The 57,671-nt window shown below is 71.0% G+C and carries 19 protein-coding genes (2 of these 19 running past the window's edge); 6 read left to right on the forward strand and 13 right to left on the reverse strand.

What is annotated here, in order from left to right:
• From MJO54_RS22430 to MJO54_RS22475, 9 genes are all read right to left on the reverse strand, one after another.
• Positions 1 to 1,910: the 5' end (the start) of a PE family protein gene (locus tag MJO54_RS22430; protein WP_240175441.1), read on the reverse strand. Its footprint begins 4,381 nt before the window's first position; the window shows 1,910 of its 6,291 coding nt (coding positions 1-1,910); its start codon is at positions 1,908 to 1,910; its stop codon lies off the left edge, out of view.
• A 310-nt stretch (positions 1,911 to 2,220) separates the two neighbouring features.
• Positions 2,221 to 8,565, reverse strand: a complete 6,345-nt coding sequence (locus MJO54_RS23715; RefSeq protein WP_275564480.1) for a PGRS repeat-containing protein — start codon at positions 8,563 to 8,565, stop codon at positions 2,221 to 2,223.
• Between the two features lie 142 nt (positions 8,566 to 8,707).
• The gene (locus MJO54_RS22445) at positions 8,708 to 15,133 is read right to left on the reverse strand and encodes a PGRS repeat-containing protein (protein ID WP_275564481.1); all 6,426 of its coding nucleotides are present in this window, start codon (positions 15,131 to 15,133) and stop codon (positions 8,708 to 8,710) included.
• Between the two features lie 131 nt (positions 15,134 to 15,264).
• Positions 15,265 to 19,638 carry a PE family protein gene (locus MJO54_RS23720; RefSeq protein WP_275564482.1) on the reverse strand — a complete coding sequence of 1,458 codons (4,374 nt, stop codon included), beginning with the start codon at positions 19,636 to 19,638 and terminating at the stop codon, positions 15,265 to 15,267.
• 54 nt (positions 19,639 to 19,692) lie between these two features.
• Entirely contained in the window at positions 19,693 to 26,316 is a 6,624-nt protein-coding gene (locus MJO54_RS22455) for a PE family protein (protein WP_240175442.1), read from the reverse strand.
• A 52-nt stretch (positions 26,317 to 26,368) separates the two neighbouring features.
• Entirely contained in the window at positions 26,369 to 28,633 is a 2,265-nt protein-coding gene (locus tag MJO54_RS22460) for a hypothetical protein (protein WP_046284065.1), read from the reverse strand.
• Positions 28,634 to 28,665: 32 nt separating this feature from the next.
• Positions 28,666 to 30,852, reverse strand: a complete 2,187-nt coding sequence (locus tag MJO54_RS22465) for a hypothetical protein (RefSeq protein ID WP_133164998.1) — start codon at positions 30,850 to 30,852, stop codon at positions 28,666 to 28,668.
• 546 nt (positions 30,853 to 31,398) lie between these two features.
• Entirely contained in the window at positions 31,399 to 33,297 is a 1,899-nt protein-coding gene (locus tag MJO54_RS22470; RefSeq protein WP_046284067.1) for a fatty acyl-AMP ligase, read from the reverse strand.
• Positions 33,298 to 33,340: 43 nt separating this feature from the next.
• Positions 33,341 to 33,889, reverse strand: a complete 549-nt coding sequence (locus tag MJO54_RS22475) for a hypothetical protein (protein ID WP_233428711.1) — start codon at positions 33,887 to 33,889, stop codon at positions 33,341 to 33,343.
• Positions 33,890 to 33,966: 77 nt separating this feature from the next.
• Here MJO54_RS22475 and dprE1 point away from each other — a divergent pair, with 77 nt between their 5' ends.
• From dprE1 to MJO54_RS22505, 6 genes are all read left to right on the forward strand, one after another.
• Positions 33,967 to 35,349, forward strand: coding sequence for a decaprenylphosphoryl-beta-D-ribose oxidase (gene dprE1 / locus MJO54_RS22480; RefSeq protein ID WP_046284068.1), 1,383 nt, complete (start codon positions 33,967 to 33,969; stop codon positions 35,347 to 35,349).
• Positions 35,350 to 36,114: a decaprenylphospho-beta-D-erythro-pentofuranosid-2-ulose 2-reductase gene (dprE2, locus tag MJO54_RS22485; protein ID WP_046284069.1), complete on the forward strand. Its 765-nt coding sequence runs from the start codon at positions 35,350 to 35,352 to the stop codon at positions 36,112 to 36,114.
• 281 nt (positions 36,115 to 36,395) lie between these two features.
• Complete coding sequence (locus tag MJO54_RS22490) at positions 36,396 to 38,273, forward strand: galactan 5-O-arabinofuranosyltransferase (protein WP_165797902.1); 1,878 nt, start codon at positions 36,396 to 36,398, stop codon at positions 38,271 to 38,273.
• Positions 38,270 to 41,494 (forward strand): arabinosyltransferase domain-containing protein, encoded by a 3,225-nt coding sequence (locus MJO54_RS22495; protein WP_105295216.1) that lies wholly within the window; start codon positions 38,270 to 38,272, stop codon positions 41,492 to 41,494. The genes MJO54_RS22490 and MJO54_RS22495 overlap by 4 nt, the downstream gene beginning before the upstream one ends.
• A 182-nt stretch (positions 41,495 to 41,676) precedes the next feature.
• Complete coding sequence (locus MJO54_RS22500) at positions 41,677 to 45,417, forward strand: arabinosyltransferase domain-containing protein (protein ID WP_240175443.1); 3,741 nt, start codon at positions 41,677 to 41,679, stop codon at positions 45,415 to 45,417.
• Positions 45,414 to 48,593 (forward strand): arabinosyltransferase domain-containing protein, encoded by a 3,180-nt coding sequence (locus tag MJO54_RS22505; protein WP_046284073.1) that lies wholly within the window; start codon positions 45,414 to 45,416, stop codon positions 48,591 to 48,593. Before MJO54_RS22500 ends, MJO54_RS22505 begins: the two co-directional genes overlap by 4 nt.
• Here the strand turns inward: MJO54_RS22505 and MJO54_RS22510 are convergent.
• From MJO54_RS22510 to pks13, 4 genes are all read right to left on the reverse strand, one after another.
• Complete coding sequence (locus MJO54_RS22510) at positions 48,583 to 50,019, reverse strand: MFS transporter (RefSeq protein ID WP_064888864.1); 1,437 nt, start codon at positions 50,017 to 50,019, stop codon at positions 48,583 to 48,585. The genes MJO54_RS22505 and MJO54_RS22510 overlap by 11 nt on opposite strands.
• A gap of 227 nt (positions 50,020 to 50,246) precedes the next feature.
• On the reverse strand, positions 50,247 to 51,539 hold the full coding sequence (locus tag MJO54_RS22515; RefSeq protein ID WP_046284075.1) for a PE-PPE domain-containing protein: 1,293 nt from the start codon (positions 51,537 to 51,539) through the stop codon (positions 50,247 to 50,249).
• 421 nt (positions 51,540 to 51,960) lie between these two features.
• On the reverse strand, positions 51,961 to 53,514 hold the full coding sequence (locus MJO54_RS22520; RefSeq protein ID WP_046284076.1) for an acyl-CoA carboxylase subunit beta: 1,554 nt from the start codon (positions 53,512 to 53,514) through the stop codon (positions 51,961 to 51,963).
• Positions 53,511 to 57,671, reverse strand: partial view of a polyketide synthase Pks13 gene (gene pks13 / locus MJO54_RS22525; protein ID WP_065152927.1) — the 3' portion only. 1,206 nt of this gene lie beyond the right edge of the window; the window shows 4,161 of its 5,367 coding nt (coding positions 1,207-5,367); its start codon lies beyond the right edge, outside the window; the stop codon is at positions 53,511 to 53,513. The genes MJO54_RS22520 and pks13 overlap by 4 nt, the downstream gene beginning before the upstream one ends.

Below are 57,671 nucleotides of genomic sequence, written 5' to 3' on the forward strand. Positions count from 1 at the left end.
CCACCGGCGCCGGCGTCGCCGCCCTTGCCGCCCGCACCGCCATTGCCGTTTCCACCGTTGCTGGTGGCACCGTTGCCCGCGTTGCCACCGGCGCCACCCTCGCCACCGGTACCACCGGCACCACCGTTGCCGCCGTTCTCCCCCGCGCCGTCGTTGACGCCTTGCACGCCCGCCGCTCCGGTGTATCCGGCGCCGCCGGCACCACCGAGACCACCCCGACCGCCGACACCACCGTCACCACCCGTTCCGGAGTTGGGGTTCAGGGCGTCTCCGCCGACGCCGCCGGCGCCACCCTTGCCGCCGGTACCACCGGCACCGCCCTGGCCGGCCTCCCAGCCGCCGGCGCCGCCCGCGCCACCATTGCCTCCGTTGCCACCGGCACCACCCTTGCCGCCGTGGCCGTTCTCCAGCAGCACACCACTGTTGCCGCCCCGACCGCCGTCACCGCCGTTTCCGCCGTTGCCACCGGTCCCGCCGTCGCCGACCGCGCCGGCGTTGCCACCAAGGCCGCCGTTGCCGCCGGCGATGCTCAGCGCCTTGAAGCCCAATTCGCCTGCGTGAGCGGCGTTGTAGGCCGCCACGTCGAAGCCGTCGCCACCGTTTCCGCCATTGCCGCCGTGCCCGGCCGCCTGCCCGTCGGCGCCACTGGCCGCATGCTCGGTGGTGGAGCCACCGGTCAGGCCGCCCTGACCGCCGTGACCGATCGCGCCGGGGTTTCCGCCGTCGGCGCCGCGGCCACCGGCGGTGTTACCCGCCGTTCCTTCGGCCCCGTCGCCGCCGTTGCCGGCGATCCCGGCGTTGCCGCCGGCACCACCCTGGCCACCAAGACCATTGACGCCCGCAGACCCCCAGCTCGTCCCAGCACCAGCGAGACCACCCTGACCACCCTGACCACCGTTGGCGCCGTCACCACCGCCGGCACCATCACCACCATTTCCGTTGCTGGCGGCCACATCCCAGTCACCAGCAGCACCGTCACCACCGCGGCCACCATTACCGCCGGCACCACCGACACCGCCGACACCACCATTGCCACCGTTACCGAACAAGCCCGACGCCTTACCACCGGCACCACCATTGCCACCGTTACCGCCCAGGACACCGTTGCCACCGACCGCGCCGCTGCCTCCATTGGCCCAAACACCGGTAGCACCGGACAGACCCGCCGCACCTGCCGCGCCGATTCCCCCGGCGCCACCGGCACCGCCGGAACCGAACAGCCAACCCGTGCCATCGCCACCATTGCCGCCGGCGCCACCACCGTCGCCGCCCACACCGCCGGTACCACCAACGCCCATCCACGAACCGCCGGCACCACCATCACCACCGGCCAGGCCGGCCAGACCTGCCCCGCCGGCGCCGCCGTTGCCGAACAGGCCTGCCGCGCCGCCATCACCGCCGGCGACGCCGTCGCCACCATCACCGAACAGCCAACCGCCCGCACCACCATTGCCGCCATCGACGCCCTCGATGCCGGCAGCGCCATTGCCGATGATGATCGAACCGAACCCGAACGTGTCATTGATGAACGAGTTGACCTCGATGCCCAACGGGCTCTCAATCCAGTCGACCATGCTCGCGTGCAACGGCAGGTAGACGAACTCATCGATGTAGGCACTCAGATCGAACGGGTCGCCACTGGCTTGCCCCGCCGACGAGTCGAACAACGACCCCCAATCGAACGCCGCCGCGGTGTCCGCATCGGCACTCGGCCAGGCAGCCGGGTTGAACAGATCCAGCAGCCAATCGAACTCACCATCGGCCTGCGCCGCCGGCGCCGACACCAACGGTGTCATACCCAACGCCAAGAAGGCCGCCGCCGCGGAACCCGCACCCAGCACTCGACGACGCGAGCCTCCCATGTGCTGGCCGGCTCCGGCCTGCCGTGCGCTCTGACGCTTTCCAGTCATTTACTGCCCCAAGTTCTCAAACGGTGGCCCAGTGCATGGGCCCATGGATGGTTGTGATGTTTTGCTCCGCTGACGCCACGCCTGCTGCGCGGCCACAGTCAGATCGGGAATCGATCCGCCACGGAAAATCCGCCGGGCGTCGAGCTATCCACCCATGTCAATGCGGTACTTACCTGAACCATCCGAACCCGGATGGACGCAGCTCGGGATACGGAGCGCTTCCTGTGCTGACAGGTGCTCGGCCCAGCTGCCCTGGCGTACCAGGGCAGCGATCTCATCGCGGACATCCGTTCACTCGACGGCCTGACGCCTATCCGCCAGCCGTCGTGCCGACGCTGCCGTCGCCGCCACGCCCGCCGTCGCCGCCGTTGCCCATGTTGCCGCCGTCGCCGCCGGCACCGCCTTGGCCGCCGGTGCCGGTGCCGGGCTGGCTGTAGCCGTCGCCGCCGTTACCGCCGTTACCGGACGGGCCGGCCGCCGGGGTGCCACTGGCGCCCGCGGTACCGGCCGTGCCGCCGCCGCCGATCGTGGTACCGGCCGCGCCGCCCTCACCGCCGGTGCCCGAGACATTGCCGGCGTCACCGCCGTCGCCGCCATCACCACCGTCGTGCGTGGTGGCATTGCCGTCGGCGCCCCGGCCGCCGTCGCCGCCCTGGCCGGCGCTGCCGGCGTTACCGCCCTTGCCGCCGTTGCCATTGGTGCCGACGACGTTGCCGTTCTGCGCGGTTCCGGCGTTGCCGCCAGCACCTCCGGTGCCACCCGAGCCGGCCTCGCCGCCGTTGCCGCCGTCGCCGCCGTTGGCCCCAGCAACCGTCGCGCTGTAGCCCGCACCGCCGGTACCGCCGGCGCCACCGTCACCGCCCGCCCCGCCGTTACCGCCATTGCCGGCGGTGTTGACGCTCAGCAGACCGCCATTGCCGCCATGGCCGCCCTTGCCACCATTGCCGCCGGCATCACCCTGAAGCCCGTTGCCGCCGTTGGGGTCGAGCGCAGTTCCGGCCGTACCGACCGCGCCGGAGCCGCCGACACCCGTAGCCGCGCTGCCACCGGCACCGCCGTTGCCGCCGTTGCCGGCCGAGCCACCGTTGCCGCCCGCGCCGCCCGCACCACCGTCGGTGCCCGCAGTGGCGGCGGGGTCAGTGGCCGCGTTGTAGCCGTTGCCACCGTTGCCGCCGTTGCCGGACGCCGTGGTGACCGGGGTTCCGCTGGCGCCATGCGCGCCGTCGACGCCGCCGGTTCCGCCGGTGCCGTGCGCGCCACCGGCACCGCCCGTGCCGGCCACGTTGCCCGGCTCACCGCCGTTGCCACCGTTGCCGCCGTTGGGGGTGGAGGCGTTGCCGTCGGCACCGTTGCCGCCGTTACCGCCCTGCCCTGCCACGCCGGCGTTACCTCCGTTGCCGCCGTTGCCGTTGGCGCCCGCACTGGCCGCGCCGTTGATCGCACCGGCGTTACCTCCGGCGCCACCGGTGCCACCGGATCCGGCCTCACCGCCGTTGCCGCCGTTGCCGCCGTTGGTGCCGGCTGGCGCGTCGAGGTCGGCGGTGGCGTCATAGCCGGCGCCACCGGTCCCACCGTTGCCGCCCGCGCCGCCGGCGCCGCCGGCGCCACCGTTACCGGCGTGGTTGGCGGCGAGGCTGCCGCTGGCACCGCCGTTGCCGCCCTTTCCGCCGTTGCCGCCGGACAGACCTGAACCGCCCGCGCCGCCATCGGGGTGTGCTGCCGTGCCTGCGGTGCCGGCCGCGCCGGTCCCGCCGATGCCAGTGGCACCGGCACCACCGCTACCGCCGTCGCCGCCGTTGCCCTGCGAGCCACCGGCGCCACCTGCGCCGCCGTTGCCGCCATTTCCGCCGTTCTCAGCGGAGCTGGTGGGGCTGAAGCCATTTCCGCCCTGACCGCCGTTTCCGGCCGGGCCCGTGATGGCGGTGCCGCCAGCCCCAGTGGTGCCATCCGTGCCGCCGGCACCACCGGTGCCGTGCGCGCCGGCCGATCCGCCCGTGCCGGCGGTGCCGACCTCGCCGCCGACGCCGCCGTTGCCGCCGTCGGGGTTGGTGGCGTTGCCGTCGGCGCCGCGGCCGCCGTCGCCGGCCAAGCCGGCGTTACCGCCACGCCCGCCGCTGCCGCCGTTCCCGTTGGCGGCCGCGTTGCCCGAGGTGGAGGTACCGGCGTTGCCGCCTTGACCGCCGGCGCCACCCTGACCACCGTTGCCGCCGCTGCCACCGTTGAGGCCGTCCGCACCGGCGGACGTCGCGTTGGCGCCGTTGACGCCGTTGCCACCGTTGCCGCCGACACCGCCATTGCCGGCGTTACCGCCGACGCCACCGACGGCGCCGGTCCCGCCGGCGCCACCGTTGCCGCCCTGGCCGCCGTTGGTGCCGGATTGGCCGCTGCCGGCGTTGACGCCGGTCAAGCCGTCGTAGCCGTTGCCACCCTGACCGCCCGCGCCGCCATTGCCACCGTTGCCGGAGGCCGCGTGCTGGGTGGTGCTGCCGGCGAGCAGACCGCCCTGGCCACCGTTGCCACCCAAACCACCAGCGCCACCGGCAGTTCCGTCCACACCCGCCTGCGTGCTGCTGGTGCCGTCAAGACCCTTACCGCCCTGGCCGCCATTGCCGCCGACGCCCGCGGTGCCGTTGGTACCACTGGCCGCAGGCCCACTGGCTCCTTGGCCGCCGGCGCCGCCGGCACCGGCGTTGCCGCCGTTGCCCCCCTGGCCGCCTGCCGTACCGTCGTGATTGGCCGCAGTGCCGTCAATGCCTGCGCTGCCGGCCGCTCCCTTGCCGCCGCTACCACCATTGCCGCCGACACCACCGGCACCATGCTGGCCGGCCGTCGAACCGGTACCACCGGCGCCACCATTGCCGCCGGCACCGCCATTGGTTCCGCTGACACCATCAGCACCCGGCGTCGCACCGTCGGCACCGGTAAAGCCGTTGCCGCCCTTGCCGCCCGCACCACCATTGCCACCGTTGCCCGAGGCCGCGTGCTGGGTGGTGCTGCCGGCGAGCAGACCGCCCTGGCCACCGTTGCCACCCAAACCACCAGCGCCACCGGCAGTTCCGTCCACACCCGCCTGCGTGCTGCTGGTGCCGTCAAGACCCTTACCGCCGGACCCACCGTTACCGCCGACGCCCGCGGTGCCGTTGGTACCACTGGCCGCAGCACCGCTGGCGCCCTGACCACCGATCCCACCGGCACCGGCGTTACCACCATTGCCACCATTGCCACCGGCCGTGCCGTCGTGGTTGCTCGACGTGCCATCGACACCCGCGCTGCCGGCCGCGCCCTTGCCGCCGCTGCCGCCATTGCCGCCGACACCACCGGCACCATGCTGGCCGGCCGTCGAACCGGTACCACCGGCGCCACCATTGCCGCCGGCACCACCATTGGTGCCACTCACGCCATCCGCACCCGGCGTCGCACCGTCGGCACCAGTAAATCCGTTGCCGCCCTTACCACCCGCACCACCATTACCGCCGACGCCCGAGGCAGCCCGGTCCGTGGAGCTGCCCGCCAGCAGACCACCCAGACCACCGTTGCCACCGCTACCGCCGCTGCCACCGGCGGTGCCGTTCACGCCCGCCTGCGTGCTGTCGGTTCCGGCCAAGCCGCTACCGCCCTGGCCACCATTGCCGCCGAGGCCTGCGGTGCCGTTGGTGCCGTTGGCTGCGTGGATGCCGTTGGGACCCTCGCCGCCGGCGCCGCCAAGCGCCGCGTTGCCGCCCCTGCCGCCGTTGCCGCCGACCGTGCCGTCGTGGTTGGCCGAGGTGCCATCGACACCCGCGCTACCGGCTGCCCCATTGCCGCCGCTGCCGCCATTGCCGCCGGCACCACCGGCACCGTGCGCACCGGCGGTCGAGCCGGTACCGCCGACACCACCATTACCGCCGGCACCACCATTGGTGCCGCTACCACCGTCAGCACCCGGGGTGAGGCCGTTGGTACCGGTAAATCCGTTGCCGCCCTTGGCTCCGGCGCCACCATCGCCGCCGGCACCCGAGGCGGCGCGGTCGGTGGTGCTGCCGGCCAGCAGACCGCCCTGACCGCCGTTGCCGCCGGCACCACCGTTGCCGCCGGCGGTACCGTTCACAGCCGGCCCGGCGCCGTCCAGGCCCGCAAGGCCGTTGCCGCCCTTGCCGCCGTTGCCGCCAAGGCCCGCGGTGCCATCGTTACCCCTGGCCGCGGGGCCATCGGCGCCCTGACCACCGGCGCCACCAGCGCCGGCGTTCCCGCCGTTGCCGCCGTTACCGCCGGCCGTGCCGTCGTGACTGTTCGTAACGCCGTCGGTGCCGGCCTTGCCGGCTGCACCGTTGCCGCCGCTACCACCATTGCCGCCGACACCACCGGCGCCCTGCTGGCCGGCCGTCGCGCCGGAACCACCGGCACCACCGTTACCGCCGGCACCACCATTGGTGCCGCTGACGCCATCCGCGCCCGGCGTCGCGCCATCGGCACCGGTAAAGCCGTTGCCGCCCTTGGCTCCGGCGCCACCATCGCCACCGTTACCCGAGCCGGCGCGGTCGGTGGTGCTACCCGCGAGCAGGCCACCCTGTCCACCGTTTCCGCCGGCACCACCGCTGCCACCGGCGGTGCCGTTCACGCCCGCCTGCGTGCTGTCGGTTCCGGCGAGGCCGTCACCGCCGTTGCCGCCGTTGCCGCCAAGGCCCGCGGTGCCGTCGTTGCCGCTGGCCGCGGGGCCGCCGGCGCCCTGGCCGCCGACACCGCCGGTGCCCGCGTTGCCGCCGTTGCCGCCGTTACCACCGGCCGTGCCGTCGTGGTTGCTTGACGTGCCGTCGACGCCCGCATCACCGGCCGCCCCGTCACCGCCGCTACCGCCGTTGCCGCCGACACCTCCGGCACCCTGCTGGCCCGCGATGGAGCCGGTACCCCCGGTACCACCGTTGCCCCCGGCACCACCATTGCTGCCGCTCTCACCGTCCGCGCCGACGCTGGCACCAGACAAGCCGGTGTAGCCGTGGCCGCCCTGGCCGCCGGCACCACCGTCGCCACCGAAACCGGTAGCGGCGTAGGTCATTCCGTCGGCGTTCAAACCACCGGCGCCACCATTGCCGCCGGCGCCACCGTCGGTGCCGGCGGTGCCGTCCACACCGGCTGTCGTGCTGCTGGTTCCGGCCGCTCCGGCGGCACCGTTGCCGCCGTTACCGCCGACGCCCGCGCTGCCGTTGTCGCCGGCGTTGCCGCCCTTGCCGCCGTTGCCACCGGCGGTTCCCGCCGCCGCATTCGGGTCGGCAGCGGCGTCGTAACCGTCGCCGCCTCGACCACCGGATGCGGCACCGGTCGATGCCTCGCCGCCGTTACCCGTCTGGCCGTCCACGCCACCGGTACCGGCCTGGCCGCCCGCACCGCCGATGCCGGCGGTGCCCGTCGCCCCGCCGTTGCCGCCGTCGCCGCCGTGAAGGTTGACGGCAGTCCCGGCCGCACCCGCACCACCGTTACCACCCACGCCGGAGTCGCCACCGTCGCCGCCGGCACCACCGTCGCCACCGTGGCCGGATGCACCGGTGCTGCCGTCCAGGCCGAACAGCGCATGGGTGACTCCCGCGGCCCCGGCCGCTCCGGCCGCGCCGCCGTTGCCACCGGCACCACCGTTGCCACCGTTGGAGCCCGCGGTGCCATCACCGCCGTTGCCGGAGCCACCATCGGCGAACGTCCCGGCCACGCCATCGGTGCCGTCTTCGCCACCCAGACCCTGGCCGCCGGCACCACCAGCGCCACCGTTTCCGGCCGCGCCGCCCTGCCCGCCGGAGCCGTACAGCAGCGCCTTGGACGCCCCGCCGGCGCCCCCGTTGCCGCCGTTTCCACCGTTGCCGCCCGCACCGCCGTTGCCGCCGTCCACACCGGCAACACCGACTGCCCCGGCGATTCCCGCCAGTCCGTCGCCGCCGGCTCCGCCGTTGCCGCCGATGCCGAAGATCCAGCCCAGACCGGCGCCCCCGTCACCGCCATTGCCGCCGGCGCCACCAACACCACCGACGCCGCCGACCCCGGTCCAGGTGCCACCGTTGCCGCCGTCACCGCCGTCGAAGCCGAGGCCCCCGGCACCGCCGGCACCACCGTTGCCGAACATCCCGGCCGCGCCGCCGTCACCACCGGCAACCCCGGTCAGCGAACCGTCGTAGCCCGCACCGCCGTCTCCGAACAGCCAACCCCCGTTGCCACCATCGGGATTGAGCTCGGTGCCCGCGGCACCATTGCCGATTATGATCGAACCGAACCCGAACCAGGTGTTGATGAAGTCATCCACCGGCTTGCCGATGAAGGGGTCGTTGATCCACGCCACCATCCCGGCGTGCATCGGCTCAAACAGATACTGGCCCAGCAAGCCGGTGATACCGAACGGGTCACCCAGCATCGCCGCCGCCGAACCCGGCTCGGCGTAGGCCGCACTCAGCGCGTTGCTCAGCTCGTCTCCGGCGAACAGCTGATCCCAGTTGAAGCCCAGATCCCCTGTGCTGCCGTCGAACAACGTACTCCAGGAACTCGGGTCGAACAGGTCTTCCAGATCGAAGTCGGCCTGCGCCTGCGGCGCAATCCCCAGGGCCAGAAAGGTACTCACCGCACCGGCGGCACCGACCGCCCGACGCCCTGCGCTGCCGCGGGTTCCGTGCAGTGCTGCACTGCGACGCTTACGAGCCATGGGGATGACCTCTATCTGGTGTCTGGGTGAGTGGAGTTAGTTGGGCATCGGGATGCGGGACGCCGACGACACGGCATGCGGGCCAGGGTCTCCGGCCCCGGCACTGGGTGCCGGGCCGGAAACCCGCTTGCCTGCAGGGGTTTTAGCCGTGGACACCGTCGGCGCCCTTCGTTCCTGAGGTGCCCGCGGTGCCGGTCTGCCCCGCCGTGCCAGGGTCCGCGCTGACCGCGCCGCCCGCGGACGCCGATCCGGCCGCCCCGGCGGTACCGCCTGCGCCACCGGAACCGGCCGCACCACCGGTGCCGCCGGCGCCACCGACACCGGTATTGCCGTTGGCGCCGATGCCTTGCGCAGTCCCCGCCGCGCCACCGACTCCGCCGTTACCGCCCGCGCCGCCGTTACCGCCCGTACCGCCGGTGCCACCGTCGCCACCGTCGCCGCCCTTGGCGTAACCGGTGCCCTGGTGGTTCTCACCGGTACCGCCGCCGCCGCCGGCGCCGCCGTTGCCACCGTTCTCGCCCGCACCGCCGTTGCCGCCCAGGCCGCCGAGACCGCCGTCGCCACCGTTGCCGGCGATCGAACCGCCCTTGCCGCCGGCGCCACCGGCGCCACCGCTGGCCCCGGCCGTGCCGTTGGTGCCGTTACCACCATTGCCGCCATTGCCACCGTCGCCGCCGTAGGCGAAGCCCCGGGTTCCGCCGGTCTGCGCATTGGCGCCGCCGCCGGCGCCGCCGTTACCGCCGGCCGCGCCCTGCCCGCCGTAGCCACCGTTGCCGCCATCACCGGCGTTGATGTCGCCGCAGCCGAAGAACAGCGCGCACGACGCGGACGCCCCGGTGCCACCGGCACCACCGATCTGACCGGCCTGGTTGGTGTTAGCGCCGTTGGCTCCGGTTCCGCCACCAGCTGCCTGGCCAGTCGGCGGGGTGTAGCCGGCGGTTCCGGCCGCACCAGTGCCGCCGGCACCACCGTTACCACCATTGCCGATGGTGCCGGCGTCGCCGCCCTTGCCGCCGATGCCACCGATCTGGGCAGCACCGTTGACGGTGCCTTGACCATTACCGCCGACTCCGCCGTTACCGCCGTTGCCGCCGCTGGCTCCGGTCGCGCCCCCGGCTCCACTCGCGGCCAGCTGGCCGTTACCGCTGTCACCACCGAGACCGCCGGCCCCACCGGTGCCGCGGTTTCCGCCGTTGCCGCCCTGGCCGCCGTTGCCGGCGGCCGCGTTGGTGCCGCCACCAGCACCTGCACCACCGGTACCGCCGTTTCCGGCGCTGCCGCCCTGGCCACCGGCGCCGCCTTGGCCACCGACGCCGTGGCTACCGGTGCTGCCGTCGGTGGCGGTGCCGCCGACGCCGCCGCTACCACCGACTCCACCGGTGCCGCCGATGGCCCCGCTGCCGCCGTTGCCGCCCTTGCCGCCGGTGAGTCCGCTGCCGTCGGGGGCGGTGATGCCGGTCGAGCCGTTCGCGCCGCTACCGCCGGCACCACCGACGCCACCCTTGCCGCCGGCACCGCCGTTGCCCGCAGCGCCGGACACGGCACCGCCGTCGCCGCCCGCACCACCGTTGCCGCCGGCACCACCGGTGAGCCCGGCCGTCCCGGATCCTCCGGCGTTGGCGGCGTTTCCGCCGGCCTGACCCGCCGCACCGGTGCCTCCGGCACCGCCGTTGCCTCCGTTACCGATCGAGCCGCCGCTGCCGCCCTTACCGCCGTCGCCACCTCGGGCGCCGGCTGCGGCGTTAGCGTCGGCGGCCGCGTTGTAGCCGTTGCCGCCGTTGCCGCCATTGCCGGATGGGCCGACGGCGGGTGTGCCGTTGGCGCCGGTCGCTCCATTGACACCGCCGGTTCCGCCGGTACCGCGGGCACCACCGCCCCCGCCGGTACCGGAGATGCTGCCTGCATCGCCACCACGACCGCCGTTGCCCCCGTTGGGGTTAGCCGCATCTCCGGCGCCACCGTTGCCGCCATTGCCGCCTTGGCCGGCCGTCCCGGCATTACCGCCGGCGCCTCCGCTGCCGTTTACACCCGCGGTGGCCGCACCGTTGATCGCACCCGCGTTACCGCCGGCACCACCGGTGCCACCGGAACCGGCCTGACCACCCTTGCCACCGTCACCACCGTTGGCACCGGCCGCCGTCGCGTTGAAGCCGGCACCACCGGTACCACCGGCACCACCGTCGCCACCCTTGCCGCCGACACCGCCATTGCCGGCGTGGTTGACACCGAGCAAGCCACTGGCGCCGCCAACACCGCCCTTGCCACCGTTGCCACCGGCCGCGCCGGATCCGCCGGCACCGCCGTTGGGGTTGCCGGCCGTGCCCGCGGTGCCGACCGCGCCGGTACCGCCGACGCCGGTCGCGCCCGCGCCGCCGGCACCACCGTTGCCGCCGTTACCGGCCGAACCCGCCGCACCGCCGTTACCGCCGGCACCGCCATTGCCGCCGTTGTCGGCGATGCTCGTCGGGCTGAACCCGGCCCCACCGTTGCCGCCGTTGCCGGAGGCCACGCTCACGGCCGTGCCGTTGGCGCCGGTCACTCCGTCGACACCACCGATGCCGCCGGTCCCGTGCACGCCGCCCACACCGCCGGTGCCGGCAACGTTGCCTGCATCGCCCCCACGACCGCCGTTGCCGCCATTGGGGTTAGCCGCATCTCCGGCGCCACCGTTGCCGCCATTGCCGCCTTGGCCGGCCGTCCCGGCATTACCGCCGGCGCCTCCGCTGCCGTTGACACCCGCGGTGGCCGCACCGTTGATCGCACCCGCGTTACCGCCGGCACCACCGGTGCCACCGGAACCGGCCTGACCACCCTTGCCACCGTCACCACCGTTGGCACCGGCCGCCGTCGCGTTGAAGCCGGCACCACCGGTACCTCCAGCACCGCCGTCGCCGCCCTTGCCGCCGACACCGCCATTGCCGGCGTGGTTGGTCACCAGCGCGCCGCTGGCCCCGCCATTGCCACCCCTGCCGCCGTTACCGCCGGACGCACCGGAACCACCGGCGCCCCCGTTGGGGTTACCGGCCGTGCCCGCGGTGCCGACCGCGCCATTACCGCCGACGCCGGTCGCGCCCGCGCCGCCGGCGCCACCGTTGCCGCCGTTACCGGCCGAACCCGCCGCACCGCCGTTGCCGCCGGCGCCACCGTTGCCGCCGTTGTCGGCGATGCTGGTCGGGCTGAACCCGGCCCCACCGTTGCCGCCGTTACCCGACACCGTGGTCGCCGAGACGCCGTCGGCGCCGTGGCCGCCGTGGATGCCGCCGCCGCCGGAGGTGGCGCCGGCCGTGCCGCCGGCGCCACCGGTCCCAGCGACATTGCCAGGGTCGCCGCCCTGGCCCCCGTTGCCGCCATTGGGGTTGGCCGCATTTCCGGCGGCGCCATCGCCACCGTTGCCGCCCGCTCCGGCATCGCCGGCATTACCGCCAGCCCCACCGTTGCCGTTGTTGCCGACGGTTCCGTTGGCCGCGGTGCCCGCGTTACCGCCGGCACCGCCGACGCCGCCGGAACCGGCCTGACCACCCTTGCCACCGTTGCCACCGTCGGCGCCCGGCGCAGTAGCGGTGAAGCCCTTCCCACCGACACCACCGTTACCGCCGGCGCCGCCCGCACCACCGATGCCGCCGTTACCGGCGGTGTTGACGCTCAGCGAGCCACCAGCGCCGCCGGCCCCGCCGTTGCCACCATTGCCGCCGGAACCGCCTTGTCCGCCGTTGGTGCCATTGACGCTGCCCTGGGTGCCGTTGTTGCCGACCGGGCCGCTGGTTCCGGCCGCACCTGCCGCCCCGGCACCGCCGTTGCCGCCGTTGCCGTGGGCACCGCCGTTACCGCCTGCGCCGCCGTCGCCGCCGGATTGTCCTGCCGCGGTGGGGGTGAAGCCCGCGCCGCCCTGGCCGCCGTTACCGGAGGCCCCGATGATCTCGGCGCCGTGCGCACCGGTGGCACCGACCGTCGCCCCAGCGCCGCCGGCCGCTCCGCCGACACCGCCCGCTGCGCCGATGCCGACATCACCACCGTCACCGCCGTTGCCGCCATTGATGTGTGCGGCGTTGCCGTTGCCGCCGGCCCCGCCGTTGCCGGCGGCACCCGCGTCACCGCCACGACCGCCGGCGCCGCCGGAGGCATTCGCACCGGCATGACCGTTCCCGGCCGCTCCGCCGACACCGCCGGCACCGCCGTTGCCGCCCACGGCGCCGTTGCCACCGTCGCCGCCATTCGACCCGTGTCCGCCGGCCGTGCTGGCGTTGGCCCCGGTCACGCCGTTACCACCGTTGCCGCCCGCACCCCCGGCACCACCCACGCCGCCGGCACCACCATTGCCAGCCTCGGAGCCACCCTTACCGCCGGCGCCGCCGGTACCGCCGCTACCGCCGACGGTGCCGTTGCCGCCGTCACGGTTCACCGCGTTGCCGGCCGCCCCGTTCGTGCCGTCCGCACCTGCGCCACCGGTGCCACCGTTGCCGCCATTGCCGTGATCACCACCGTCACCGCCGACGCCGCCGTTTCCGCCGGACTCACCTGCGGTAACGGCGCTGAATCCGTCGCCGCCCGCACCGCCGTTGCCCTGACCGATCGTGACCGTGCTGCCGGCCGAACCCGCTGCGCCGGTGTGGGATCCGCTGCCTGCGTTGCCGGCCTTGCCGCCGTTACCGGTGTCGCCGCCGTTACCGCCGTTACCACCGTCGCGATGCGCAGCCGTGCCGGCCGCCCCGGCGCCGCCGTCTCCGGCCGTGCCGGCGTTGCCGCCGTTGCCGGCGTTTCCGCCGGCGCCGGTCGAGCCCGCCAGACCGTGGGCCGCAGTACCGCCCGCACCACCATTGCCGCCGCTGCCACCGTTGCCGCCGCTGCCCGCGTCGCCACCGTTGCCGCCGGTCCCGTCACCGCCGTTGTCGAACGAACCCGTCGCTCCGGTGACGCCATCTCCGCCCGCGCCACCGTCCGCGCCGTGGCCGCCTCGACCACCGGCGCCACCGTTGCCGGCCATCGAACCGCCCTTGCCGCCGACGCCGCCGGCGCCGCCGTTTCCGCCGGTGAAACCGTCGGTCCCGTTGGGGTTGGAGGTGCTGCCGTCGCCGCCGGCGGTGCCGGTCGCACCGTCGCCACCGTTACCGCCCGCGCCGCCGTTGCCGTAGGCGCCGCCGTCACCACCGGCGCCACCGTTGCCGCCCGACTCCCCTGCGGCCGTGGGGCTGTAGCCGTTACCGCCCGCACCACCGTTGCCGCCGACACCAGTCACGTCGGCACCGTTGATGCCCTGCTGACCGACCATGGCTCCGGCGCCACCGGCTTGTCCGCCGGCACCGCCGGCGCCGGCCGTGCCGGTGTCGCCGCCGTCACCGCCCGCGCCACCGTCGACGTTCGCCGCCGTGCCGGCCGCGCCCGCACCGCCGTTGCCACCGAGTCCGGCAACGCCGCCGGCCCCGCCGTTGCCGCCGTTACCGGCCTGACCACCGGCCCCCGCAGAGCCGTTGCTGCCGAACAAGGAGCTGGCCGTCCCACCGGCACCGGCCGTACCGGCCGTGCCGCCATTGCCACCCGTGCCGCCGTTACCGCCGTCGGTGCCGTCGGTGCCGTCGCCGCCGTCGCCGGTACCACCACCGGCGAACGTGCCTGTCTCACCGTCGATTCCGTTGGTGCCGGCCACGCCCGCACCACCGACGCCACCGGTGCCACCGTCACCGGCCGCACCACCCTTGCCGCCGGCACCGAACAGGAATGCCCTGGACGCGCCGCCGGTCCCACCGTTACCGCCGACACCGCCATTGCCGCCAACGCCGCCGTTGCCGCCGTTGATGCCCGCGACACCGGCCGCACCCGCGGCGCCTAGCAGTCCGTCGCCGCCGGCACCGCCGGCACCACCGACGGCGAACAGCCAGCCGGCCCCGGCGCCGCCGTTACCGCCGTCGCCGCCAGAGCCACCGATGCCGCCAGCGCCACCGACACCGCTCCAGCTGCCACCGGCACCACCGTTGCCGCCGTCGAAGCCCGCGCCGCCGGCGCCACCGGCACCACCGTTGCCGAACATCCCGGCCGCGCCACCATTGCCACCGGCAACCCCGGTCAGCGAACCGTCGTAGCCCGCGCCGCCATCGCCGTACAACCAGCCGCCGTTGCCGCCGTCGGGGTTGAGCTCGGTGCCCGCGGCACCGTTGCCGATGATGATCGAGCCGAAGCCGAAGGTGTTGTTGATAAAGCCGTTGACCTGGCTACCGAACGGGCTGTTGATCCAGTCGACCATGCCGTCGTGCAGCGGAGTGTAGATGAGCTGATCGAGCAACGCGGTCAGGTCGAACGGATTACCGGCGGCCAGGCCGGCCGATTCGGCACCGGCGTCCAGGCCGGCAAAGTAGTCAGCCCACGCCGCCGGGTTCAGCCACGACTCCAGGTCCCACCCGGCGCCGTCTACGCCCGGCCATACGGCGGGTTCGAACAGGTCGACCAGCCAGCCGAAGTCGGCGTCGGCCTGCGCTGCCGGTGCCAGTGTAAGCGGGGCGATCCCGAAGGTTAGGAAGGCGCTTAGTGCCCCCGCGGCTCCGACGGCACGACGGTTGCTGTGGTGCTTACGAGCCATTGGGACGACCCCTATCTGGGTGAGTGGAGTTGATCGAAGAGAAGTGAGAGGTGTTCAGGCGCTGGCAATGCGGCAGCGCCTCGGTGCAACGGACGATGCCCGAGGTCGCCGCGGATCGGCGTTGGCGGCGATCATCCCGGGGTGCCATCAGCGCCCTTCGTGCCCTGGCCACCGGTGATACCGGCCTGTCCCGGAGAGCCCGCATCCGCGCTGACCGCACCACCGGCTTCGGCTCCGCCGCCCGCACCTCGGGCGCCACCGGCTCCGCCAGAACCGGCCGCCCCGCCAGCGCCTGCACTACCACCGGTACCTGCTGTGCCGTTGACACCGCCACCCTGCGCAACACCCGCAGCACCGCCGGCCGCGCCATTGCCGCCAGCGCCGCCATCACCGCCCGCGCCGCCGTTACCACCCGTACCGCCATTGCCGCCCTTGGCATAACCGGTGCCCTGGTGGTTCTCGCCATAGCCGCCGGTACCGCCGTTGCCGCCGTCGCCACCTTGTTCACCCGCGCCGCCCGTGCCGCCCGAACCGCCGACGCCGCCATTCCCGCCGTTGCCAGAGACCACGCCGCCCTTGCCGCCAGCACCCCCGGCGCCGCCATTCCCACCGACGGTGCCGTCCGCGCCGTCGCCACCGTTACCGCCGTTACCGCCGGCGCCGCCATAGGCCTTGGCGCCGATACCCCCGGTCTTCCCGTTGGCGCCGCCGCCGTTACCGCCATTACCGCCGTCGGCGGCCGCCCCCCCGTCGCCACCCTTTCCGCCATTACCGCCAGTGATGGTTGGGGCGCCCCAACTCGTGCTGCTCACGCTGTTGCCAGTTCCGCCATCACCACCTGCCTGTCCAGGTTGGGTGCCGCTGGACCCGGCACCGCCGGTACCACCATTGGCGGCCTTGCCATTTGACGGCGTATGGCCGTCGGCACCGACCTTGCCGCTACCGCCGGCACCACCGTTCCCGCCGTTGCCGATCGCACCGCCGTCGCCGCCGGCGCCGCCCTTGCCGCCGTTGGCACCTGCCGCAGCGTTGGTGTCTCCGGCAGCGTTATAGCCGTTACCGCCGGCGCCGCCATTGCCGGATGCGCCCGCTGCCGCAGTTCCGCTCGCGCCGTCGGAACCCGTGGTTCCACCGCCGCCGACCGTGCTGCCCGCCGCGCCACCGGAGCCGCCGGCTCCGGCAACACTGCCCGGGTCGCCTCCGTTACCACCGCGGCCACCGTTCGGGGTGCTCGCGTTGCCGTCGCCGCCGCGCCCGCCGTTGCCGCCCTGGCCGGCGCTGCCGGCGTTGCCACCTTGGCCGCCATTGCCGTTGGTGCCGACCGTCCCGTGTTCGGTGGTGCCGGCAGCGCCGCCGGCGCCGCCGTGGCCACCGGAGCCGGCTGCACCGCCGCTGCCGCCGTTGCCGCCGTTAGCACCGGCCGTCGTCGCCGTGAAGCCATTGCCGCCGTTACCGCCGTTACCACCGGCGCCGCCGTCACCACCGACACCACCGTTGCCCGCGGTGTTGATCGCCAGCGCACCACCGGCGCCGCCCGCACCGCCATTACCGCCGTTACCGCCGTCGCTGCCGGTACCGCCGGCGCCGCCGTTGGGGGTGCCGGCGGTGCCCGCCGTGCCGGCGGTGCCGACACCAGACTTACCGCTGCCGCCGACCCCACCGTTGCCGCCATTGCCGACGTTGCCGCCGTCACCGCCGGCGCCACCGTTGCCGCCGGAGGTGCCAGCGGCAGCGCTAGCGTCGCCGGCCGCGTTGTAGCCCGCGCCGCCGTTGCCGCCGTTGCCGGCCGGGCCGGTGATCGCCGCGCCGGCATCACCGTCGGTCCCAGCGTTGCCGCCGGCTCCGCCGGTTCCGGCCGCGCCGCCCTGACCGGCAGCGCCCGCCGTTCCGGCGTCACCGCCGTTACCGCCCTTGCCGCCGTTGACGTTTGAGCCGTCCCCAGCTGCACCGTCCGAGCCATTGCCGGCCGTGCCCGCGTTGCCGCCGGAGCCACCGGCGCCGCCGCTGCCGTTGGTGCCCGCGTTTCCGGAACCGCCGGCCGTGCCGCCGGCGTTACCGCCGGCGCCGCCGGAGCCGGCGTTGCCACCGTTGCCGCCGGATCCGCCGTTGTTGCCGTTCGCCCCGGCCACCGTGACCTGTGCGCCGGCCAGGCCGTCGCCGCCGTTACCGCCGGAACCGCCGGCGCCGCCCAGACCGCCGTTGCCGCCGTTGCCGGTGATCGAGCCGCCCAGGCCGCCGGCGCCGCCCGCGCCACCGTCGGTACCGTTGCCTCCGCTGGTGCCCGAACCTCCCGCGGTGGTGGCGTCCACGCCGGCCACACCGGTGAAGCCGTTCCCGCCGTTGCCGCCGTTGCCGCCGTTGCCGTGTTCGCCACCGTTGCCGCCGGCACCGCCCGCGCCGCCGTTGAGGCCCGCGGTCGAGGAGGCGAAGCCGTGCCCGCCGTCGCCGCCGTTGCCACCGCCGGTCGGAGCGCTGCCTTCGGCGCCGTGCGTGCCGGCGTCACCGCCCAGGCCGCCGGAGCCGGCCGCTCCGCCGTTGCCCCCGGCGCCCGCGATTCCAACGTTGCCGCCGTTACCACCGTTGCCGCCGTTGATGTTTGAAGCGTCACCGTCAGCGCCCCGGCCGCCGTCACCGGCCGCGCCGCCGATGCCGCCCTGACCGCCTGCGCCGCCGTTGCCGTTGGCACCCAGAATGCCGGTTCCGGTGGCGGTGCCGGCGTCGCCACCCTTGCCGCCGCCGCCGCCGGTCCCGCCGGCGCCGCCGTTGGTGCCGTTGCCGCCGTTGCCGTCACCGGTGAGGTAGCTGCCGGCCGCACCGGTCTGTCCGGCCCCGCCTTGCCCGCCGATGCCGCCCTTCCCGCCATCGCCGCCGCTGCCGGCATTGCTGTTGGCGCCGGTGCCGTTGCCGCCGTGCCCGCCGTCGCCACCCAAGCCGCCGTTGCCGCCCTGGCCGCCGCTACCGCTCAGGGCGCCGGCCGCGCCGCCGTTGCCGCCGTTGCCGCCGTCGCCGCCGGTACCGCCCTTGCCGCCCGACCAGCCACCGTTACCGCCGGGGCCGCCGGCCCCGCCGTTGCCGCCGTTGCCACCGGCACCGCCATCGCCGACCAGCCCGGCGTCACCGGCGTTGCCGCCGTTGCCGCCGGCGATGCTCAGCGCCTTGAAGCCCAATTCGCCTGCGTGAGCGGCGTTGTAGGCCGCCACGTCGAAGCCATCGCCACCGTTACCGCCGTTACCGCCGTGCCCGGCCGCCTGCCCGTCGGCGCCACTGGCCGCATGCTCGGTGGTGGAGCCACCGGTCAGGCCGCCCTGACCGCCGTGACCGATCGCGCCCGGATCGCCGCCGTTGCCACCGTCACCGCCATCGGGATGCTCGCTGGTGGCGTCCAAGCCGGCGCCACCATCGCCGGCGATTCCAGCGTTGCCGCCGGCACCGCCCTGGCCACCAAGCCCATTGACCCCCGCAGACCCCCAGCTCGTCCCGGCACCAGCGAGACCACCCTGGCCGCCCTGGCCACCGTTGGCGCCGTCACCACCACCGGCACCGTCACCACCATTTCCGTTGCTGGCGGCCACATCCCACTCACCAGCAGCACCATCACCACCGCGGCCACCATTGCCGCCGGCACCACCGACACCGCCGACACCACCATTGCCCCCGTTACCGAACAATCCCGACGCCTTACCACCGGCACCACCATTGCCGCCGTTACCGCCCAGGACACCATTGCCACCAACGACGCCGTCTCCGGTACCGCCGTTGGCCCAAACACCGGCAGCCCCGTCGATGCCCGCCGCACCGGTGGCTCCGATTCCCCCGGCGCCACCGGCACCACCGGAACCAAACAACCAACCCGTGCCATCGCCACCATTACCGCCGGCGCCACCACCGTCACCGCCCACACCGCCGGTACCGCCAACGCCCATCCACGAACCGCCGGCGCCGCCGTCGCCACCGGCCAGGCCTGCCAGACCCGCACCGCCGTCACCGCCGTTGCCGAACAGCCCGGCCGCGCCACCATCACCGCCGGCGACACCGTCGCCACCATCACCGAACAGCCAACCGCCCGCACCACCATTGCCACCATCGACACCCTCAACGCCGGCAGCACCATTGCCGATGATGATCGAACCGAACCCGAACGTCTCATTGACAAACGAGCCGACCTGGATGCCCAACGGGCTCTCAATCCAATCGACCATGCTCGCGTGCAGCGGTGTGTAGATGTAGGCCTCGACCAACGCCGTCAGATCAAACGCGTCGCCACTGGCTTGCCCCGCAGACGAATCGAACAACGACCCCCAATCAAACCCAGCCGAGGCATCCGCCAGTGACCACGCCGCCGGGTCGAACAGATCCAGCAGCCAATCGAACTCACCATCAGCCTGCGCTACCGGCACCGACACCAACGGCGTCACACCCAATGCCAAGGAGGCTGCCGCCGCCGAACCCGCACCCAACAACCGACGACCGAAAGCCCGAGTTGCCTTGTGGCGCTTACCAATCACAGGGGGAACCTCGTTACTTAAGCAGGGATGGTTGATTCGTTGAGGACGTGGCGGCTAGCCGGTTGTGCCGGTCGATCCGCCACTGCCGGCGGCGCCGTTGGCGCCGTTGGTCCCGCCGGTGCCCCCCGCACCGCTGGATGCGCTCGAACCGTCGGCGTTGTGGCCGCCCGCGCCGCCCCCACCGGCCACGCCGCCGGTTCCGCCAATGTCGGCGGTCCCACCGGTCCCGCCCTGGCCGGCCGTTTGGCTTCCGAATGATGTGCCGCGGCTGGTGCTTCCGCCGTCACCGCCGTCACCGCCGCTGCCGCCGTTGCCACCGGCACCGCCGTTGCCGCCGGCGCCGCCCACGCCGGCCTGCCCGGCGCCGTCCGCACCGGCCGCGCCCGCGTCACCGCCCTGGCCGCCGATGCCACCGGCACCACCGTTACCGCCGTAGCCGCCGTTGCCGCCGTTGCCGCCCTGGCCACCGACCGCGGAGGTGCCACCGACCGGCGCTGACATGTAGGCCTGCCCGCCGTTGCCGCCGTTGCCGCCGTCACCGCCGACGGTGCCGTCGCCGCCGTTGCCGGCCGCGCCGCCGACACCACCGTTGCCGCCCACACCCGACACCGATCCGCCGGCACCGCCGGCACCACCGGCGCCACCGTTGCCGCCGGTCACACCGCTGACACCGTTGCCTCCGTTGCCGCCGTTGCCGCCGGTACCGCCATGAGCGCTGCTGGAGCTGCCGCCGACGTAGCCGTAGCCGCCGGTGCCGCCGTCTCCACCGTCACCGGAAGCCCCGCCGGCACCGCCGTTGCCGCCCTTGCCGCCGGTGGCCGTCTGGCCCAGCCATGCGCCGGTGTTGGCTCGGCCGCCGGTGCCACCGTTGCCGCCGTCCTGGATGTGTCCGCCGTTGTTGGCGCTGTTGCCCGCGGTGCCGTTACCGCCGATGCCGCCGGTGCACGAGCTGGTGCCGGCGGTGCTGCCGCATTCGGAACCGGTGGCACCGTTGCCGGCCAACGGGTTCGATCCGCCTTGGGTAGGTGCAGCCGGATTGGTACCCAGCGCGCCCTTACCGCCGGCGCCGCCGTCTCCACCGTTGCCGTTGGAACCGGCCGCACCGCCGAGGCCGCCGTTGCCGCCGGCTTGACCGACGTTGTTGATCACGCCGACGCCGTTGCCGCCCGCGCCGCCATTGCCGCCGTTACCGCCGCCGCCGGCCGCGCCGACGCCGCCGTTCGCGCCATCGCCCGCGCTACCGACCCCGCCGGCACCGCCTTGCCCGGCCGTGCCGCGTTCCCCGCCGGTACCGCCGTTGCCGCCGTTGCTGGCGTTTGCCGCGGCGCCACCGCCAACACCCTGACCACCCTGACCACCGGTGCCCGCGTCGCCCGCGGCACCGCCGCGCCCGCCGGCACCGCCGATTCCATTGGTGGCGGTGCCGCCCTGGCCGCCCACGCCGCCCTGACCGCCGTTGCCGGCGTCACCGGCGTTGCCGCCGTTCTGGCCGGCCACGGTGGCGTTGAGTCCGGCACCGCCGAGGCCACCCGTGCCGCCCGCGCCACCCTGACCACCGACGCCGCCGTTGCCGGACACGGTGCCGCCGGCACCACCGGTACCGCCGTTGCCGCCGAGTCCGCCGTCGCCGCCGTGCGTACCAGTGCCCGAAGCATCGGTGATCCCAGCCTTGCCGGTCGCGCCGGCACCACCGTTGCCGCCCGCGCCGCCGGTGCCGACCGTGCCGGCGTTGCCACCGTTGCCGCCCTGACCACCGACCTGGAGAGTGCCGTCATACAGGACTTGGCCAGCGCCACCGTTGCCGCCCGCGCCACCGTTGGAGTGGCCCGCGGCGCCGTCCGCGCCATTCGCGGCCTGGCTGCCGTCGGCGCCTATGCCGCCTGCCGCACCGTGGCCGGCCTGCCCGATCTCGCCGCCGTCGCCGCCATTGCCACCGGCACCGGCCTCGAAGTCAAGGCCGCCGCCGGCCCCGTCGCCGCCTCGACCACCGGTACCACCGTTTCCGGCCGCTCCACCGGTGCCACCGACTCCACCGGCCCCGGCCGCGCCCGCGTTGCCGTTGATCGCAGTGCCGCCGGCACCACCGTTACCGCCCTTGCCGGCGTCGCCACCGTCGCCACCGTCGCGACCGTCGCCGCCGTCGGTGCCTTGCCCAGCCGCGTCGGTGGCCCCTGCGGTGCCGGTCAGGCCGTTGCCGCCGGCACCACCGTTGCCGCCTGCCCCACCGCGGCCGCCGGCACCACCGTTGCCGGAGATGTAGCCGCCCTGACCGCCTACGCCGCCGTTGCCGCCGGCCGCGCCGTCTCCGCCGTGGCTTCCGTCGCCGCCGGCGTCCGTGACACCCGCGTCCCCGGTTGCGCCCGCGCCGCCATTCCCGCCTGCGCCGCCGGTGCCGACCGCACCCGCGTCGCCGCCGGCACCGCCATTGCCACCGGCCTGGGAAGCGCCGTTGGACAGCACTTCGCCCGCACCGCCGGTACCGCCGGCACCACCGTTGCCGCCGCCGACCGCGGCCGCGCCCGCCGTACCTCCAGCGCGCTGGCTGGCACCGTCACCGCTCAGACCGCCCTGGCCTGCGCCACCGGCATGGCCCGCGGTGCCCGCACTGCCGCCGGCGCCACCGTTTCCGGCGACCAGGTTCAAGCCGCCGCCCGCGCCTCGGCCACCGGCACCGCCGTCGCCGCCCTTACCTGCGTCGCCGCCGTTGCCGCCGATCCCGCCGATCCCGGCCTTCCCTGTTGTCCCGTTGACTGCGCTGCCACCGACACCGCCCTGACCGCCGGCACCACCGCTACCGCCGTTTCCGCCGTCGGCACCCGTACCGCCGTTGCCGCCATTGCCACCGCTACCGGCCGCGGCATCGGTGCCCGCGACACCGGTCAGACCGGTCGCGCCGTTGCCGCCGTTGCCGCCGTGGCCGCCGACGCCGCCCGCGCCGCCGTTACCGGCGATCGAGCCACCGCTACCGCCCGCACCGCCAACACCACCGGTGGCGCCGTTGGCGCCGTTCGAGCTGTTGACCGAGCCGGTTCCTCCGCTGGCGCCCGCGCCGCCATCACCACCACGGCCGCCGTTGCCGATCGATCCGGCGCTGCCGCCCTGGCCACCGGCGCCGCCGACCTGCATGGTGCCGTCGGCCAGTTCGCGGCCGTCGCCGCCGCGACCGCCTTCGCCACCGTTACCGCCGCCGCCGCTCCCGCCGCTCGCGCCCGTCGCGCCGTCCTGCCCGGAGCCCGCGCCGTCACCACCGACGCCGCCGACGCCTGAGATGCCACGCTCGCCGCCGGAGCCACCCTTGCCGCCGCTGCCGGCGGTCGCGCCGGTGCCGCCGCCGGTTCCTACGCCACCGTTGCCGCCGTTACCGGCGCTGCCCGCGGCACCGCCCTGGCCACCGGCCCCACCGTTGCCGTCGGTCGCGGCACCCCCGAGGCCCCCGGCGCCGCCGGTGCCACCGGTGCCACCGTTGCCGCCGGTTGCGCCGGACGCGCCGCTGCCGGGGGTGACGAAGCCGGCGTTACCACCCTTTCCACCAGCGCCGCCGGAACCGCCCTGGCCACCGGCACCGCCGTCGCCGGAGAGGGTGCCGCCGGCACCGCCCTTACCTCCGACGCCGCCCGCCGCGCCGTTACCGCCGGTCAGTCCATTGCCGGCCGCATCGCGGCCACCCGTCACACCGGCCGCGCCGTTACCGCCGTTGCCGCCGGCGCCACCGGTGCCGATCGCACCCGCGTTGCCGCCGTTGCCGCCGGCGCCGCCGGCCTGGACCGTACCGTCGGCCAGCACCTGGCCGTTGCCGCCGTTGCCGCCCACGCCACCGATGGCGCTGCCCGCCACACCCGCAGCACCGCTGGCGGCCTGCCCGCCGGCACCGTTACCGCCGGCGCCACCGCTGCCGGCCACACCGGCCGTGCCGCCGCTACCGCCATTGCCGCCGTGGCCCGCCACCGCGTTGGCACCGCCACCGGCGCCGTCGCCTCCGGCACCGCCGGTACCGCCATTGCCGGCCGCACCACCGGCACCACCGACGCCACCGACGCCCTGGCCACCCGCGGAGCCATGCGCCGCCGTGCCGCCCGCACCACCGGCGCCACCGACGCCACCGGCACCGCCGTTGCCACCGACGCTGGTGGTGCTGCCGCCGTCGCCACCGTTGCCGCCGCTGCCCGCGACCGCGTCCGCGCCATCGATTCCATTGGCGCCGGCACCACCGGCGCCGCCGGCACCACCCACGCCACCGGCACCACCGACGCCACCGTTACCCGAGATCGAACCGCCGGCGCCACCCACGCCGCCGGCACCGCCGTTAGCGCCGGTCGCGCCGTTGGTGCCGTTGCCCGATCCGCTGGTGATTCCGGCCGCGCCGGTCGCCCCGGCACCACCGGTGCCGCCGGCCCCGCCGTCGCCGGTCGCGCCCGCGTTACCGCCGTGGCCGCCCACGCCGCCGGCCTGTGCCATCCCGTTGGCCAGCAGCTGCCCGGCACCACCGGTGCCGCCCACGCCGCCGTCGCCGCCGGTTCCCGTCGCGCCCGCTTTGCCGCCTGCCGCATGAGCACCGCCGGCACCCACGCCGCCGGCACCACCGGCGCCGCCGGTGCCTACCGAACCGCCGTTACCACCGAGTCCACCGGCACCGGCCGCGGCGGCGAGGCCGCCACCGGCACCCGTGCCGCCCTGTCCACCGTCGCCCGCGTCACCGCCCGCGCCACCGGCACCACCGACGCCGCCCGCGCCGATCGCGCCCGCGGTGCCGTGCGCCGCGGCGCCACCGGCACCACCGTTGCCGCCGAGACCACCGACGCCACCCTTGCCGCCGTTGCCGCCGTTCTCGCCGGTCCCGCCGGCCCCACCACTTCCGGCCGCGGCGTTCTGGCCGGCGGCTCCGGTCTCTCCAGTCCCGCCGGCACCACCGGTGCCACCGACACCGCCCGAGCCGCCGGCACCACCGTTGCCCGAGACCGACCCGCCAGCACCACCGGCGCCACCATTACCCGCGACGCCACCTGCACCACCCTGCAAGCCGTTGCCGTTGACGTCGTTGCCGCCGAGGGCGCCCGTCGCGCCGTTGCCACCGACGCCGCCGTTGCCGCCGTTGCCGGTCGACCCGCCGTCACCGCCCCGACCACCATTACCGGCCGCCTGGCCGGGGTTGACCGCGCTGAATCCGGCGCCGCCGTTGCCGCCGTTACCGCTGACAGTGGCCGCATCGCCGGCACTGCCCGTCGCGCCGGCAACACCGCCGGCACCGCTGCCTGCCGCGCCGCCCCGGCCCGCGGCGCCGGCTAGCCCGGCCTCGCCGCCGCGACCGCCGTTGCCGCCGTTGAGGTGCGCAGCGGTTCCGGCCGCACCGTTACCACCGTTGCCGCCGGCACCGCTGTCGCCGCCGTTGCCGCCCGCACCACCTGATCCGCTGTGGCCCGCGGAGCCGAACAGGCCACCCGCCCCGGCATCGCCGCCGATACCGCCGTTGCCGCCCACACCACCGACGCCGCCGTTGGTCCCGGCACCACCGTTGCCGTTGCCCGCGCCTACGAAGGTGCCCTGCGCGCCATCGTTACCCGCCGCGCCGCTGCCGCCGTCACCGCCGACGCCGCCCGCGCCGCCGGAACCGCCGTTGCCGAACATGGTGCCGCCGCCACCACCGGCGCCCCCGGCGCCACCGACACCCCCGTTGCCGCCGTCCCGGCCACCGGTGAAGCCGTCACCACCGGCGCCGCCGGCACCGCCGACCCCGCCGTTGCTGAAGGACATCCCGCCCCGGCCACCGGCGCCACCGGCGCCACCGGCCCCGCCGTCGATGTGCGCAGCCGTACCGTCGCCGCCGGCGCCACCGTTGCCGCCGTTGCCGCCGTTACCGAAGAAGAACCCGCCGTCGCCGCCCGCGCCACCGGCGCCGCCGACGCCGCCGAACTGCCCGGCCGTGCCGTCGGTTCCGTTGCCGCCGTGGCCGAACAGGCCACCGCCGTTGCCGCCCACTCCGGGGGCGCCGTTGATCGGAGCCGGGTCGCTCGCCAGGGCAGCGAACGTGACCATCCCGGGACCGCCGGCCCCGGAATCGCCGGCCCCGGTGTCACCGGCGCTGCCGGCATTGCCACCGTTGCCGAATAACCAGCCGGCATTGCCGCCGTTGCCGCTGTAGCCGAAGCCGTCGCCGCCGTCGCCCAACAGCAGGCCCGCGTTGCCGCCGTCCGGGTTGTCCGCCGTGCCGTCGGCGCCGTTGCCGATCAGGTAGACCCCGAAGAAGCTGTTGATCGCACCGTTGACCTGCAGGCCAAGTGGGCTGTCGATCCAGTTCTCGATGCTGGTGTGCATCGGCTCGTAGAACAAGGTGTTGAACAGATCAGAGAACGGGTCGTTGGCCGCTGCGGACATCGGGGCCAGCGCGGCGTCCCAGTCGCCGTCGAGTTGCGCGAACAGCGGTGCCCAGGAGTCGGCGTCGAAGATCGTCTGCCACGACGCCGCGTCACCCAGGTTGGTGAAGGCATCGCCCAGGCTCTGACCGAACAGGTCGGAGACCCAGCCCAGCTCGTCGGCGTGGGCCGGCGGCGCAGCGGACATCGGGCTGATCCCGAAGGCCAGGAACGCGCCCACCGCCGTGCCGGCCCCGGCGACGCGTTTGCGCCGACGCGCCCCGGTGGGGTTCGCCGTCCGCCGTTCTACACCGTCGCGCCTGCCGCCCATTGCTGTTTTCCGCCCTTGTTTCGTGAAGTGTTGGTAAGCCGAAGGATTGAACTCAGAAGCCGAAGAGGCCGCCGAGCTGCCCGATGCTGACCGAGATCAGATCGGTGCCGGAGATGCCCATGTTGGAAAGCAGGTCGTCGAGATCCAGGCCGCCGAGACCGAGGTTGTCGATCACGTCGTTGACCGTCAGGCCGGTCAGGCCGAGGCTGGCGACCAGCGAGTCGACGGTGACGCTGCCCAGGCCCAGCGAGTTGGCGATGTCATTGACCGTGACGCCGCCGAGTAGGCGCTGCAGAATCTCGTCCAGGTGGACGCTGTTGAGGTTCAGGTCGTCGAGCAGGTCGCCGACCTTGGCGCCGCCCAGCAGGCTTTCCAAGAAGCCGTCCAGGTGAATGTTGTTCAGCCCCAGGTCGTTTGCGATCGAGCCGAAGGTCATACCGCCCAAGACGTGGTCGATGACGCTGCCGATGTCGATGTTGTTCAGGCCGAGGTTGCCCAGCAGCCCGTTGATCGTGACGTCCAAGCCGAGCCGGTCGATCACCGTGTCGATGTTCAGGTTGTTCAGGCCCCAGGAGCTCAGCATCGATACCACCGAGGTGTTCATCAGCCACGAGAAGCCGTTGTTGAGCAGGCCACTGAGGGTGACACTGTCCAGCCCCAAGTTGTGCATGACGGTGTCGAAAGGGGTGCTCAGATTCAAACCGGTGAGCAGCTCGCTGAGCTTCTCGTCGCCCACGCCGGTCGCCCCCAGCAGCTGGCCGATGGTGATGTCGGACAGTGGAGTACCGGGCGCCACGCCCAGGTTGGGGGCGCCGGCACTGTAGAGCCGCTGCAGGGTTTCCAGCAGACTGTTGGGCCCCATCAAACTGTTGAGGGTTTGGTAGCAGGACACGTTGTACAAGCCCGGCAGCAGGGGGCAGGTGATGTCCGGGACGGGGATCGCGCCGTCGGCGAGTTCGAGCAACGTCTTTTCGCCCATCCCGGCCTGGGTCAGCAGGTCGGTGAACTTCTGGTCGCCGATCTCGGTGCCTTCGAGCAAGTCACCCAGCGTCATGTTCGACATCTCCGCGCTCTGCAGCAACTCGGAGAGCGACATGTCGTAGCCGGCGCCCTGCAGGATTTCGATCACCAGGTCGCCGACGGTCATGCTGCCGGCGCCGCCGCCACCGAACATGCCGCCCAGCAGGGTGTCGATCAGCTCGGCGAGGCTCTGGTCACCGAAACCGGAGGCGTCCAGCAGCGGGTTGATCACGCTGCCGAGCGTCATGTCCGCACCACCGAACTGGCTGAGCAGATCGGTGATGGTCGCGTCGCCGCCCACGGTGGTGTGGACCAGATCTTTGATCGCCTCACCCAGGGTGAGTTCGCCGACACCGAGCTGGCCAAGCAGGCCGGTGATGGAGGTGTCGGTCATCCCGGCGGCGTGCAGCAGTCCGGTCGCCAGCTCGCCCACCGACTGGTCGCCGAGGCCGAATTGGTCGAGCAGGCCGGCCAGGGTCGGATTGCCGATGCCGGCCTGGCCGAGCAGACCGGTCAGCACCTCGGCGATCGACTTGTCGCCCAGCCCCACCTGATCTGCCAGGCCGGAGATCGTCGGGTTCCCGATACCCATCACCTCGAGCAGGTTGGCCGCCAGGTCCGCGATCGGCTGGTCGCCGATCCCGAACTCGGACAGCAGCGCGGTGACGCTCAGGTGCCCGAAGCCCAGGCTGTCGAGCAGGCCGGTCAGCAGACCCTCCACCGACTCGTCGCCGATGCCGAACTGGCTGAGCACGTCGCCGAGCGTCGTGTTTCCGACGCCGGCCAGGTCCACCAACTGGCCCAGTTGCAGGTCGATGGTGGCGGTGTGTGGTGCGACGAACAGCCCGTTGAACAGCGGGATGTTCATCCCCGCCACGTCGATCCCGGACGTGCCGAAGAGGAAGGCGTTGATCAGCGTGCCCGGAGCGTTGAGCAGGATCATGAACGCGTTGGCCGGGTCGGCGGAGAGTTGGTCCATGATGTCGTTCCACGCGTTGTTCAGCGTGATGAACGGGCCGATCATCGCCAGCAGGGTGTGCAGCGTCGAGCCCAGCTCGATGTTGATCTGCGCCGGCAGCGGTACCGCGTTGACGGTGATCGTCGGCAGCAGGCCCCAGCTGGTCAGCAGCCCGGTGACGTCGTTCGCCGGGTCGGCGGTCAGAACCACCGAATGCTGCTGCTGCGCAAAGTGCGTCGGGGCGGCGGGCATCGGTGCCACCGACGGGACGACGGCGATCAGACCGGCGCCGACGACGGCGATCCCGGGCGTGAGGTAGGGGCGAAGGCTCTGCAGCATCAGGTTTCTCCGAGTCGATTCGATGGGGGCGGTTACACGCCGCCGAACAGCGAGGCGAAGAATCCGCCGAAATCGCCGAGATGGGTGTTGATCAGCACCATGTCCGACAGGCCGAACTGGTCCAGCAGGTCGTTGAGGGTGTCACTGCCCAGGCCCATGTTGGTGAGCATCGAGTTCAACGTTCCGTCGCCGAAGATGTCCGCCAGCAGCTCGTTCAGCTCGGTGGTGGCGAGTTCGAAGCTGCTCAACAGATCGGCGATGGTCTGTCCGCCCAGGAAGCCGCCGACCAGCGTGTCGAGGTCGGTGGTGGCGAATCCCAGGCCACCCAGCACGGAGCCCAGTGACATGTCGCCCAGCAGGCTGTGCAGGAGCGCGTCGAGGTGGGTGTTGCCCAGGTCGGTGCTGCCGAGCAACGAGCCCAGGGTCTGGCCACTGAAGATGCCGTCGAGCAGGTCACCCAGATGCTGGTTGCCGATGCCCGCGTCGTTGAGCAGCTCGCCCAACGTGCCGGTGCCCAGCAGGTTGCCCAGCATCTCGTTGAGGGTGGTGTTGTTCAGCCCCATGTCGGTGAGCAGCTGACCCAGGCTGGTGTTGTCCATGCCGAAGCTGGCGACCAGTTCGTCCAGCGTCTGGGTGTTCATGCCCATACCGGTGAGCACCGAGCTCAGGGTCATGGAGAGGTTGGCTTCGATCAGATCGCTGAGCTTCTGGTCGGCCATCGGCCCGAGCAGCTGGGCGATGGTCTGATCGGCCATGCCCTGGTCGGCCAGGATGCTGTTGATGGTGTTGGCGTTGAGGCCGTCGATCATGCCCTGGCCACCGATCTTGTCGGCGACGGTGTCGCCGCCGGTGGCCCAGATCAGGTTGTTCAGGGTCAGGCCGCCGAAGCCGAGGTTGCTGAAGACGGTGCCCAGCGAGACGTTGCCCAGGTGGGCAGCGTCGACGATGTTCTGCATGGTCAGCCCGCCCAGGCCGGCGGCGTTCACCAGGTCGCCGACGGTGGCGTCGCCCAGCCCTGCGCCGCCGAGGAAGTCGACGGCCAGCGAACCCACGCTGATGTCGCCGAGACCCATCGCGTCGATCAGGTCCAGCGGGGTCCGCTGCCCCAGGTCGAGCGCGTCGAGCACCTTGGGCAGGATGTCGCCGACGGTCAGGTCGGACAGGCCCAGCGAGTTGAGCAGGTCGACCGGGGTCCGCTGGCCCAAGCCGAGACCGTCGAGCAGGCCGGCGGCCAGGTCGGAGACGGGCTGGTCGGCCAAGCCGAGCTGGTCGAGCAGGCCGGTGACGGTCGGGTCGCCGATGCCGGCCGCGTCGAGCACCGCGAGCAGCGCACCCGAGACCGACTGGTCCGCCAGGCCGACGTTGCCCAGCAGGTCCCCCAGCGTCGGGTTGCCGATGCCAATCGCGTCGAGCAGCTTGGTGCCCAGATCGGCCACCGACTCGTCGCTCAGGCCGATGTTGCCCAGGATGTCGATCAGGTTCTTCTGCCCCAGGCCCATCGCGTCGAGCAGTCCGGTGGCGAGCTGCGCGGCGGACTGCGGCCCGATGCCGATCGCGTTGATCAGATCCAGCGGTGTCTGGTCACCCAGGCCGACCCCGTCGAGCAGGCTGGTCACCATCGACCCGAGCGGCAGGTCGCCGATCCCGATTCCGGACAGGATCGTGGTCAGGCTCTTGTCCCCGAGGTTCACCGTGTCCAGCACCTGGCTGAGGGTGATCTCGAGGTCGAAGGACTGCGGCCCCACCAGCAGGCCATTGAAGGCCGGGACGGTGATCCCGAAGAACTCGATGGTGTTGGTGCCGTTGAGCCAGGCGTTGAGCAGGGTGGCCGGCGCGTTGAACAGGATGCTCAGCGTGTTGGCCGGGTCGATTGCGATCGCGGCCCAAATCTCGTTCCACGCGTTGGTGACCGTGACGAACGGCGCGACCGACGACAACAGCAGCCCCACCTCGGACGGCAGCATCCCGGAGTCGAAGTGCTGGCCCAGGTTGGCCAGGTTGGCGGCGGTGTTGCTGAACAGCTGATCCCAGGTGACCAGTACATCGGACGTGTTGGCCACCAACCGCAGGTTCGGTTGCTGGACCGGCGCGAGATCCGGCTGTGGGGCCGGCGAAGCATGCAGGTTTGCCTGCGGCATCGGCACAGCAGTGACGCTGACGAGACCGGCACCTACTAGGGCGACACCCGTCGTGGCGTAGGGACGAAGTAACTGCTGCATCGGAAATTTCTTCCATCTCGAGGTATCAAACGTTCGCGACAGTACATGAGCAGCGTCACATTTCCAATATAGATTTCTCAGGCTCACAGGCGGATTTTTCAGGCACCAAAAGACAACGTTCGTAGTCAAATTTTCGACAACACGCGTAGTCACTAATCTGACAACATGCGTGGTCAGGGCAGGTGGAGACCCGCGGTATCGCTTAACCTTCCGGCAAAGTCCACCATTGTCGCCCGCATTAACATCATTTAAGCGACGCGATTAACAACTTTTTAATCCAGTAAAAACTGAGAAATTGCTTAGCGATCGTAAATCGCGCCTGGCTGCCTCGACGGACAACCGTCCACGAACGGATTACCGGCCCTTCCGCCGCGACGGGGAACTTTCCACGGCTGAAGATGGCGCAGCGAGGGATTGGCCGGCGTCCCGATCCCGTGCTGCGGGCACCGCGTCATCGTGGCTGGCGGCGGCAGAGACCGGGTTTGCTGGGCGCGATCACCCTACAGCCGAGCCGGAACGGATCGGAGATACCCCGGCGTGTCGGTGTTAGTCCGATTCGCGTCGTTGGCGTGCCAGCCGGCCGACGAACCGGGCCAGGCCGAGCGCCATCTGCTGCTTGGCGGCCATTCCCGGTTCGGCGGCCGGGGGCGGCGGTGCGTTCCACTGGGCAACGGCCACCAGCTCGCCCGCACTGAACTTCTCCCGACACGCGGCCCGCTGGATCTTGCCGCTCGACGTGGTGGGAATGCTCATCGGTTTGACCAGGAGTACGTCGTGCACCTCGGTCCGGTGGTGGCGCCGGACCGCGTCGCGGATCGCGGCCAGCACACCGTCGGTATCGGTGTCGGGAGCCCGGTGTCGCTGCAGCTCTTGAACCACCACGAGTCGTTCGCAGGCGAACGGATCCCCGCGCTCGCCGGTTATCGCGAACACCGCGCCGCGCCCGGCCACCAACATCGCGTTGCTGTTCTGCACGGTGCGCTCGATGTCGTTGGGGTAGTGAACGACGTCGCCCAGAACGATCAGGTCTTTGCAGCGCCCGGTGACGAACAGTTCACCGTCGCGCAGAAATCCGCGGTCCCCGGTGCGCAGGAAAGGGCCTTGGAATGCTTGGCCGGTGTCGGCCAGGTACGCCGCGAAGGTCTGCTCGGTCTCCGCGCCGCGCCGCCAATATCCTTGCCCCACGCTGGGGCCGGAGACCCAGATCTCTCCGACACCGTCAGCGTCGCACTCGATTCGGGTCTCCGGGTCGACGATGATGACTCGCTGGCCGCCCCGCGGCCGACCGCATCCGACCACCGCGGCGGCGATCGGATCATCGGCCGCGGCCTCGACGACCCGGTCTTCACCGAGTGCCCCGCGATCGACGTGCACGACCACCGGCAGCCCCAGCGCTCCAGCATCCGATCCACCGGACACGCCCAGGGTCGCCTCCGCCAGGCCGTACACCGGCAAAAACGTCTCGGGGGCGAACCTGGCCGGTGCGAACGCCTCGGAGAATGCCTGCAGCGACGCGGGATTCACCGGTTCACCACCGTTGAGGGCGACCTGCCAGTTGGACAGATCAAGCGCTGCGCGCTCCTGCGGTGTGCTGCGTTTGACGCACCAGTCGTAGGCGAAATTGGGCGCTCCGGAGATGACCGCACCGTGCCGCGACATCGCTTCCAGCCAGCGCATGGGGCGCATCAGGAAAGCACCCGGCGACATCACCACCGTGGTCGTCCCGACATACAGCGTCATCAGGACCCCGCCGATGAGGCCCAGGTCGTGATACTGCGGCAGCCAGGTCACCGAACCCACCGGTGCATGGAACACCGGGTTGTCCGGCGCGGGGTTCCAGGTCTGGCGAACGGTCTGAAGGTTGTGCATGAAGTTGCCGTGGGTCAGCACCACGCCCTTGGGTGCCTTGGTGGTTCCGGAGGTGTACTGGATTGCGGCGATGGTTGCCGCGACCACCGGCGGCAGCGCCCAGCGATCGGCGGCGGATTCATCGCCGCTCAATTCGTCGGTGGCGAACCACTGCAGCGGCGGCAATCCCGCCGCCTCGGCTGCACGGTCCGCCGCGGCCCGGATCCCGTCTTGGGTTTTCGTGGTGGCCAGAGCGATCTCGGCGCGCGCGTCGGGCACGATTGCCTCGATCCGCGCCGAGGTCCATTGCGCGTCCACCGGAATCGCGACGGCGCGGGCATACAGGCAACCGAAGAAGGCCACGATGCTGTCCAGGCCCGGGCGGCAGAAGATCAACACCCGCTGGCCCGCCGCGCCGTGCTGCTGCAGACCGGCGGCGACTGCCCGGGCCCGACGATCCAGCTCGCGATAGGTCAGCCGGTCGTGTTCGTCCTCGCCCTCCGGGCAGAAGAGGAAGGCGAGTTTGTCGCCGAGGCGGTCGGCCTGCTGCGTGAGCAGGTCCACCAACGTAAATGCGCTGGGCTCTGTCGTTGACATAGCCCAGCGCACCTACAGATCGAACGGAGTTGCTGCTGCTGAATTACTGCTGCTGGCAGAGGTTGTCCAGGACGTCGATCTGACCACGCAGCTGGTCGCGCAGCGGCTGCTGGACGGCGTCCTCGGGCGAGTGCCCAGCCAGGTAGTTGATGCTCAGCGCCTCGAGCGTGTCGGCCATGTCGCCAACGGCCTTCGACAGGTCGGCCGGGGTGGCCGGGTTGGCCTCGAGGTTCTGGTGCAGGAAGGCGCCACCGGCGAACAGCGAAAGCCGCGCGTTGGTGCCCACCGCCAGGTCACCAGCCAGGTCGCCCGGCACCGGGTTCTGCAGGTTGGTGTTGAACTGGGTGCCCTGACGCACGACGCCCTGCGCCTCGCAGATCTTGCCCTTGGCCTCGGCACGCTGGTCGTCGGAGAACTTCTGGCTCGTCGACGGGTGGAACCAACCGAAGATAGCCAAAACGATGCCGATCACGGCCAGCGCCAACGCGGCGATCGTCGGCACCGACAACGCCGGTGCGGGAGTGGAAGATTGCGGAAAACCCGCGGTCTTGGGCTTGGCAGAGGAGGATTCGCTCGCAGGAGTCTCAGGCATTGCGCGATCGTAACGGCACAGCTCCGAATAGTCACGCTGAACGGGGATCCGGCGCGTTGGCGGTACCCTCATGTGCGATGTTGAGCACCGACTTGCAGACCACACCGCGCCGCCTCACCGGCTGGGGCCGCACCGCGCCAAGCGTGGCGCAGGTGTTGTCGACCCCGGATGTCGAAGTCATCGCCAAGGCGGTGGCTCGCTCGGCCGATGCCGGAAGCCGGGGCGTGATCGCCCGGGGCCTGGGCCGTTCTTATGGCGACAACGCCCAGAACGGCGGCGGCCTGGTGATCGACATGACCGCGCTGAACCGGATCCATTCGATCTCCTCGGACCGCGGCCTTGTCGACGTCGATGGCGGGGTGAGCCTGGATCAGTTGATGAAGGCGGCATTGCCCTTCGGGCTGTGGGTGCCGGTGCTGCCGGGGACTCGCCAGGTCACCATCGGTGGAGCGATCGCCTGCGACATCCACGGCAAGAACCACCACAGTGAGGGCAGCTTCGGCAACCACGTGGTGTCGATGGAGTTGCTGACCGCCGATGGTTCCGTGCGGCACCTGACCCCGGACGGCCCCGAGGCAGCGTTGTTCTGGGCCACGGTCGGCGGCAACGGTCTGACCGGGATCATCCTGCGCGCCACGATTGCCATGACGCCGACCGAGACGGCGTACTTCATCAACGACGGCGACAACACCACCACTCTTGATGAGACCATCGCCTTCCACAGCGACGGCAGCGAAGCCAACTACACCTATTCTTCTGCATGGTTCGACGCGATCAGCCCGCCGCCGAAACTGGGCCGCGCCACCATCACCCGTGGGCGCTTGGCCCTGCGCGACGAGCTGCCCAAGAAGCTGGCCCGTAATCCGCTGAAGTTCGACGCACCGCAGTTGATGACCGTGCCCGACGTCTTCCCCAACGGGTTGATGAACAAGTTGAGCCTGAGCGCCATCGGTGAGCTGTATTACCGCCGCGGAGGCCACTATCGCGGCAAGGTGCAGAACCTGACGCAGTTCTATCACCCGCTGGATCTGCTCGGTGAGTGGAACCGCGGCTACGGCCCGGCCGGCTTCGCCCAGTACCAGTTCCTGGTGCCCACTGAGGCCGTCGAGGAATTCAAGAGCATCATCATCGACATCCAGGCCAGCGGGCACTACTCGGCGCTCAACGTGTTCAAGCTGTTCGGACCGGGGAATGAGGCGCCGCTGAGCTTCCCGATGCCCGGCTGGAACGTGTGCCTGGACTTCCCGATGAAGCCCGGCGTCAACGAGCTGCTCAACGAGCTCGACCGTCGCGTGATGGAGTTCGGCGGCCGGCTCTACACCGCCAAGGATTCCCGCACCACCGCGGAGAATTTCCACGCCATGTACCCGCGGATCGACGAATGGATCGCGGTGCGCCGCAAGGTGGATCCCGACGGGATCTTCGCCTCCGATATGGCCCGACGTTTGGAGCTGCTCTAGATGGTGTTCGACGCGACCGGCAATCCCCAGTCGATTCTGCTGCTGGGCGGCACGTCCGAGATCGGTTTGGCGATCTGCGCGCGCTACCTGCGCAACGCCTCAGCCGGCGTCGTGCTGGCCTGCCTGCCCGGTGACCCCGGCCGCGACGGCGCCGTGGCCGCGATGGAGGCGGCCGGTGCCAAGTCGGTGCGGATCGTCGACTTCGACGCTCTGGACACCGCAAGCCACCCGGCGATGATCGACTCGGCGTTTTCGGGCGGCGATATAGATGTGGCGATCGTGGCGTTCGGCATGGACGCCGACGCCGAGGAACTCTGGCACAACCAGGCCAAGGCCGTGCAGGTCGCCGGGATCAACTACACCGCAGCGGTTTCGGTGGGCGTGTTGCTCGCCGGCAAGATGGGCGCCCAAGGCTTCGGGCAGATCATCGCAATGAGCTCGGTGGCCGGTGAGCGGGTGCGCCGCACCAACTTCGTCTACGGCTCCACCAAGGCCGGGCTCGACGGCTTCTACCTCGGCCTGGGCGAGGCGCTTCGCGAAGACGGGGTGCGGGTGCTGGTGATCCGGCCCGGCCAGGTTCGCACCCGATTCTCCGCGCACGTCAAAGAGGCGCCGCTGACCGTCGACAAAGAGGACGTTGCCGAACTGGCGGTGGCCGCAGCCGCCAAGGGCAAGGAGATCGTCTGGGCGCCAGGGGCGTTCCGCTACGTGATGATGGTGCTGCGGCACGTCCCGCGAGCGATCTTCCGCCGGTTGCCGATCTAGCCGATGCTCAGCCCCGAGCCCGTGCGTCACACGTGCACCGCCGGGGGGGAAGGTGTGTCTGATGCCCGCCTTTGAGCGACACCGGGGCGATCGGCCCCGGTGGGTTTCGTCGAGTGTGCGGTTTCGTTCGCCGACGACGGTGCCTGACACACCAAACCGCACACTCGGGCACGATTACTCGTTCGCCGTGTCGCAGACCCCGCCCGCCGGCGACCGCCGTTGTCGCTCAAAGGCGGGCAACAGTCACATACCTTCCGATTTTCGACAGGCCGGTGCTCACCATGCGTAACGCGCTGACCAATTCACTCCAGACCGTCGGCCAGATGATGCTGGCCGCCGCGGTGGCCGTCGTCGTCGCGGTGGTCGCCCTGGTGGCGATCGCCCGGGTGCAGTGGCCCGCATATCCCTCGTCGAACCAGCTGCATGCGCTGACCACCGTCGGACAGGTCTGTTGCCTGGCCGGGTTGGCCGCGGCCGGCCTGCTGTGGCGACGCGGCCGGCAGGCACTGGCCTGGCTGGCCGCGGTGGTGTTCGTCAGCGCGTTCTCGGTGGTGACCCTGGCGATGCCGCTGGGCGCTACCAAGCTCTACCTGTTCGGTATCTCGGTGGACCAGCAGTTCCGCACCGAATACCTGACCCGGCTGACCGACAGCCCCGCGTTGGCCGACATGACCTATCTCGGACTGCCGCCGTTCTACCCGCCGGGCTGGTTCTGGCTCGGCGGGCGGGCTGCGGCCTGGACCGGGCTGCCGGCCTGGGAGATGTACAAGCCGTGGGCGATCACCTCGATCGCGGTGGCCGTCGCGGTCGCGCTGGTGCTGTGGAACAAGATGCTCCGCTTCGAGTACGCGCTGCTGGCCACGCTCGCCGGGGCGGCGGTGACGCTGGCCTACAGCTCCCCGGAGCCCTACGCGGCGATGATCACCGTGCTGCTGCCCCCGGTGCTGATCCTGGCCTGGTCGGGCCTGCGGGCATCCGGCCGCGGCTGGGCCGCCATCGTCGGCGCCGGCGTCTTCCTGGGCTTTGCCGCTACCTTCTATACGCTGCTGGTGGCCTACACCGCGTTCACCGTGGCCCTGATGGCGCTGCTGTTGGCGGCGTCGCGTGTGGTCAAACGCTCCGGCGCCAAAGCCGCGTTGAGCCCGCTGGGCCGGCTGGCGGTGATCGGCGTGATCGCCGCGGCAATCGCCTCGATCACCTGGACGCCCTACCTGCGCCAGGCGCTGTACCACCCGGCCGGCGAGTCTCGCAGCGCCTTCCACTACCTGCCCGGCGACGGCGCCGAGCTGAGCTTCCCGATGCTGCAGTTCACGCTGCTCGGAGCGCTGTGCCTGCTGGGCACGCTGTGGCTGGTGGCACGGGCCACCAAGTCAACCCGGGCGGGGGCGCTGGCTATCGGCGTCGTCGGCGTCTACCTGTGGTCGCTGCTGTCGATGCTGTCCACCCTGGCTCTCACCACGCTGCTGAGCTTCCGACTCCAGTCGACGCTGACGGTGCTGCTGGCCACGGCCGGAGTATTCGGCTTCATCGAGGGCGCCCAGGCGCTCGGCCGGGCCGCGCAGGGCTGGCACACCATCGTCTATCCGGTCGCGACCGCGGTGGGGCTGGCCGGGGCGATCGCGTTCAGCCAGGACATTCCCGAGGTGCTGCGGCCCGACATCACCGTCGCGTACACCGACACCGACGGCCACGGCGACCGCGGCGACAGGCGGGCACCGGGCGCCGCGAAGTACTACGAGGCCATTGACGCCGCCATCACCGCCACCACCGGCAAGCCGCGCAACGAGACCGTGGTGCTCACCGCCGATTACAGCTTCTTGTCCTACTACCCCTATTGGGGCTTCCAAGGGCTGACGCCGCACTACGCCAACCCGCTTGCGCAGTTCTCCGCGCGCGCCGCCGCGATCGAGGCCTGGTCCAAGCTCGACACACCCGAGCAGTTCACCCACGCGCTCGACGACTTGGCGTGGCCGGCACCGACGGTGTTTCTGATGCGGGCCGGCGCCGGCGACAGCTACAGCTTGCGGCTGGCCAAGGACGTCTACCCCAACCATCCCAACGTGCGGCGCTACACCGTGGAGCTCGATGCGGCCCTGTTCGCCGGGCCGCAGTTCCACGTGCAGAAGATCGGCCCGTTCGTGCTTGCCATCCGCACCTGACGGGCGCCGTCGAGCGCACCGATAGCATCTGGTCCGTGACCGATACGCGCGCCGACTTCCGGATCGCTCGGGCTGTCGCCGTCGTCGCCGGCGTGCTGGGCACCCTACTGGCGATCCTCACCCCCTTATTACCGGTCAAGCAGACCACCGCCGAACTCAACTGGCCGCAGAACGGTGCCCTGGCCAGCGTGCAGGCACCACTGATCGGTTACGTCGCCACCGACCTCGATATCAGCGTCCCGTGCCAGGCCGCAGCCGGTCTCACCCCGGCCAAGTCGGTGCTGCTGTCCACGGTGCCCAAGCAGGCCCCCAAGGCCGTCGACCGTGGACTGCTCATCGAACGCGTCAACGATGACTTGGTTCTGGTGGTGCGCAACGTGCCGGTCGTGGTGGCGCCGCTGTCGGCGGTGCTCGGGCCGGACTGTCAGAAGCTGACCTTCACCGCGCACGCCGACCGGGTCACCGCCGAGTTCGTCGGCCTCAAATACGGACCCAATGCCGAAAAGCCCGGCTCACCGCTGACCGGGACCCGCAGCGGCTATGACTTCCGCCCGCAGATCGTCGGGGTCTATACCGACCTGTCCGGCCCGGCTCCCGACGGCTTGGACTTCACCGCCACCGTCGACACCCGCTTCTCCAGCGCGCCCACTCCCCTCAAGCTGGCCGCGATGATCCTCGGGGTGGCGCTGACGATCGTCGCGCTGATCGCCCTGCACATCCTGGACACCGCCGACGGCACCCGGCACCGGCGCTTCCTGCCGGCCCGCTGGTGGTCGGCCTCGCCGCTGGACGCGCTGGTCACCCTGGTCCTGGTCTGGTGGCACTTCGTCGGCGCCAACACCAGCGACGACGGCTACATCCTGACCATGGCGCGGATCTCCGAGCATGCCGGCTACATGGCCAACTTCTACCGCTGGTTCGGCACCCCCGAGGCGCCGTTCGGCTGGTACTACGACCTGCTCGCGGTGTGGTCGCACGTGTCCACCTCCAGCATTTGGATGCGGCTGCCCACCCTGGCCATGGCGCTGGCCTGCTGGTGGCTGATCAGCCGAGAGGTGATCCCCCGGCTGGGCCACGCCGTCAAACACAGCCGGGCGGCGGCCTGGACCGCGGCCGGCATGTTCCTGGCGTTCTGGTTGCCGCTGAACAACGGGCTGCGTCCCGAGCCGATCATCGCGCTGGGCATCCTGGCGACCTGGTGCTCGGTGGAGCGGGCGGTGGCCACCAGCCGGCTGCTGCCGCTGGCGATCGCCTGCATCATCGGCGCGATGACGTTGTTCTCCGGGCCGACCGGGATCGCGTCGATCGGTGCGCTGCTGGTGGCGATCGGTCCGCTGCGCACCATCTTGCACCGGCGCTCCAAGCAGTTCGGGCTGGCGCCGTTGCTGGCACCCATTGCCGCGGCGGTCAGCATCACCGCGATCGTGATCTTCCGCGACCAGACGCTGGCCGGCGAGATCGAGGCCAGCACGCTGAAGTCCGCGGTCGGGCCCAGCTTGGCCTGGTTCGAGGAGCATGTCCGCTACGAGCGGCTGTTCCTGGCCACCCCCGACGGCTCGGTGGCGCGCCGGTTCCCGGTGCTGGCATTGGGTCTAGCGCTGGCGGTGTCGGTGGCGATGGCGTTGCGCAAGGGCCGGATTCCCGGCACGGCGGCCGGGCCGAGCCGGCGCATCATCGGGATCACCATCATCTCGTTCATCGCACTGATGTTCACGCCCACCAAGTGGACGCACCACTTCGGTGTGTTCGCCGGGCTGGCCGGTTCGGTGGGCGCGCTGGCCGCCGTCGCGGTGGGTGCCGCGGCGATGCACTCGAGGCGCAATCGGACGCTGTTCACCGCGGTGGTGCTGTTCATCACCGCGCTGTCGTTCGCCAGCGTCAACGGCTGGTGGTACGTGTCCAACTTCGGGGTGCCGTGGTCGAACGCCTTCCCCAAGTGGCATCTCGCGTTCGCCACCATGGGCGTGGGGCTGACGGTGTCGGCGGCGCTGCTGGCGGCCTGGTTCCACTTCACCAATGGCGCCGAGCGGCGGCCACGCTGGTCGGCACTGTCGGGCTACCCGCTGGCGATCGCCTCCTGGATGCTGATCGTGTTCGAGGTCGTGTCGCTGACCGCCTCGATGCTCGGCCAATACCCGGCGTGGACGGTGGGGCGCTCCAACCTGGGCGCCCTGACAGGCAAGACCTGCGGGCTGGCCGACGACGTGCTGGTCGAACAAGACCCCACCGCCGGAATACTCACCCCGATCGACGCTCCGGTCGACGACGCCCTCGGCGCGACGTTCTCGGTCGGGTTCACCCCCAACGGGATTCCCGCCGACGTCTCGGCCGACCAGGTGATCGGCCCGCCCGGGTTGGGCCGGCTGGCCGACGACGACGCACAGATCGCCGGCGGCGAGGCCGGTACGGAGGGTGGCACCACGGCCGCCGAGGGTGTCAACGGTTCGCGAGCCCGACTGCCCTACAAGCTGGACCCGGCCCGGGTGCCGGTGCTGGGCAGCTGGCGCGCCGGCATTCAGGTGCCGGCGCTGCTGCGCTCGGCCTGGTACCGGTTGCCCGCCGACCGGGCCAACGCCGGACCGCTGCTGGTGGTGGCGGCCGCGGGCCGCTTCGACCGCGGCGAGGTCACCGCGCAGTGGGCCACCGAGGCCGGCGCCGCGAACGACAAGCCCGGCGGGACGGTCGAATTCGGTGACATCGGCGCGGTCCCGGCCTGGCGCAACCTGCGCGCGCCGATGTCGGCGATCCCGGCCGAGGCCACCCGCATCCGATTGGTGGTCCGCGACGACGACCTGGCCCCGCAGCACTGGATCGCGGTGACACCGCCGCGCGTCCCGCAGCTGCGGACCCTGCAGGAAGTGGTGGGCTCGGAAGACCCGGTGCTGCTGGACTGGCTGGTCGGCCTGGCGTTCCCCTGCCAGCGTCCGTTCGGTCACCAGAACGGGGTGACCGAGGTGCCGAAGTGGCGGATCCTGCCGGACCGTTTCGGCGCCGAGGCGAACTCGCCGGTGATGGACAACAACGGTGGCGGCCCCCTGGGCATCACCGAGCTGTTGGTGCGCGCGACCACGGTGCCCAGTTATTTGAACCACGACTGGTTCCGCGACTGGGGTGCCCTGCAGCAGTTGACGCCGTATTATCCCGCGGCCACACCTGCGCATCTGGATCTGGGCACCGCCGTGCGCTCCGGGCTGTGGAGCCCGGCGCCACTGCGGCACTGATCTCGGTTAGCGGCCTCGCGCGTCCCAGCCCCACCGGCCTCGCGCGTCCCAGCCGTCACCGGACCCGAGGTATGTGATAGCTGCCCACCTTTGAGCGACAACGTGCGTTATGTCAATCCGAGGTATGTCCGCCCGCGGCAACAGGGCCCGACTTGTCACCTCCTGGGGGCAGGGTCGGGCTCATGACGAACGCGATAACCCTGCGCGGCATCGAACTGCGCTATGTCCTGACCCACTACCTGCTCCACCATGGAACGTGCAGCATCGGCGAGCTGGCCGCGGAGCTGGCGTCTCGGGGTTTCGGCGTCCAGGGCCGGCCGTCGAAAGCGATCTCCGACGCGCTGCGTTGGGAGCGCGGTCGCGGCCGGGTATTCCGGCGCGGTCGGGGCCGCTACGGTCCGGCTTCCATGCCGCGCAGCACCGAGCACCGCATCCACCAGCGGGTGATGGCGCTGCGGGCCCGGGCGGCGGGTGACGACCCGGGCTGCCGGGTCACCCTATCCCCCACCGAACCTGACATCACGGACGTTGTCGCTCAAAGGTGGGCACCGATCACATACCCCAAGTTTGGTGACGGCAGAGACTGGTGTGACAGGCCCTACGCCGGGTCCCCATCCCGGCCATCCCGTCGCATAGCATCAGGGCTCGTGTCCTCCACCTACGACCAGCCCCAGCAGCGCTATCGGATCGCCCGGCTGATCGCGGTGCTGGCCGGCCTCACCGGCGTGCTGCTGTGCGGTATCACCCCGCTGCTCCCGGTCAAACAGACCACCGCCACCATCGCCTGGCCCCAGGGGCTCGACGCCAACGGCCACGTCAGCGACGTCACCGCTCCGCTGGTATCCGGCGCCCCCAAGGGCCTGGACGTCATCATCCCCTGCTCGGCTATCGCGACCCTGCCCGAAAAGGGCGGGCTGGTGCTGTCCACCGTGCCGGCCGGCGGCGTCGATGCCACCGCTCACGGCCTGTTCGTGCGGGCCAACAAGACCGCCGTGTTCGCCGCCTACCGCGACCACGTGGCCGCGGCCGCGCCCCGCGCCAAGATCGCCGACTGCAGCCAACTGCATCTGTGGGCCAACGCCGGCGAGGTCGGCGCGGAGTTCGTCGGCATCCCCGGCGCGTCCGGCACCCTGCCGCCGGAGAACAAACCGCAGATCGGCGGCATCTTCACCGAACTGGAGATCGGCCCACAGCCCGGCCTGAGCGCGCACATCGCCGTCGACACCCGCTTCATCACCCACCCCACCGCCCTCAAGGCCGCCGTGATGGCGCTCGGTGTGCTGGCGGTGCTGGCATCGATCGTCGCGCTGGCGATACTGGACCGGCGCCAATGCCACCGCACCCCGCGTAGCTGGCGGCACTGGTTCAAGGCCAATCCGATCACCTGGCTGGCCGACATCGGCGTGCTGGCCACCCTGGCGCTGTGGCACGTGATCGGCGCCATCTCATCCGACGACGGCTACAACCTCACCATGGCGCGCAACGTCGCGCACGCCGGCTATGTGGCCAACTACTACCGGTTCTTCGGCGCCACCGAGGCCCCGTTCGACTGGTATCCGGCACTGCTCGGCCAGCTGAGCGCGATCAGCACCGCCGGAGTGTGGATGCGCCTGCCCGCCACGCTGGCCGGCATGGCCTGCTGGCTGATCATCAGCCGCCGCATCCTGCCCCGGCTGGGCCGGCTGTCCGGCAACCGCGTCGCGGTGTTCACCGCTGCGGCCATGTTCGCCGCGGCCTGGCTGCCGTTCAACAACGGCCTGCGCCCCGAACCGCTGATCGCGCTGGGCACGCTGGTGGTCTGGGTCCTGGTGGAACGCACCATCGCCACCCGCCGGCTGGTGCCCACCGCGCTGGCGGTCCTGGTGGCGGTCTTCACCGTCACGCTGGCCCCGCACGGACTGATCGCCCTGGCTCCGCTGCTGACCGGCTCCCGCGCCATCGAGGCGGTGATCCGCAAGCGCCGGGCCACCGACGGCTTACTCGCGCCGCTGGCGGTGCTGGCCGCAGCCGCATCGACCATCGCCGTGGTGGTCTGCCGGTCGCAGACCCTGGCCGCGGTCGCCGAATCGGCCCGCATCAAGTACGTGGTCGGTCCGACCATCGCCTGGTACCAGGAGTTCCTGCGGTACTACTTCCTGACAGTCGAAGAGAACGTCGACGCCTCGTTGACCCGCCGGTTCGCCGTGCTGGTGCTGCTGTTCTGCATGTTCGCCATGCTGGTGGTGCTGCTGCGGCGCGGCCGGATCAACGGGGTGGCCAGCGGCCCGGCCTGGCGGCTGATCGGATCCACCGCGGTGGGCCTGCTGCTGTTGACGTTCACCCCGACCAAGTGGGCGGTGCAGTTCGGCGGGTTCGCCGGGCTGGCCGGGGCGCTGGCGGCGCTCACCGCGTTCACCTTCGCCCGCGTCGGGCTGCACAGCCGACGCAACATGACCCTGTATGTGACCGCACTGCTGTTCCTGGTCGCGGTGGCCACCTCGGGGGTCAACGGCTGGTTCTACGTCGGCGGCTACGGGGTGCCGTGGTTCGACATCCCGCCGGTGATCGCCAGCCGCCCGGTGACCTCGATGTTCCTGGCGGCCTCGATCGCCACCGGCCTGCTCGCCGGCTGGCAGCACTTCCGGTTGGACTACGCCGGCCACACCGAGGTGACGCCCAACCGGCGCAACCGGATCCTGGCCTCCACCCCGCTGCTGATCGTCGCCAGCCTGATGGTGCTGCTGATGGTCGGCTCGATGGCCAAGGCCGCCGCCGGACGCTACCCGGCCTACACCACCGCCAAGGCCAACGCCGACGCTCTCACATCCGGCCTGGCCTCGTGCGGCATGGCCGACGACGTGCTGGCCGAGCCCGACGTCAATACCGGTCTGCTGCAACCGGTTCCGGGACAGACCTACGGCGAGCTCGGCCCGCTGGGTGGTTCCGACCCGTACGGCTTCGACCCCAACGCCGTCGACGACGACCTCACCTCGCTGGCCGTCATCGCCAAGCCCGGCGTGCCCAATGCGGACGCCTCCCCCAACAAGCCCAGCGCCAACCAGAGTGACGCGGCAGGTACCGCCGGCGGCAAGATCCCCGACGACGCCCCCGACGGCGTGAACGGTTCCCGGGTGGCGCTGCCGTTCGGCCTGGACCCGGCCGTCACCCCGGTGCTCGGCTCCTACAAGGAGCAGGTCGCCGCGCACGCCACCTCGGTCTGGTACCGGCTGCCGGAACAGTCGCCCGATCGGGCACCGATTGTCGTGGTCACCGCGGCCGGCGCCATCTGGTCGCACGGTGAGGACGGCAAGCTCGACTACGGCCAGCCGCTGAACCTGGAGTGGGGCAGCACGGACGGCACGAACGGCGCTATCCGAGCGCTCGGGCAGACCGAACCGATCGACATCGGGCCGCAGAACTCCTGGCGAAACCTGCGTTTCCCGCTGGCCTGGGCACCACCGGGTACCGACGTGGTGCGCATCGTCGCCAACGACCCGAACCTGTCCACCGAGCAGTGGATCGCCTTCACCCCGCCGCGGGTGCCGGTGGTCAAGACCATCAGTGAGTTGATGGGCTCGCAGACTCCGGTGCTGATGGACATCGCCGTCGCGGCGAACTTCCCCTGCCAGCGGCCGTTCACCGAACACCTGGGCATTGCCGAGCTGCCGGAGTACCGGATCATGCCCGATCACAAGCAGACCGCGGCATCGTCGAACCTGTGGCAGTCGGCCGAGGACGGCGGGCCGTTCATGATCACCCAGGCCATGCTGTGGACTACCACCGTCCCGACGTACCTGCGCAATGACTGGTATCGCGACTGGGGTGCGGTGGAGGCCTATCACCGTCTGATCCCCACCAAGGACGCACCCGACGCCGTCATCGAGCAGGGCACCGTCACTGTTACCGGCTGGAGCCGGCCCGGACCGATTCGAGCACTGCCATGACCCCGCCTGTGACCGACCGTGACCTGAAACTGACCCGCTGGGTGGCCGTCGTCGCCGGCCTTGTGGGCTTCCTGCTGTCGGTGGCCACCCCGCTGCTGCCGGTGGTGCAGACCACCGCCACGCTGAACTGGCCGCAACACGGCGAGCTGAGCAGTGTGACGGCACCGCTGATCTCGCAGACCCCGACCTCGATGACGGTGAAGGCGCCGTGCGCGTTGGTGCGCGCACTGCCCCCCGAGGGCGGCACGCTGCTGGCGACCGCGCCGGCCAAGGGCAAGGACGCTGCGCTCAACGGGCTGTTCATCACCGTCACCGAGAAACGGGTGGACGTCACCGACCGCAACGTGGTGCTGGCCACCGCACCGCGAGCCAAGGTGGAAGGGCCCGGCTGTACCGACATCGAGGTCACCTCGTCGCACGCCGGAACCTTCGCCACCATCGGCGGGATCACCCAGCGCTACGGCTGGCCCGACCCGAACCTGCGCCCGCAGATCGTCGGGGTGTTCACCGACCTGGCCGGTCCCGCGCCGGCCGGGCTGTCGCTGACGGCAGACATCGACACCCGGTTCTCCACCAAGCCCACGGCGCTCAAGCGGGCCGCGATCTATGCCGCCATCCTGGCCACGGTGATCGCGGTGCTGGCGCTGTGGCGCCTGGACCGGCTCGACGGCCACCGGATGCACCGGCTGATCCCGAGCCGGTGGCGGTTCTTCTCACTGGCCGATGTGGCAGTGGTCTTCGGATTCCTGCTCTGGTACGTGATCGGGGCGAACTCCTCCGACGACGGCTACATCCTGGGGATGGCCCGGGTCGCCGATCACGCCGGCTACATGAGCAACTACTTCCGGTGGTTCGGCAGCCCCGAAGACCCGTTCGGCTGGTACTACAACCTGCTGGCGCTGATGACGCACGTCTCCGACGCCAGCATCTGGATCCGGCTGCCGGACCTGGTCGCCGGTCTGGTGTGCTGGCTGCTGCTGAGCCGTGAGGTGCTGCCCCGGTTCGGCCCCGCGGTGGCGGCCAGCAAGCCCGCGCTGTGGGCCGCCGGCCTGGTGCTGCTGGCGGCATGGATGCCGTTCAACAACGGCCTGCGCCCCGAGGGCATCATCGCGGTCGGTGCGCTGATCACCTGGGTGCTGGTGGAGCGGGCGATCATCTCCAGCCGGCTCACGCCGGCGGCGCTGGCGATCATCTGCGCGGCCTTCACCCTGGGCATCCAGCCCACCGGACTGATCGCAGTGGCCGCGCTGCTGGCCGGCGGCCGTCCGCTGCTGCGGATTCTGGTGCGCCGTCACCGCATTCACGGCACCTGGCCGCTGGTGGCGCCGCTACTGGCCGCCGGCGCGGTGATCCTGACCGTGGTGTTCTCCGACCAGACCATCCGGGCGGTGTTGGAAGCCACCAGGGTCCGCACCGCGATCGGCCCCAGCCAGGCCTGGTACACCGAGAACCTGCGCTACTACTACCTGATCCTGCCGACCGTCGACGGCTCACTGTCGCGGCGGTTCGGTTTCCTGATCTGCGCGCTGTGCCTGTTCACCGCGATGTTCATCATGTTGCGGCGCAAGCGTGTTCCCGGCGTCGCCAGCGGACCGGTCTGGCGGCTGATGGGCGTCATCCTGGCGACCATGTTCTCGCTGATGTTCGCGCCCACCAAGTGGGTGCACCACTTCGGGCTGTTCGCCGCGGTGGCCGGAGCGATGGCGGCGCTGACCACGGTGCTGGTATCGCGACAAGTGGTGCGCTGGTCGAGAAACCGAATGGCATTCGCGGCAGCGGTGCTGTTCATCCTGGCGTTGTGTTTCGCCACCACCAACGGTTGGTGGTACGTGTCGAGCTATGGCGTGCCGTTCAACGCCGACATGCCGCGCATCGGCGGGGTCACCGTCAGCACAATCCTGTTCGCCATGTTCGCCGTGGCGGCCGGTTGGGCGGCGTGGCTGCACTTCGCGCCGCGTGATCGCGGCGAGGGCCGGCTGGCCCGGGCCCTGACCGCCGCGCCCATTCCGGTGGCGGCCGGTTTCATGGTGTGCGTGTTCGTGGCCTCGATGGTGGCCGGCGTCATCCGTGAATACCCGACCTATTCCAACGGCCTGGCCAACGTGCGGGCGTTCGTCGGCGGCTGCGGACTGGCCGACAATGTGCTGGTGGAGCCGGACCCCAACGACGGGGCGCTGACGCCGCTGCCCGGTGAGTACGGCGACCTCGGCCCGTTGGGCGGGGTGGACCCGGTGGGCTTCACCGCCAGCGGGGTGCCGGAGAAGGTGGTCGCCGAGTCGCTGCGGATGCCGATCACCCAGCCGGGCACCGACTACGACTGGGACGCCCCGAAGAAGCTGAAGACGGCCGGCATTAATGGCTCGACCGTGCCACTCCCGTATGGCCTGGACCCGGCCCGGATTCCGTTGGCGGGCAGCTACAGCACCGACGGTCAGCAGGAGTCCAAGTTGACGTCGGCCTGGTACAGCCTGCCCCCGGCCGATGACGGTCACCCGCTGGTGGCGGTGACCGCCGCGGGCACCATCGCCGGCAACAGCGTGCTCAAGGGCTACACCACGGGCCAGGATGTGCAACTGGAGTACGGGGTTCCCGGGCCCGACGGCGTCCCGGTGGCCGCCGGACGGCTGGTGCCCTACGACCTGTTCGGCGAGTGGCCGCGGATGTGGCGCAACCTGCGCTACCCCCGCGCGCAGATCCCCGGCGACGCCGTCGCGGTACGCATTGTGGCTTCTGACAAGTCGCTGAACCCGCGGGACTGGATCGCGTTCACCCCGCCGCGGCTGCCCGAGGTGAAGACCATCCAGGAGTACATCGGCTCTTCACGGCCGGTGCTGCTGGACTGGGCGGTGGGCCTGGCCTTCCCGTGCCAGCATCCGATGTTGCACGCCAACGGGGTCACCGAGGTGCCCGAGTACCGGATCACCCCGGACTACAACGCCAAGAAGCAGGACACCGACACCTGGCAGGACGGGGTCAACGGCGGGCTGCTCGGTATCTCCGACATGCTGCTGCGCGCCCACGTGATGGCCACCTACCTGAACTACGACTGGGGCCGCGACTGGGGCTCGTTGCGTCAGTTCGAGGTGATCACGCCGGCCACGCCCGCGGAGTTGGACCTGGGTAGCGCGACGCGTTCGGGCTGGTGGTCACCGGGCCAGATCCGGATCAAGGCCTGAGGTCTGCGCCTTCACGCGCGTCGGCCACCGGCTGATTCGCGATGACGGCCGCGAGCTCGCGCTCGAGTTCGCCCTGCACGCCGGGGATTCCGGTGCCGCGCAGGGAACACCCGAGGGTCTCCGGCAGGAACCTCAGGGCGCCCAACCCGAGCACCGCGGCGGCCACCAGATATGCCGCCGGGAAAAGCTGCCAACCGGTGTGTTCGATGACCGAGTCGGCCAGCACCGGTGAGGTGCCGCCGAAGACCGCGACCGCGGCGTTGTCGGCGATCGCGAAGCCCGCGTAGCGCACCTGGGTGGGGAACATCGCTGGGAACGTCGCCGCCACCGTTGCCAGCGGTGCGGCGAACAGCACACTGAGGACGGTGAATCCGACCAGCGCGCAGGCGAATCCCTGGCCCATTAGCCAGTACATCGGCAATGCCAACACGATGAACCCGATCAGCGACCCGCGCCACAGCGGCTTTCGACCGATCCGGTCCGACCAGGCGCCGGCAAACGGAATACAGGCCATCATGGCCAGCTCGCCGACCAGCACCACTGCCGTCCTGCAGCGCTCGTCAAGGCCGGCGGAGGCGTGCAGGTAGGTCGGCTGGTAGGTCACCAGGGTGTAGTCGATGACGTTCAGCGCGACCAGTAGCGCGAAGGTCACCAGAATCGGCCGGGTGTAGTTGGTCAGCAGGTCGACCAATCGGTCCCAGGCCGATCCCTTGATCGCGTCGCAGGCGACGCATTCGGCGAACACCGGCGTCTCGGGCATCCGACTGCGCAGCACCAAGCCCAGCACGCCTAACGGCAGGGCCAGCAGGAACGGGATACGCCAGCCCCACTCGGCCATCTGTTCGTGACTGAGCATCGCCTCCAACGCCAACACGACGGCACTGCCCAGGACAAAGCCGCCAACAGCGCCGAACTCCAGGAAACTGCCGTAGGTCCCACGTTTGTCATCGGGCGCGCTTTCGGCCATAAACGTTGCGGCGCCGCCGTATTCACCTCCGGTGGAGAAGCCCTGCACCACCCGCAGGGCGATCAACAGCCCAGGAGCCCACCATCCGGCGGTGGCATAGGTGGGCAAGACCCCGATCAGTGTGGTCGCCACGGCGATCAGCAGGATGGTCGCAACCAGCACAGACTTCCGCCCGAACCGGTCTCCGATCGGGCCCCAGATCATGCCGCCCAGCGGCCGAAGCACGAAAGAGACGGCGAAGCCGAACATGGTCCCGAGGTTGCCGAGCGTGTCCGGGAAAAAGGCCTCGGTCAGATAGGTCGCCACAACGGCATAGACGCCGTAGTCATACCATTCGGTTGCGTTGCCGATTGCTGAGGCTGCAATTGCTTTGCGCAGCAGTCGTTTTTGTTCATCTGGAGCGGTCCGCGATTTCCGGGTAACCGGCGCCGACGGCCTGGCCGGCAGCAGTAGACTCATCGCGCCTCGCCGCTAGGGCACTCGCTGCCATCACACACGTCGACCCCCTCGTCAGGCCTCCGACGGTTCGCACGGCGATCCGGGCAGCCGGAATCACGTTCCGGCCCCGCACAATCGGAACCTCGGCGGCCGGCCCATCACGGGATCGCCTGGGGTAAACGATAATTGGTTTGCTACAGAAGTGACTGGTGTTGCTGAAGCGTTACGCAACACTTATCCGTCCGAGACTAGGACGCGGCTTCCCAGTAAGCGGGGTCCAGGTACTGACCGACCAGCGACTCCCACATCATGTTGGTCAAACCGTTGAGCATCTCGTCCACCGTCGGGTCGTCGCCCGCCGCGACGCCCACGCCGGCCATAGCTGCGAGTAACCCGTCCAACGCGGGGTTGTCGAGCATGTCGACTTCCACGTACGTCTGGGGGTCGAACAGGTCGGCGACAAAAGCGCCCACGCCGGTCATCGTCGCCGCAAACAGCGCGTTGCTGACCTCGCTCCAGTCGAGGTTCGGCATGTCCTCGGTCGCCATGTTCGGGACATCCGCCGGGCCGTCGTTCCACCCGTGATCGATGTTGCCGTAACCCAGGTTCACCAGGATGCGCGTGACCGGTTCCAGCAGGTCATAGAGGGGTTTTCCGGTAATCGGGACGAACAGCAGCGGGTATAGCAGCGGGAGGTACTCGCTGGGGATCACGTAGGAGTTGATCATGCTGTCCGGGCTGGACTCCAGCAGGACGGCGTCCGCGATCTGCTCGGGAGTCAAGCCCAGGTAGGCAATGTGCTGGATGGCCATGCCCATGATTGCGTTCAGGCTGGACAGCGGGTTCAGGAAATATTTCGGGAAGTCGGCGTAGCCGTCGTACTCCAAGGTGTAGATGCTGGTGGGGTACAGATCATTCGGAGTCGGGTTGCCCAGCGTCACACCCTGATCCGCGAGATTGGCGGTGATGCCCGGCATGTCCGAGAATCCGACCAGCAAACCACCATTCGGATTCGCCGAGTCACCGATCAATACGAAATGCACCGCCGAACTCGGTACGCCGGCCTCGTCGAGCTGCTGCATTGCCAGTGTCGTGAGGGCGGCGCTCTGCGAGTAACCGAAGACCGTCACCGGGTGGTCCTCGTCCACCTTGCCCTCATCGAGCAGGGTCAGCACTCGGTCGGTCAGAGCCTTCGCGCCCTTGGCCATGGACTCGTCCAGCAGGTAGGCCTCCTGGGGAGTGGTCAGCACCTCGAGCTGGCCGCCGAACCCGTGCGGCTGCAGAAAGAGGTCATTCACGGTTTCGGCGTAATGCTCACTCGGCGTCGGCATCATGCTGGGGCCCATGATCAGCGCGATGCCGGAATTGGCGAGCGAGCCGCCCTCGGCAGCGGACAGCAGTACGCCGGCATGGTCGGGAGCCGAGGTCCACGACGAAACCTGGGGAGCACCGGAAATACCAACAGTCAAGACGGCGGCAGCCAGTGCAGCTCGCAGACCGGACTGGCAGTGACTGGACCGTGCCGAGACCGCATCAAACATCGAAAATTCCTCGCCAGATTCTCGAGGCCGCCCACGAGCGGGCGTTGCCGAACCTGGATGATTTCAATCACACTCTGTTATGTCAAATTAAGGTTCACTAATCTGGAAAATCGCCCTCACCAGGACCAAGTCCCTACCATCCTGAGAACACCACCTGCCTAATGCCGCCGCCCCTGAGCCAACACTAAGCGGCGAGGTGAGCTCGCTGTACTGCCCGGAGAGGCGTGGGAAGGCGTAGGGTTCGGCGCGCCCAGGCGAGCTTGGGCGTGACGCCGGGCCTGTGATCCTGGCGAATTCCCTTGAGCGGCAGCACGACTTGTTGTCGGGGAGCACCCTTTAGACAACAAATCCGTGGCCGGTAGCCACACAGATACCCCATTCACCGGGTGCGCCGTTGCGGCAACCTCCCGGGAGCTACCAACTAGATCGGCAGCAGGCCATGCTTGCGCTGCACCTTGGGGAAGTTCTGCTTGTCCCGCAGCAGACGCAGCGATTTGCGCAGCAGCAGCCGAGTCTCGTGCGGCTGGATCACCGCGTCGATGTAGCCGCGCTCGGCCGCGGTCCACGGAATCGCCATGTTCTCGTTGTAGCCCGCGATGAAGTCCGCCTTGATCTTCTGCACCTCGGGCGCGGTCGGATCCGGGAAGCGCTTCACCAGCAGCTGGGCCGCGCCGTCGGCCCCGATCACCGCGATGCGGGCCGTGGGCCAGGCAAAATTCAGATCCGCGGACAGCTGCTTGGAGCCCATCACCGCGTAGCCACCGCCGTAGGCCTTGCGGATGATCACCGTCACCTTCGGCACGTCGGCCTCGACGATCGCGTTGAAAAACCGGCCGCCCCGCTTGATGATCCCGTTCTTCTCCTCCGAGACCCCGGGCATGGCGCCGGGGGTGTCGACGACGAAAACCAGTGGGAGGTTGTAAGAGTCGCAGAAGCGGATGAAACTGGCCGCCTTGTCGGAGGCCTCGGTGTCGACCGCCCCGGACATGAACATCGGCTGGTTGGCGATCACCCCGACCGGGTGCCCGTCGACCCGGGCGAACGCGGTGATCATCGCCTGTCCACGCTGTTCGGCGATCTCGAAGACGTCACCGTCGTCGAAGATCCGCAGCAGGATCTCGTGCATGTCGTAGGCGACGTTGTCCGCATCCGGAACGATCGAGTCCAGCTCCAAGTCGTGCGGGGTGATCTCCGGCTCGAGACCGGGATTGACGATCGGTGCATCGTCGAAGTGGTTGGCCGGCAGGAACGACAGGTAGTCGCGCACGTACTGGAACGCCGCCGCCTCGTCGTCGACCACCTTGTGGATGTTGCCGCGCTGCGCCTGCACGTCGGCACCGCCGAGTTCGTCGAAGCTGACGTCCTCGCCGGTGACGTCCTTGATCACGTCCGGTCCGGTGATGAACATGTAGCCCTGATCGCGCACGGCCACCAACAGGTCGGTCTGGATCGGCGAATACACCGCTCCCCCAGCACATTTACCCAAGATGATCGAGATCTCCGGCACCAGGCCGCGCAGCATCTCGTGGCGCCGGCCCAGCTCGGCGTACCAGGCCAGCGACGTCACCGCGTCCTGGATCCGCGCACCCGCGGAGTCGTTGATGCCGATGATCGGGCAGCCGACCATGGCCACCCACTCCATCAGCTTCGCCACCTTGCGGCCGAACATCTCACCGACCGAACCCTGGAAAACGGTCTGGTCGTGGCTGAACACCCCGACCGGCCGGCCGTTGATCCGGCCGTGGCCGGTGACCACGCCGTCGCCGTACAGTGCATTCGGGTCACCGGGGGTCTTGCACAGCGCACCGATCTCCAAGAAGCTGCCCGGGTCCAGTAGCGCATGAATGCGCTCGCGGGCGCTCGGGATGCCCTTCTTCGCACGCTTGGCGACGGCCGCCTCACCGCCGGGTTCTTTTGCCAGCTCTAGCTTTTCGCGCAGTTCAGCCAGAAGTTCGGCGGTGGTCTTGTTCGTCACGCGCTCTCGCTCTCGGCTTGGATCCGGTTGATCGCCTCGGTCATGTGGGCGCCCACCTTGGCAATGTACGGCTCGTCGATCACCTGAACATGCTCGCCCCCGATCGGAACGATTTCCAGGTCGTTGACGTACTCGCCCCAGCCGCCGTCGGGCTTGCGGGTCGCGTAGGCGGGCTCGAACACGATGGCGTCATCGTGATAGCGGTCAGCCATGTACAGCGCGACATATCCGTCGTAGGGCTGGTATTCGGCGGTGTCCAAGGCCCGGTTGTCCAGGTACGACGTGCGCTGGTGCTCGATGATCCCGCCGGGGATCTGCACCCCGCTCTGCGACACCACATCCATCACGAAGCGGACCTGACCCTCGTCGTCGAGCTTCTCCAGCTCCTCGTAAGGGATCTCGGGAACCTCAACGTTGAAGGTGCGCTCGGCGAACCGCGCGTAGCGATCCCAACGGGCGCGCATGCCTTCCTTGCTCTGGTCGATCGGCTCGCCGGGCATCACCGCGTCGATCAGCCCGACGTAGCGCACGTCGGCACCGGACTGCTTCAGCCCGATCGCACACGCGTAGGCCATCGCCCCGCCCAGCGACCAGCCGGCCAGCAGGAACGGCCCATCGTGCAGCTCCAGCAGCTTGGGCACGTACTCGGCGGCACGCTCCTCGATGGAGCCCTCCACCCGCTCGATGCCATAGACCGGGGTGTCGGCGGGCAGGCGCTTCATCAGCGGCTCGTAGACCACCGTCGACCCACCGGCCGGGTGGAACACGAACAGCGGAACCTTGTTCGAGCCTTCGGGCTTGGCGCGCAGCGTGCGGACGAAACCGTCCACCACGCCGTCTTCCAGCTGATCGCGGACGATCGTCGCCAGGGCCTCAATGGTGGTCGCCGACTTCACGTCGTCGGTCGAGATGACGCCCTCGGCGCGCTCGGACAGCCGCTCGGCCATCTTGGTCGCGGTGTCGTCATCGAGCGTCGGCAGTTCGTTGAAGATGCCGCCCGGCGACTTCCCGGTGACGATCGCCCAGGTGGCGAACGTGACCCGCTCGGCGGCGTCACGCGGTGGCACGTCGGCGCCCAACGCCTCGGTCACCGCCTCCTGGGTGAGCACCTTGGCAGCCGCTGCGGCGGCGGTCTTGGTACTGACCCCACTCGAATTCGCGCCCGGGCCTTCGGGATTGGTGGGCGGGGGCGGAATCGGTGCGCCAGCCGGTCCGGCCGGATTGGTCGGCGGCGGCGGGATCGGGAGGTCCGAAGCCGGCGGTGCGGCAACGGGTTCGGCCGCCGGAGCCGGCGCGGCTTCCCCCGACTCCGCTGCCTTGGCCGCCGCCAGGATCGCGGCCTGCTCGGCGGCGATCTCCTCGGGCGTCTGGGTCTTCTGGTGCTCGTGCAGCGCCTCGACCTCGTCGCGGTGCTCGACCGCGTAGCGGAGCATCTCCTCGATGTTGTACAGGTTCGCGTCACGGACCGCCGTCAGTTGGATCGGCGGTATGTCGAAGTCGTATTCGACCCGGTTCTTGATCCGCACTGCCATCAGCGAGTCCAGGCCCAGCTCGATCAGCGGCACCTCCCACGGCAGGTCCTCGGGCTCGTAACCCATGGCGCCGCCGACGATCGTGCCCAACCGATCCGCGACGGTCTCGCCGGATTCCGGTGACCACTTGGCGAAACCGGCGGCCAGGCCGGCACCGGCGGTGAGGTTGTCGTGCAGGATCGCGGCATCATCGACCGGTTCCTCAACGGGTGCAACGGAAGTCGTCGCGGTTTCCGCCACCGCGGTGCCCGCACCGACAGCGACCGGCAACACCCCGGCTGCGCCGCCACGCGACACCAGCGCGTCATAGACCAGCGTGAAGGATTCGCCGATGCGCGCGTGCACCTGCACGGCCGCGCCGCCCGGATGCCGGGTCAGCGTCGTCACCAGTCGAGAACCCTCGCCGGGCACCGCCCGCTGTTCGGAGGCCACCAGGGACGAGTCCGGAATGACCGTTGCGGCAGCGGCTTTCACCAGGGCAGCCAGGTCAGTCTCGCCGCGACCCGCGTACTCGAAGACGTGCCGGCCGTCGGGGGTCGCGACGTGCGAACCTGGCATGACACCGGTGGCATCGCCGGAGAAGCGGGCGTCGAGCCAGTGCGGCTTGCGTTTGAAGTGCGTCGGCGGGATGTTGGCGAACTCCGCCGGGCTGACCGGGCCTTGCACCTCACGCGGGAACAGGGTGCGGAAGTCGAGGTCGTGGCCGAAGACGTAGAGCTGGGCCATCGCCATGGTCATGGCGTCCACGTCGTCGGTCTTGCGAGCCAACGTGGCGATCAATTGGGCGTCGTGCAGACCAGCGCTGGCCGTCGTCAGCCCCACCTGCATGAGCGCGACCGGGTTCGGCGCCAGCTCCAGGAAGGTGGTGTAGCCGTTGTCGACGGCGTTGCGGACCCCGTGAGTGAAGTAGACGCTGTGACGCATCCCCTTCTTCCAGTAGTCCACATCGTGGATCGGCTCTCCGCCGGGCTTGACGTAGCTGCCCTCGTGCACGGTGGAGAAGATGCCGATGTTCGGGGTGTGCGGCTCGATGCCCTGCAACTCCGCGGAGAACTCGCCCAGCAGCGGGTCCATCTGCGAGGTGTGGCCGGCGCCCTTGGTCTGCAGCTTGCGGGCGAAGCGGCCCTCGGATTCGGCGCGCGCGACGATCTCGTCGATCTGCTCGGGCGGGCCGCCGATCACGGTCTGGCTGGGGGCGGCGTAGACACACACCTCCAGGCCCGGGAAGTCGGCGAACACGGTCTTGAGTTCCTCGGCGGAGTACTCGACCAGCGCCATGAACCGGATGTACTCGCCGAACAGCATCGCCTCGCCCTCACCCATCAGGTGTGCGCGCGAGCAGATCACCCGAGTGGCGTCGGCCAGCGACAGACCACCGGAGAAGTAGGCCGATGCCGGCTCGCCCAGCGACTGGCCGATGACGGCAGTCGGGCGGGCGCCGTGGTGCTTGAGCACCTCGCCGAGCGCGATCTGGATGGCGAAGATGGCGATGTTGGACGTCTCGATGCCGTAGTCGTGCGAGTCATCGAGGATCAGCTCCAGCACCGAGTAGCCGCGCTCGTCCTGGACGTGCGCGTCTACCTTCTCGATCCACTCGGCGAAGATCGGGTCGCGCAGGTAGAGGTTCTTGCCCATCTTGCGGTGCTGCGCGCCGAAGCCGGCCATCACCCAGACCGGCCCGTTGGTGACCGGGCCGTCGGCGGAGTAGACATTCGGCTTCTGCTTGCCCTCGGCCACCGCCCGCAGGCCGGCGATGGCCTCGTCGTGGTCGTGGGCCAGCACCACGGCGCGCGAGCGGCCGTGGTTGCGCCGCGACAGCGACCGGCCGATCGAGGTCAGCGGGGTGGCCCGGCCTTCTTCGCTGTCGATCCAGTCGGCCAGCTCGGCCGCAGCAGCCTTCTTGCGGGAGGTCAGAAACGCCGAGATCGCCAGCGGGATAAGGGGTTTCACCGGTTCTTCGGCCGCCAGCTCGGCCAGCGCCTCGTCGCGCAGCCGCAACGCCTCATCGGTCAGGCCGGGAAGCTCGTACTCGGGCTCGTCGCCGTAGCCGTGCGAGCTCTCGGGTGCAATGAACTCGCCGTACTCGTCGAAGCGCGGGGCTTCGTGCTCGGCGAATTCGTCGCTCGGCGCGGCGGCCTCGGCGGCGGCGGGCTCTTCGGGCTGTGGCTCGCGCTCGATCACGTCGCGGGGCAGCACCTCACGCACCACCAGGTGCGCGTTGGCCCCACCGAAGCCGAATCCGGACACCCCGGCCACCGCATAGCCGCCGTAGCGCGGCCAGTCACTGGCGGTGTCGGCGACCTTCAGGTGCGTGCCGGCGAAGTCGATGTAGGGGTTGGGCCCGGCGTAGTTGATCGACGGCGGGATCTTGTCGTGCTGCATGGCGAGCACGATCTTGGCCAGGCTGGCCGCGCCGGCGGCCGACTCCAGGTGCCCCACGTTGGATTTCACCGCGCCCAGCAGCGCGGGCTTGTCGGCGGCGCGGCCGCGGCCGACCACCCGGCCCAGCGCCTCGGCCTCGATCGGGTCACCCAGGATGGTGCCGGTGCCGTGCGCCTCGATGTAGTCGACGGTGCGCGGGTCGATACCGGCGTTCTTGTAGGCCTTGCGCAACACGGCGGCCTG

It is taken from the genome of Mycolicibacter virginiensis, from assembly GCF_022374935.2.
Taxonomy (GTDB): Bacteria; Actinomycetota; Actinomycetes; order Mycobacteriales; family Mycobacteriaceae; genus Mycobacterium; species Mycobacterium virginiense.

Coding starts and splice junctions, on each gene's coding strand:
- MJO54_RS22470 (WP_046284067.1), bottom strand. CDS start 33,297: ATGTCAACGACAGAGCCCAGCGCATTTACGTTGGTGGACCTGCTCACG.
- MJO54_RS22445 (WP_275564481.1), bottom strand. CDS start 15,133: ATGGCTCGTAAGCACCACAGCAACCGTCGTGCCGTCGGAGCCGCGGGG.
- MJO54_RS22465 (WP_133164998.1), bottom strand. CDS start 30,852: ATGCAGCAGTTACTTCGTCCCTACGCCACGACGGGTGTCGCCCTAGTA.
- MJO54_RS22460 (WP_046284065.1), bottom strand. CDS start 28,633: ATGCTGCAGAGCCTTCGCCCCTACCTCACGCCCGGGATCGCCGTCGTC.
- MJO54_RS23715 (WP_275564480.1), bottom strand. CDS start 8,565: ATGGCTCGTAAGCGTCGCAGTGCAGCACTGCACGGAACCCGCGGCAGC.
- MJO54_RS22515 (WP_046284075.1), bottom strand. CDS start 51,539: ATGTTTGATGCGGTCTCGGCACGGTCCAGTCACTGCCAGTCCGGTCTG.
- MJO54_RS22505 (WP_046284073.1), top strand. CDS start 45,414: ATGACCCCGCCTGTGACCGACCGTGACCTGAAACTGACCCGCTGGGTG.
- MJO54_RS22455 (WP_240175442.1), bottom strand. CDS start 26,316: ATGGGCGGCAGGCGCGACGGTGTAGAACGGCGGACGGCGAACCCCACC.
- dprE2 (WP_046284069.1), top strand. CDS start 35,350: ATGGTGTTCGACGCGACCGGCAATCCCCAGTCGATTCTGCTGCTGGGC.
- MJO54_RS22475 (WP_233428711.1), bottom strand. CDS start 33,889: ATGCCTGAGACTCCTGCGAGCGAATCCTCCTCTGCCAAGCCCAAGACC.
- dprE1 (WP_046284068.1), top strand. CDS start 33,967: ATGTTGAGCACCGACTTGCAGACCACACCGCGCCGCCTCACCGGCTGG.
- MJO54_RS22490 (WP_165797902.1), top strand. CDS start 36,396: ATGCGTAACGCGCTGACCAATTCACTCCAGACCGTCGGCCAGATGATG.
- MJO54_RS22500 (WP_240175443.1), top strand. CDS start 41,677: ATGACGAACGCGATAACCCTGCGCGGCATCGAACTGCGCTATGTCCTG.
- MJO54_RS22510 (WP_064888864.1), bottom strand. CDS start 50,019: ATGAGTCTACTGCTGCCGGCCAGGCCGTCGGCGCCGGTTACCCGGAAA.